This window comes from Lysinibacillus sp. NPDC093210 (assembly GCF_044753985.1).
GTDB lineage: Bacteria > Bacillota > Bacilli > Bacillales_A > Planococcaceae > Lysinibacillus.
This window is the reverse complement of record NZ_JBIVOE010000003.1, coordinates 319,415-377,085: the sequence shown is the minus strand read 5'-3', so window position 1 is coordinate 377,085 and position 57,671 is coordinate 319,415. Positions and strand designations below refer to the sequence as shown.

Genomic DNA, 57,671 nt, shown 5'->3' with positions numbered 1-57,671 from the left:
ATTTTGGTAACAATGTTTTTGACCGGTGTATTGAATGGTAGGCTTTGGGCTGGCACGAATGTAAAACGTATCTTCACTTTGCACACATTTGGTTTGCCTTACGCAACGATTGTTGGACCGGTTTTAAAACGACAACTATTTACAATCATTATTACAACGATTGTCGGATCCGTAATCGCCTATTTTATACACTACATGGAACTTAGCATATTACTTTCATCTGCTTTGCTTGTCGGAATTTTATATTGGATAGGAAGTTATCTTTCCTTTAAGAGTTCCGCAAAGCAAGCATTTTATCGTTCTAGTCATCGGTACAATTAAATGAACTAAAGGGGTAATTTATATGGTGATTCAAACAAAAAATATTGGCATTGAAATTAGTGGGAAAAAGATTTTTTCTAATATATCACTTAATATTAATCGGAACGAAATGATTGCCATTACGGGTCCGTCTGGTAGCGGCAAAACAACACTTTTAAATTGTTTAGGGCTTATTCAATCAGTTAATAGGGGGGACATATTAATAGAAAACCAAAATGCTAGTAAATGGAAGGAGAAAGAAAAAACGAACTTTTGGAAAGAAAAAGCAGCATTTATTTATCAAGACTATGGCATTATTGAAGATGAAAACATCAGTTATAATGTGACATTAAATAAGCGACAAGCAAAAACAAAGGTTGTTGACGAAATCCTACATACAGTTGGACTCAGTGGAAGAGGGCAAGATATGGCAGCTGTTTTATCAGGGGGAGAAAAACAGCGACTTGGCGTAGCACGCGCAATTTATAAGAAAGCCACAATTATATTTGCGGATGAACCAACAGCCTCTCTTGATAAATCGAACAGAGAAACTATTATTAAACTATTAAAAACATGTAGTCAAAACGGTGCGAGTGTGATCATTGCAACGCACGATGAAAGACTTGTAACTGTCTGCGATAGACGTATTGATTTAGTTTAATTTTTCTAAGTGAGGGGAAATGACAAGTTATCATAGATGATTGGTTTGGGTTCGAGACGGATGACAATTATAAGTTGGAATGTGAAAAATAATAAAAATGGTCACTATAGAAAAATTAAGCATTGGTCTATACTTGTTTTAAGGTAATGCAGAAGGGAGTGGCGAAATGTGTTTATCCGTTTAACAAAGGAGCAACAAGAGCAAATCATCGCCGATATACAACGCTTTTTCTATAATCAACGTGATGAGGATATTTCTGATTTTGAAGCGGAAAGAGTATTTGATTTTGTGAAAGAAAATATTGCTCCATATATTTATAATGCAGCGATTTCGGATGCAAAATATGTTATGGATAGTCAGTTATCTGCTATTGAAGATGAGCTGGTGGCTTTAGAACGCCCAATAAAATTAAAATGATAACGAAAAGAGAAACGATTACTAGAAAATTGTTTCTCTTTCTTTAGTGAAAACAACCATTATTAGTATTCTTTGGGTTTAAAACAAAAAAATAACACTAAACAATTGACAAGTGCAATGTAAATATGTTAATTTTATCTCGAAATAAAGATACATGAATTCAAAGTAACTGAGATGGGAAGGTTACTTTATGATTTTTGATTGAATAAAGTACTTTTTATTTGAACACCATGGGTAAGAGCGCAAATTTTTTGAACATCTTCAAAGATTAATGCAATCGGCAAAGCACTTTTAGGTACGAATAAGGAGGAATAGTGATGTTGAAAATTGGGATTATTTTAGGTAGTACACGTGAAGGACGTGTAAGTCCACAAGTTGGTCAGTGGGTAAAGGAATTAGCAGAAAAACGTCGTGATGCTGAATATGAAATTATTGATATTGCTGACTTCAAATTACCTCTTTTAGGAGAGCCAGGTGGCGACGCTTCTGGAGCGGCAGCATGGTCTCAAAGAGTTGCTGCATGTGATGGGTTTGTTTTTATTGTGCAAGAATACAATCATTCTATTTCAGGAGCGCTTAAAAATGCTTTAGATTATTTACGTGAAGAATGGAATAATAAAGCAGCTGGTATCGTGTCATACGGTTCAGTAGGTGGTGCACGTGCGGCCGAACATTTACGTGGTATTCTAGGAGAATTATCAGTAGCAGATGTTCGTGTACACCCTGCACTGTCGTTATTTACTGATTTCGAAAATGGCAATGTGTTTAAACCAAAAGATGTGCAAGCTGATTCAGTAAACCAAATGTTAGATCAAGTCATTCCATGGGCAACAGCCTTAAAAACAATTCGCTAGGCTAGAGTGAATTAGATAGCAGTTTATAAAGCATACTGGAATACTTCCAGTATGCTTTTTTGGTGCCAGGCACCCAAACAATTTTGAAAAAAAAGAAAATTTTTCGTTGGTCACTTCAATACGTTATGCTAATATAACAGTATAATATTGGTTAGTTCTTCTGTGAAATCGATGATTATATTCTAATTACAAAGTGGGGAAGTAAATGAAAACAATAACTGTTCAACATTATGATGCATTTAGTCATGTACCAAATAAGGGGAATCCTGCTGGAGTAGTAGTGGAAGGAAATCAATACAGTGAGCATGAGATGCAAGAAATTGCGAAAATGGTTGGTTTCAATGAAACAGCCTTTGCATTGACATCTGAAAAAGCTGATATACGCATTCGTTATTTTACCCCAGGGCATGAAGTCAATTTATGTGGACATGCCACAATGGCAACTATTTATGCATTACAAACGCAAGGTTTATTAGCGAACAAAACGACTATTACTATCGAAACCAAGGCTGGGATATTACCAATTCGTCTGGAAGAAAAAGAAGAAAAGCTATACATAACAATGCAGCATGCTGCACCACAATTTGAAGCATTTAATGGCTCTAGAGCGGCGCTTGCTGAGTCAATGGGCATTGACGAGGATGAATTACATTCAGATTTACCAATTGTCTATGGTAGCACAGGATTGTGGACCTTACTAATACCTGTACAAAAATTAAGCTCTTTCAAAAAGATGAATCCACAAACCGCTAAATTTCCGTCTATCTTAAAAGAAATGCCAAAAGCTTCATTGCATCCATTTTGTTTAGAGGCATTTGATGAAACAGCAGACATGCATGCAAGACATTTTTCTTCCCCATACTCTGGCACAATTCAAGATATAGTAACGGGAACGGCTTCAGGTGTGATGGGGGCATATTATGCGAAATATGTTGATAGTGATGTAACATACCCAAAAACACTTATTGTTGAACAAGGACAAGAGCTTGATCGAGATGGTCGCGTGTATGTTCATGTAAATAAAATAAACAACAACTTGGACATTTCGATTACTGGAACTGCTGTCTATGTTAAGGAATTGAAAGTGGAAATATAAGTGCCAGGCACTCACACAATTTACCATGCTAATCAAGTATTTTATGACTTACCAAGGAAAAATCCACGTAGACTCCTGCGGGAACAGCACAGGTTGCGTCTTACACGTGCCCGCGGAAAGCGAAGTGGATTTTTATGATTTAGTAGCTGAAATTAAGCTAGGTGTTTAGGCTAGTGTCAGGCACCCAAACAATTTGAAACAAAAGAGACTGTTCATTGCTAGAACAGTCTCTTTCATTACTTTTGTAAAATATCACATACTCTACCTATTTGGCCATCCATTAAACGAACTTTAATGCCATGTGGATGGTGTGAGGAATTGGTTAAAATATCTTTTACAATCCCACGCGTTTTAACGCCTGTTCGCTGATCTTTTTTGAGAATAATGTTGACTACAAGCCCTGGGTGAATATCTTTTCTATTTTGACCGTTCATACGTAACCTCACATGTATATAGAATGATTCAAATTATAGCATAAGTGCAGTTAGTTACCTATTGCAAATAGTGATTGAAACAATGAGGCAAGTAAAGCAACAAATAAAGCATCCTCTGAATGGAATAGCTTGTAAACGATGCCATCCCGTACTATCCCATTTTCTACGTAGTTTGCACTCGCAATTTTTTCATCATTACAATATAAATAAGCAGTTGACGTGAAATCTTTCTCGAAACGAAAGACAAGACCATCCATCGTAAAGGAATAGGAAGATTCTAATAGTTGAACAGTTTTTCTTTGGACAGGAATGCTACTCCCATCAGGCATAATTATTTCATGACTGACACCTTTAGTGAGCAGCGTAGAACGCACTTGAAAAAGGGGTTCTCCAAGAGTTGTCCGTGTTTCATAACGGTGTGGTAACGGTTGCTGTGATGCTACTAGAGAGGCTGCATTAAGTACTTTTCCGATATTTGAGCGCTCAACTTTTTGGAGTATGCAGACTGTTTCATTTTGACTGTTTAGGATTGGTAATTTTGAAAGTCTATCAAATGCTTGTGGATATGTAAGTGTAAATGTTGCCATAAAAAAACCTCCAATCTACTTACTATACGCGTAAGCTAGACTGGAGGTTTCACTATTATTAGTTAGAAATAATTTTACCGGATAGTGCACGTTTTTCTTGCTCTGGATCGAAAAAACCGCTTGATGTAATAAAACTACATTAAATTGTAATTTCACTACATACTGCTGATAAAAATATGATAAAAAATAGTAATTAGTAACAAAATTACGCCTTTTTAGATGAATAAACTTGAACGGATATTTTTAGTGTAGTAAAATTACAATTGAATTTAGGAGGCGATTTCTAATTGTTAAGTTTCGAAGAACGAATAAATAGTAAAGTGAATGCGCTAACAATTGCTGAGAAAAAAGTTGTTGAACAGCTGAAAATGCATGAACAACCATTTTTGTTATCAATGAACGAACTCTCTACATTAAGCAACGTAAGTGAACCTAGTGTTGTTCGTTTGTATAGAAAACTTGGTTATGCCAGTTACCAAGAGTTAAAAGTCGCACTGGCCCAAGAGCAAGTGAATAACAACTACTCAACAATGTCGAACCAGAATGAGATTAGCGATGAAGATCTTGCGGATGTTGTTTTTGATAAAATTTCAGATCAGCTTTCTATAGCCATGTCGATGACTAAAAAGAAATTAAACGTCAAGCACATGGAAGAAGCTGTTCAAATAATTTCAAAAGCAAAGAGACTATTTTTCTTCGGACAAGGTCTTTCCGGTACGATGGCTGAAGACGGCGCTCATAAATTTATGAGGATAGGCAATACAACAATTGCTGTTAAGGATCCACATTATCAAGCGATATATGCCAATCATATGAACAAGGAAGATGTTGTAATTGTAATATCTCATTCAGGGGAAACGGTCAATATTATTGAAGTCGTTAAAATGAGTCAAAAAAGTGGTGCGTATGTCATTGTCATTACATCGAGTTCAAACACAACGCTTGCCAAAATGGCTGATACACTGCTCCTTACACAGGCGCAAGAGACTGAAAAACGGTCTGATGCGATGGTCAGCCGTCTCATGCAGCTTACATTAATTGACACATTATTTACAAGAGTTGTTGCAATCGGGGGTAGTCGTGTCAAAGAATCCATTAATATATCACGGTTAGCTGTTACAAGAATGAAAAAATAATAGTTAAAATGTAAGCGTTGTCACCTTAAAGATATTTTACTTAAGGAGGATACACTGCAATGTTAACAGGTAATACACTCATTTTTGGGTTTGTTCTTGCTCTAATTATATTGTTTGTCCTAATTATTAGATTCAAGTGGGATGCTTTCGTCTCTCTTTTAGTAGTTGCCCTTGGTCTCGGCTTATTATCAGGTATTCCAGCGAAAGAAGTCCCTGGTGTAATAGCCACAGGATTTGGCAATACACTAGCTGGCGTCGGTATTTTGATTGGACTTGGAATAATCTTTGGTCAATTTTTAGCATCATCAGGTGCCATTAGTAAAATTGCTACTGGTTTGCTGAGTGTATTTGGGGTCAAAAAGTCTCCCTACGCAATTGCATTGACATCAATTACTGTTGCAATACCTGTATTCTTTGATGCAGCGTTTATTATACTACATAAATTAATTCAAAATATTTCACTTAAAACAAAAATTTCTCTTGCTACTTTTGTTGCGATTCTCTCGATTGGGTTAATCACAGCTCATAGTTTAATTATTCCGACACCAGGACCATTGGTTGTAGCCGACCAAACAGGATCAGATATCGGTATGTTCTTTATTTATGGACTGCTAGTTTCAATTCCTGGAGTACTAGTAGGCGGTGTAATCTATGGAAAGTTTATTGGAAAGCGAATTAAAAATGAGGTACGTCTTGATGAATCCGACATTGCGGAAACAGACAGCACTCTTAATGGAAGAAAAGAAATTTCAACCGTTCTTTCTTTTGGGATGCTCGCTTTACCAATCATCTTGATTTTATCGAATACGCTAATAAATTTATTTTTCAGAGACACCACAGAACAATTCGTTCCGACATTTTTTTCAGTTATTGGAGATAAAAATGTTGCGTTGTTAATCAGTGTGGTTGTCGCAATGTTCGCCTTAAAGCCATACATCAAGGAAGAAACTAAAAGCATTTTTGTCATTGCGTTTAATCAATGTGGCTTAGTCATACTTATTACTGGTGCAGGGGGTGCCTTTGGTAAAGTTGTTCAAGAAACGGGCATTGGTGATTTAATTATTAATATGATGCAAGGACTGAATATGCCTGCAATACTGCTTGCTTTCTTATTTGCGCAAATTCTTCGTGCTTCCCTGGGATCTGCAACGGTTGCTCTTGTAACAACATCAGCAATTATGGGACCGATAGCGGTGGAGCTTGGCGTATCACCGGTCATATTAGGTCTTGCAATCTGTGCTGGTGGAGTCGGTTTATCACTACCAAACGATTCTGGTTTCTGGGTAGTAAGTAAATTTGGACGTTTATCGATGACAGAAACAATAAAAGTTTGGTCTATTGGAGGCTTCTTATCAGGGGCGTCAGTGTTAATATTCGTCTACATTCTAAGTATGTTCCAAGGAATTTTACCAGGTTTGTAATTTACTTGTTCAATAGCGACTGGCTTGTCCACCGCTATATAAAGTTGATTAAGTTTGAGTAGGGTACTTATTAAGGTTAGTGAACAACTAGATTGGAGCTGAAGTAAATGAAGAAAAAAATTGGATTTATTGGACTTGGAATTATGGGTGCGCCCATGGCACGTAACCTTTTGAAAAAAGGTAACGAGGTTACAGTGTTTGACCTGAATACAATAGCGGTTGAAACGCTCGCTAAAGAGGGTGCATACGCAGCTACCTCTGGAAAGGAAGTAGCCTTAACAAATGATGTTGTGATTACAATGTTACCGGAAGGGAGACATGTTCACCAAGCCATCTTCGGTCAACAAGGGGTAATGGAAGGTGCATGTGAAGGCATGGTAATCATCGACATGAGTTCAGTTACACCAGCTGAATCGATAGAAATGTGCAAACTTACTACAAAACAAGGGGTTCACTTCCTTGATGCGCCAGTCAGTGGTGGTGAGCCAAAAGCTATCGATGGATCTCTGACAATTATGGTTGGTGGAAAAGAAGAAGTATTTGAAAGTGTAAAAGACATACTTGGAGCTATGGGCAATACGATAGTACTTGTCGGTGACTCAGGGAGCGGAACTACAGCAAAGCTTGCTAATCAAATTATCGTAAACTTAAATATTGCGGCTTTATCTGAAGCACTTGTGTTTGCTACAAAAGCCGGTATTAATGTGGAGAAAATGTATCAGGCAATTCGCGGTGGTCTTGCAGGAAGTACCGTAATGGATGCAAAAATACCAATGATACTTGACCGGAATTTTAAAGCAGGTGGGCGTGTCGACATTAATCTTAAAGATATAAATAATGTGATGCATACTGCTCATGAGCTAGCTGTTCCACTTCCGTTATCAGCTCAGCTCTTAGAAATTTTCTATTCTTTAAAAGCTAATGGAATGGAAACCTTTGATCATGCAAGTATTGTCCAACACTATGAGAAATTAGCAAATGTTGAAGTTTCAAGAGAGGTGCGATAAATGGTAGCGAGAAAAGCATCGGAACTATTATCTGGCCTTATTGAACCAAGTGGGGAGCAAATTCAGATGAAATTGGAGGATGCGCGAAAAGGGTTTTACCATAAAATCGTTATTCTTGATGATGACCCAACAGGTGTACAAACCGTTCACGGTGTTTCTGTTTATACTGATTGGACTGAAAAAAGCATTAAGCAAGGATTCCGGGAACAGAATCAAATTTTTTTTCTGCTAACAAACTCCCGCAGTTTTACCGCTGAGGAAACAGCGATTGTTCATCGGGATATAGCTCGCCGAGTGCATGAGGTTTCTTTACAAGAAGGAATTCCTTATCTACTGGTTAGCCGCGGGGATTCTACATTGCGTGGTCATTACCCGCTAGAGACGGAAACAATGAAAAACACGATTGAAGACATTTCAGATACTGAGTTTGATGGGGAAATTGTTATTCCTTTCTTTAAAGAAGGCGGTCGGTTAACAATCGATAATATTCATTATGTGCAGAATGGAGAGGAACTCGTTCCAGCTGGTGAAACCGAATTTGCTAAAGACCGAACTTTTAGCTATTGTTCATCGCATCTAGGCGAATGGATTGAAGAAAAAACAAATGGTGTTTATACAAAGGAAGACACAATTTATATCAGTATTGAAGCACTACGTTCGCTAAATATTGAAGCAATAAAAGCGCAATTGATGGAAGCTGAAAATTTCAAAAAAGTCGTCGTGAATGCAATTGCCTACATCGATGTTCAAGTGTTTATGATTGCCTTGCTCCATGTCGTGAAAGAGGGAAAAATATTTATTTTTCGAAGTGCCGCTTCCTTAACAAAAGTACTTGGAGGCATTGCAGATAAGCCATTATTATCAAGGTCAGAGCTTATTTCGGAAGAGGCGACAAATGGAGGACTTGTCGTTGTAGGCTCACATGTTCAAAAAACAACAGATCAATTATATGCCCTTCTTGATAGTGGTCTTGTCACAGGGGTAGAGTTTAATGTACATCTTGTACACGATGAGGAGCAATTTCTACAGGAAGTTCTACGTGTTCGTACTACGTGCGAGGAGCTAATCACTGCCGGAAAATCCGTTGTGTATTACACTCGTCGAGAGAGACTGGACTTAGGAGAGAATCAAGGAGAAAATGAACTTCAACTGTCTGTTAAAATTTCACAAGCAGTGACGAGTATTGTCAAAGACTTAAAGGTACGACCGAAGTACATAGTTGCAAAAGGTGGAATCACTTCTTCAAGCGTAGGAACAGTCGGACTATCAGTTAAGCGAGCGGAAGTAGTAGGTCAAATTAAACCGGGTGTTCCAGTATGGCTAACAGGAGAAGAAAGCAAGTTTCCTGCTTTCTCTTTCATCATCTTCCCTGGCAATGTGGGAACAACAAACACGTTAAAAGAAGTTATTGAAGTATTAGAAGGGAAGTAAAGAAACCATTTATTAACCATTAATAAAAAGATAGACCGGGATTCCTTACCACTAATAAAGGAGTTTCGGTTTTTCTTTTGGTGATGACTAGGTTGAGAGAAAGTTTGCTAAAATAATTGTTGGTTACATGAAAAAATAAGAAAAAAGCCCTAAATAACCGAGGTAGTGAGTAGATTCCTTCTTGTAAATCCGTTAGCTGGGAGTAGTTTGTCATGAAAACGATTATACAGGCAATTTGTTGTTCGCTATTTATTCATATACTATCTTTTTCGCTATTTTGAGATGGCCATATATTATAATGATTTTCGAAAGGGTTAATCTAGGGGGAGGATATGTAGTTGAAAAGCATACTAATGTGATGGTTGTTTTTATAGGTTCCCCCATAGTTTTTTTCTGCACCTCGTTTTTGGGGATAGCACTAGTAAGTGGTTTTATAATTATAAAGACTGGTTTTTTAAGTTCAAATTCTTCCATATGTAAATGTTGCCATAAAAAAACCTCCAATCTACTTACTATACGCGTAAGCTAGACTGGAGGTTTCACTATTATTAGTTAGAAATAATTTTACCGGATAGTGCACGTTTTTCTTGCTCTGGATCGAATTCATTTTCCATCTTTGATACAACTACTGTCGCTACACCGTTACCTATTAAGTTAGTAACAGCGCGTGCCTCTGACATAAAACGATCGACACCAATTAACAGGGCTATACCCTCTACAGGAATCATAGGGAATGCAGCGAGTGTTGCAGCAAGCGTAATAAAGCCTGAGCCTGTTACACCAGCAGCTCCTTTAGACGTTAACATTAAAATAGCAAGTAAAGTAAGCTGATGCCAAATATCTAAATCAACCCCATAAGCTTGTGCGATAAAAATAGCCGCCATTGATAGGTAAATGGAAGTGCCGTCCAGATTAAAGGAATAACCTGTTGGAATAACAAGACCTACAACTTGTTTTGAACAACCGTAATTTTCTAATTTGCGCATCATCGAAGGGAGCGCAGATTCAGAAGAAGATGTACCGATAACGATAAAAATTTCATCTTTAATATATTTAATGAATTTAAAAATACTAAAGCCGAAGAAGCGAGTAATTAAACCAATAACGACAACGATAAATATGAACATTGTAATATAGACAGATAACATTAAGAAACCTAAGTTCCCAAGTGATTTTATACCGAAGTTCCCGATTGTGTAACTCATAGCACCAAATGCACCAATTGGGGAAATTTTCATCACCATATTCACAATTTTAAAGAAAATATCTGCTACATGCTCGAAAAATTTGATAACAGGTTTAGCGGGTTCACCTATAGCCGCTGCTGCTAAACCGAATAATACAGCTGAAAATAAAACAGGTAATAACTCGCCATTAGCAAGTGCACCGACAACATTATCTGGGATAATTTGCATTATAAATGCCCCAAATCCATGCTCAGCAGCAGCAGCTTGCTCTGTATATTGTGAAACATCCGCAGCATTTGCTGCATCTGTATTAAATCCTTTACCAGGCTGAATGATATTAACAATAAGTAAGCCAATCGCAAGTGCGAAAGTCGAGACAATTTCAAAATAAATTAATGCCTTACCACCAATTTTACCGACCTTTTTCACATCACCCATGCTACCAATCCCGATAACAACAGTTAAGAAAATAATAGGTGCAATTAGCATTTTAATTAATTTAATAAAAATATCGGCTAATATTTTTAAGCTAGCACCGAACTCTGGGAATGCAGCACCAACAATAATACCGAGTATAATTGCAATTAGCACTTGTACCGTTAAGTTTTTAAAATTTATCCGCATAATACTTCCCCCTAAAAAAATGTGAACTTTGTGAACGCTTTCATGGGGTTATCATAGCTGAAATTTTCCGACAATAGGTTTTATGGCCGTAAAGTTTCTATTGTTCATTTTGTTCATTTTTCATTTGATTAGTTAGAAAGTTAGTAATATCAATGGTTTGCGGCTGTTTTATAGTAGAATGCAATTTCTCTAAGCTATTATAATACAAAAGAAAAAATCCCCACATAAAGTGAGGATGTATTCTTAATGACCAAAAGTTTTAAGGAGATACAATCTTTTGGATTTCAGGTAATACATTATGCTGTTTAACATTGGCACGATAGAAGTCATAGACAGGTGCAAGTTTTTCTTGAAAGCGTTGACGTTCCTCGTCACTCATCGTATAAATTTCAAAATCGGCTTCTTGTTGTAGTTTTCGTAGATCATTGTCGTTCATTAACACAGCCTGCTTAAATTGCCATTCAGTTGTTTCTTTCATGGCATCCATTAGCTGCTTTTGAACTTTTGGTGATAAATTATCCCAAAATTTTTCATTCATTAAAACTGAATAGCCTAAAATCCCATGGTTTGTTAACGTCATATTTTTTTGTACTTTGTAAAAGCCCTTTGAAAAAATATTAGAGGCCGTATTTTCTTGTGCATCGATTGCATGTGTTTCTAAGTCAGTAAAAACTTCGCTGAAGGAAATCGGGACAGGCGTAGCACTGACTAAGCTAAATTGCTTTTCAAGCGTTTTACTTGGCATTGTGCGTATACGTAACCCTTGTAAATCTTCAAATGTATGAATTGGATGCTCAGCTGTTAACTGTTTAAAGCCATTGTGCCAAAAGCCGAGACCCCGTACATTAAAAGGCTTTAACTCATCCAATAATTGTTCACCGATTGGGCCTGTAAGTACCTTATGAACTTCATCATCTGTATGAAAAAGATAAGGTAGGTCAAGCACTTGCCAATCTGGTACATAGGAAGTCATTTTAGAAAAAGTAGGAATGATAATCTCGACTTTCCCATCTTGTAAAGCTTTAAATTCATTTTCATCGTTAAATAACGAGGCATTTGGATAAACATGCACTTTTACCTTCCCATTTGTCTTTTCCTCTACAAGTTCAGCAAATTTCGTTGCAGCTTGACCTTTTGGTGTATTTTCAGCTACAACATGACTCAAATGTATCGTAATTTGTGTATCTAGGCCTTTTTGTTCGTCATCATAGGGAAGCGTTTTCGAAAATAATATTCCTTGCTGTATACTAAATACAATGGTTAAAATCAAAACGGTTGCAATCGTTCCAATAATAAATTTTTTCATATTCTACACCCAATTGATTCGTATTTTCACATGTTTTTGTTATTCTAACATAAGGAGTAAGCTAAAATATAGTAAGAGGGAGGCAATGATCTTGAAATTTCAGAAGTTATCGATGAAGGGCAAAATCATGTCTCTTACTTTTTTTATACTTTTGTTGTCTTTTAGTATAGGTGGAACGTTTTTGCTTGGGTTTGTTATGAACGAACAAAAAGAAAAGCTGGCAGAACAGGCATTACTTGTTGCAAAAACTGTCTCTCAGCTACCAGAAATGAAAACTGCTATTGCCAATCGTGATTTTACAGAAGCGACCAAACATATTAATCCTGTTGTGGAAGAAATACGTGATATTAATGGGGCGCAGTATATAGTTGTGCTCGATATGCAGCAACGAAAATATTCCCATCCAAATGAGGAGGAAATCGGCACCATCTCACAATCAGGGGATTTAAACGCTGCATTTTCTGAGCATTATTATACATCCATTGCACATGGTGAACGTGGAGATATGGTACGCGCTTTCGTACCAATTATGACTGAGAATGGACGTCAAATTGGTGTTGTGATCGTAGGCTATAGTGTATTAACTGTTAGCGAGCTTCTATTATCTATCCAAAAAGAGCTAATGATTACAGTAGCATTATCTCTATTATTTAGTGCATGGGGTGCACACACATTAGGTCGTCATATGAAAAAGCAAATGTTTGGATTAGAGCCACATGAAATTGCTAAAATGTATGTGGAACGCACTGAAACTTTTAATGCTATGCATGAAGGGATTATTGCAATTGATACTGAATTGACGATTACAATTTTTAATGAAAAAGCATGTGATATATTAGGTGTAGCAGAACGGCCGTCTTCGTTAATTGGGAAGAAAATTTTTGAGGTGTTACCAGATACTCGTTTACCCGAAATATTAGCGTTAGATCGTCCTATCTATAATCGTGAACTTTATATAAATGATCATAGTATTATGAGTAATCGTATCCCTATACAAGTCAATGGTGAAACCGTTGGTGCTGTAGCGATGTTTAAGGATCGGACAGAGGTGAAGAAATTAGCCGAGGAATTAACCGGTGTTAAGGCGTTCGTCCAGGCATTACGTGTACAAACGCATGAACATAAAAATAAATTGCATACGATTGCTGGTCTTTTACAGCTTGGCCATCATGATCAAGCACTTTCCTATTTAACACAAGTAAAGGAAGAGCATGATGAAATCACTAATTTTTTAAATGAGCGCATTAAAAATGAAAATATTTCGGGGTTATTACTTAGTAAAATTGCTCATGCGAAAGAGCATGGAATTACATTAGAAATAGACCGAGCTAGTCGACTCACAACATTTCCGAAAAATTTAGATCATCATGATTTTGTCATCTTATTTGGGAATTTAATTGAAAATGCATTTGATGCATTAAAAGATAGTCCAGTTGAAGAGAAGATTGTTCATATTTCAGTAGATGAAGATGATGATGTACTGGCTATTTTAGTAACAGATAACGGAGTCGGCATGACGGAAGCGGTAAAGGCACAAATTTTTGATAATGGCTATTCAACAAAAGAAAAAAAGGGTCGAGGTATCGGACTGTATTTAATAAAAGAAATTGTGCAAAAAGGTCAAGGTGAAATTGAGGTAATAAGTGAACCAAGAAAAGGGACAAGCTTTTTATTAACATTTTATCATCCTTAGTGTTTTGATTTTTCACTCTATAATGGACATGGTACGAAAACATCCACTTCGTAACTCATCAGAAATAAGTATGTTGAATTCACATTTTAGAGGAGAGTTGTATTCGATTGTATGGAGGGCTAGACAGTGACGCAAATAAACGTGTTATTAGTAGAGGATGATCCAATGGTGCGGGAGGTAAACCGTCAATTCATTGAAAAAGTTGCAGGATTTAATGTAATAGGGCAAGCATCGAACGGCGTAGAGGGAATAGACAAAATCCGTACGCTACGACCTGATTTAGTGTTTATGGATATTTTCATGCCTGAGCAAGACGGTATAACAAGCTTACGAAAAATACGTGAACTCAAAATTCCTGTCGATGTTATTACTGTAACAGCAGCTAATGATATGGAAACGGTCAAACAAGTTTTGCATCTTGGTGTCTTTGATTATGTAATGAAACCATTTTCGTTTGAGCGAGTGCAAGGAACGTTAGAAAACTACATTCGATTTAAGCAACAAATGCAAATAGAACGGGAGCTAACGCAAGGAGAGCTCGATCAGTTATTCCATTATCATAATGGAGAGGGAAAGGCTGTAGCACCAATTGAGGAGAAAACTGAAAAAAGTTTGCCAAAGGGTTTTAATCGAGCGACCCTAGAGAAAGTGGTGCATTATTTGCAATCGGTAGATGGTGCATCGGCAGAAGATGTTGCAAGTGGAGTAGGTATTGCACGGGTGACAGCAAGACGATACTTAGATTTTTTAGAAAAGCAAAAGGAAATAACGATGGATGTACATTACGGTGGCATTGGTCGTCCTATTAATTATTATTTTAGTAAATAATGAAAATGTAGGTAAATACTATAGTTGATTTCCATTACGCGTAGAATAGTCTGCAACCTTCGCTAACCTCGCGAAATGCCCACGTCTTACGTTGCATGCGTTCCCATAGAAGTCGCCGCCATTCACTTCAAGCAACTCAACACGTTGTCGTTGAATACTATTAAATATATATAAATGATAAAATGCATCAAGCTAAACAGCTTGATGCATTTTGTCGTACACTCACTCGATTATCTGATGAACAATAGGGTACTTTTCAAATTGCCTTGGGTCGGTTGAAATTAATAAGGCATAATTTTATCGACTGGCTTAGGCGTTTTTATTTTTGGTAAAATTTTATCAAGGGTAACTGTGCGTTGGATACTATGCGTTGTTTCGTCATTTTCATCAAATTGCTCAAGGAAATTAATAACCTCTTTCACAATAGGTGTTGGTGTTGATGCACCTGCTGTGACTGCAACCGTATTAATTCCTTTTAACCAATCAATTTTAAGCTCAGAAACGTCTGCAATACGATAAGAAGGTGTACCTGCAATTTCTACTGATACTTGTGTTAGACGGTTCGAGTTATTAGATTTTGGATCCCCAACAACAATTAATAAATCTGCTTCCCCTGCTTGCTTCGCAACGGCCTCTTGACGAACTTGTGTTGCTAAACAAATTTCTTTATGAACTTCAATATGTGGGAATTTTTCTTTTAAACTATCCATTAAATGAGCAACATCCCATTGACTCATAGTCGTCTGGTTCGTTACTAGCAATTTATCATTTGTTAAGTTTAATGCATCAATATCCGTTGAAGATTGTACTAAATGAACATGGTCTGGCGCAACACCGATTGCACCCTCTGGCTCTGGATGACCTTTCTTACCAATATAAATAATATCGTAGCCTTCAGCTGATTTTTCACGAATTAAATCGTGTGTTACTGTTACGTCAGGACATGTAGCATCAATGGATACTAGGCCTTTGCGTTTCGCAATTTCACGAATTTCAGGTGAAACACCATGCGCCGTGAAAATAACAGTGCCAGTTTCAACCTGTTCTATAATTTCTAAGCGATTATCGCCGTCTAGTGTAATGATACCATCTTCTTCAAAGGCATCTGTAACATGTTTATTGTGCACAATCATCCCTAAAATGTAGATAGGTCTTGGTAATGTTTTATCGAGTGCGGCGTTACGTGCAATGACCATCGCATCAACAACACCGTAGCAATAGCCACGTGGATTAATTTTTAATACTTGCATGGTTGTGACTCCTTTCAAGCTTACCTACCTACATTATAACGGACAGGCACGGCGAATACAAAGAAACCTTCACTCCATAGGTGGCTGGAAAATACGCGGCTTGGATGGAATTGGTTCTCGTGGGGTAGGCGTCGCATTTTTTTGTGTTGAACGTCTACCTTTAGAGGAGCCTGCTACCTTACTTGCTGCCACTGCATCTGTTGCAGCAGCTGCCACACCTGCTGCCGCTCCAGCTGCTGGGAGTCCCTGAAAACCTTTATACAGTTTTAAGAGAGAAGGGATGTTTTTCACCATCGGCATTGCTTGTTGGATATAAGGGGTATACGTTTTGGCAGAGTTAAATAAACTATTTGCTTGTTGTAAAAATGAACCGATTTTGGAAGGTTCCTGTACGGGTGGCGTCGGCATTTGCCCTCCGAATGCCCCCCTCATTCCACCAGACATTGGAAAGCCACCTGGAATTCGTGGTTGAGGATAACCTCCAGGCGGGTAAAAGGACTGTGGTGGCATCTGAGGAGGTGTTGGCATCCGCATTTGCGGGGGCATTTGCGCCGGCATTTGCATGCCACCCGGATACATAGGGTATTGATAAGGTGGTCTAAATACCATAATGATCTCCTTTCATTGTATGCTTTTCATTGATGACATACCTGATTATAGATATGATATGCAGACGCTGATGTTAGCGTTCGACAAATGCTAATTCCTGAACAATTGAAAGGGCTCCTATGTGCGCGTTCATCTTAAGATATGAAAGTCACGATAGAATGGATTATCGGGTAAAGAAAATTCTTAAAAAATACAAAACATTTACATTAGCAAGCGTATAATATTTTGATAATTTGGGCTTAGTAAGGTAAAAAGAATTGTTTTATTTTGACATCGGTATATGAAAGGTCTTCTGCTGCTGAAAAGTCGGATTGCCTTCTACAATTGAGTAACAGGTGGCAACAATTCAGGAAATTAACACTGTTTCAAAATCGCTAAGGGAGGAAGCATTCTATGTGAAAGAAGAAATTAATAAATTCAAGGCATGGCTCCATAGAGGAGGAACCATGCGTACAGACCTTTCCTTATTCATCATCATTAACTCGTAGCATTCTATATCCAACACGAACGTGAGTCTGTATATACTTTGGTTGTGATGGATTATCTTCTATTTTCTTTCGAAGAGTTGCCATAAATACACGAAGACTTGGAACATCTGACTGAAGAGCATTTTGCCAAATCTCCTTCAATAAAAAATTATGTGTAAGTACTTTGCCAACGTGCTTGGATAGCACGACTAAAAGTTTATACTCGATAGGAGTCAAGTGCACTTCCACACAATTAACAAACACGGTGTTTGCCAAGTAATGAATTTCTAAATGACCGTTAACAAACACTGCAGACTCAGCTTCAAGCTGATGTTCGCTACTAGTTCTTCGTAATGCTACACGTATACGGGCAAGGAGCTCCTCCACGCTAAAAGGTTTTGTGACATAGTCATCTGCACCAGCATCTAAAGCGTTAATTTTATCGAATTCTTCACCACGGGCACTAACAACAATAATAGGTGTTTGGGTCCAACCGCGTATTTTATTGATAAAGTCTATCCCGTCCATATCTGGTAAGCCTAAATCGAGGATAATGACATTAGGATTCAATGAAATAGCTTTTTGCAAGGCACTAGTACCATCTTGTGCAATATCGAATTCATAGTGCTGAGTAGTTAAGGTCATTCTAATTAAATTGCCGATTGCTACATCATCTTCTACGACTAAAATCCGCTTATTCATTTATATTGACAACTCCTTTTTTTAAAGTAAAACGAAAGATGGTTCCAGTCGGATAGTTATCTGCAACTTCTAATTCACTGTCATGTAATTTTAAAATTGTTTGACATAATGCTAACCCTAAACCTAAACCCCTTCGACTATCACTACGCTGTACTTTGCCCGTTATAAACGGCTCAAACAGTTTTTCTTTTAAGGAATCGTCAATACCTGGCCCATTATCAGTGATACTAATGTCAACAAACTTGCCTCTATCTTTTGCAATGAAAGAGATGTCACTACCTGCGGGTGTATAGGTTAGTGCATTATCTATAATATTTATAATTACTTGAATCATAAGGCGTGCATCCATCAATGCCATTACTAAATCAGGCTCTACATGATAAGAAATGTTATGTGTATTGTCACGTGGAGTAACATGCAGTAACGCCTCTTGAATAATATCCTCCACTAGCTCTAACTGCATCTCTAATGCAAATTGTCCATCTTCTAACATCGAAACTGCCAGAAGGTTTTCAACCATCTGAACAAGCCATTTTGAGTTTTTATATATATCTTCGTATAATCGTGTTTTTTCGATTTCGGGAATATGAGCTTTATTTGTTAACAGTATATCTGCATTCCCTGAAATAGTTGTAAGCGGTGTTCGTAAATCGTGTGAGATGGCACGCAAAAGATTAGCTCTCATTTGTTCAAGTTCCGCTTCCCTTGCAACTTGCTCATTTAAACTTTGCAAATACCATTTATCGAGAGCAAATGAAAAATCATTCATAATGGCATGTAAAATATTGCGCTCAAATGCGGGTAGAGGTGCTTGCTTAGAAAGAGCAATTCCTACAATGCCCTTAACGCTCCCATTTGAAATAACAGGTAAATAATAGCCGTTCACTTCAGGGAATATATCTGTTGATACGCCAGCAAAATGTTTATTATTAATAACCCAATGTATGACACCTAATTCATTTGTATCTTTAAAAAGTGATGCTACTTTTGTGTTCTCCATATTAGATAGACTTGTAGTTGAGAAAAAAATAGTGTTTGTAATTATTTTCTGTTCTATTTCAAAAAATTGAACAGGTTTTTCTACTAATTTAACAATTTGTGTCATGCCTTCAGTAATGATTTCTTCAATAGATTTGGCATGTTGTAATTTTCGATTTGTTTCTAGTAAAACTTCCATCCGATAAGATTTACGAACAGCCATGATGGCCTGCTCTTTTATCTTTTTGGTTAAGCTACTTGTGATGATGCCAGAGAAAAACATAATCAAAAAAGTAATAGGATAGTCCCGATGATATGCTTCAAGGGAAAATCGTGGTTCAGTGAATAAAAAGTTGAATAGAAGTACAGCTACTGCAGAGCTAATAATGTTCATCAGCCATCCGGACGACCATATCGCTAGAATTAACACATTGAGAATATAAATCGTAATAATATTGGATTCGCTGACTCCTATAGTAAAGAAAAATAAAGCTAAAAAAGAACCCAAGATAAACACTGCCGCCATTTTTAACAAATCCAACCATTCAATAGTTAGTCGATTTCGAACGCCAGTAGGAAAATACAATTGTTCATTTTCTTGGTCTGGAACAATATGAATCGTTAAATTCGGCGCGAATTCATTGAGTCGGTCACTGATTTTCGGATGCGGCAGCCACCATTTCTTTTTCAAAGCAGTTCTGCCAAGTACTAGTTTTGTGACCCCACTTAATTGTGCATAATTTGCTAGGGCAGCTGCGACATCATTCTCTTGAACGATTACGACATGGCCTCCAAGTTGCTCTGTCAATTTAATATGTTGTTGCAATCTTTCAGCATTCGCTTCATTAAATCGACTCTCTTGCACCTTTTGTACATAAAGCGCAGTGAATTTGCCATGTAATGCTTGGGCAAGTCTTGCGGCAGTGCGGATAACTTTTGCATTTGTTGGAGAGCTACTAATACCAACTAAAATATGCTCCTCAATTTTTTTCGTTTGCCTAATCGATTCGCTATCGTTTACGTGTTTGTAATTAATCGTATCGGCAGTCCTGCGTAGGGCAATTTCCCGAAGTGCAACTAAATTTTGTTTTCGAAAAAAAGATGCTAATGCTTTTTCAGCTTGTTGTTTGTGATAGATTTTGCCTTCTTTTAAGCGTTGAATTAACTCATCAGGCTCAATATCCACAATTTTGATAAGTGCTGCTTGATCAATTAAATAATCAGGAATGCGTTCTCGCACTTGTACCCCCGTAATTTCTTCTACCATATCATGAAGACTTTCAATATGTTGAATATTTACAGTTGTATATACATGGATACCTTTTGCAAGTAGTTCTTCTACATCACCAAACCTTTTTGTATGTCGCATAAGTGGCACATTTGTATGTGCCAACTCATCGATTAGTACAATATCTGGTTTGCGTTGCAATACTGCATCTATATCTAATTCTTGAAAGTTTCTCCCTTTATAATGAATATTTCTAGTCGGTATTTGCTCAAGACCGTCGAGTAAGGCTAATGTATCTGGCCGTGGATGTGGCTCTATATAGCCAATTACTACGTCTTTGCCAAGTTTTTTTGCTAGATGGGCTGCATCTAACATGGCATACGTTTTACCTACACCAGCAGCATAACCGATAAAAATCTTCAGTCTACCTACAGTTGCTTGCTCCTGTTGAATCCTTGCTAAAAACTCTTCTGGAGTGGGGCGCTCATTTTCCATCATCCTTCACCTCATTTGTATTATAGCGTTATCTGACATTAAGAAAGTGTAAAGATTTAACCTCTTTATTGTTTCTTAATATAAAAAGCGATTTCCTAACACTACATTAATTTCAAAGTCAGTATGATGAAAACATCAAATGGAGGGAATGGTGATGTGAATTGATGGACTTTTATATGATTGGCTTATTAATCATTAGTTTCGCCAGTCTATATGCGTTAACAATTTGGTGCTATAAGTTAGTCGATGAGTAGGGGGGATGAATATGGGGATTGTTATTGGAATTATACTTATCTTACTTTTTGGATATTTAGGGTACGCCCTCTTATATCCAGAAAATTATTAATAGGATGCAGGAGGAATAGAGTATGTGGCAAATAGCCATCGTTTGTATTATTTATTTACCGCTTGTTATCCTAACGGGCCATTATCTTTTTCATGTAACGATGCATAGAAAAACATGGCTCGATCCAGTGATGGATAAAGTAGATGATGTCATTTATAAACTATGTGGCATAAAACAAGTGGATATGAGCGGAAGACAATACGTGCTGTCGTTAATTATTTCGAATGCTTTTATGGTGTTCATTGGATATATGCTATTGCGCATTCAATCTTTTCTGTTGTTAAACCCTAATGAAATTGAAAATATGGAGGCAACGCTATCCTTTAATACGATTATTTCGTTTATGACAAACACAAATCTGCAGCATTATAGTGGTGAATCTGGTTTAAGTTATTTATCGCAAATGCTCGTCATTATTTTTATGATGTTCACATCAGCAGCGACAGGCTATGCAGCTTGTATGGCGTTCTGTCGACGGTTAGTGGCGAAAAGTGATACTTTAGGCAATTTTTATGTAGATTTTGTACGTGTGATCACACGTGTATTAATGCCCATTTCAATTGTAGTTGCCATTATTTTAGTATCGCAAGGTTCGCCTCAAACATTAAGTGCGAATAAAACCGTCCAAACGATCGAAGGCAAGATGCAAGATATCGCACTTGGACCTGTTGCATCGCTAGAATCGATTAAACATGTTGGTACAAATGGAGGTGGCTTTAATGGAGCCAATTCCACGACTCCTTTTGAAAACCCCTCAGCTATATCCAACATCGTAGAAATGCTATCTATGATGTTGTTACCAGGGGCTTGTGTTATAGCATTTGGCTTAATGGTTGCTTATAGAAAAAAGAAGGCGATAGTTGGTAAGCAAGGGCTAGCAATTTTTAGTGCCATGAGTATGCTGTTTCTAATTGGTCTAGTAACAGTGTACATAGCTGAGCGTGCTGGAAATCCACTTATTAGTGAGCTAGGTCTTACACAGCAACTGGGCAGTATGGAAGGTAAAGAAATGCGCTTTGGTATAGCACAATCGGCTCTTTTTACTGCTGTCACAACTGCTTTTACAACTGGCTCTGTCAATAATATGCATGATACTTTAACACCGCTTGGTGGACTTGTGCCAATGTTTAACATGATGGTAAACGTTGTATTCGGTGGTAAAGGCGTTGGGCTAATGAACATGATGATGTATGTGCTACTGACGATTTTTATAGCGTGTTTAATGATAGGTCGCACTCCGCAATTTTTAGGGAAGAAAATTGAGGAAAAGGAAATGAAGCTTATAGCGCTTTGTATTTTAATTCATCCTGCCATCATCCTGCTATTTTCTGGGCTTGCTGTTGCTACGACAGCAGGAGTGGCGGGCATAACAAATCCAGGGGCGCATGGTTTATCGCAAGTACTATATGAATTTGCCTCTGCCTCTGCCAACAATGGCTCCGGCTTTGAGGGATTAGCCGATAACTCGACATTTTGGAATGTATCGACAGGACTAGCGATGTTTTTCGGACGTTATTTAACAATCATAATTCAATTGGCAATTGCTTCGTTACTTGCTAAAAAAATGTTGCATAGCGATTCTATCGGAACATTGAAAACAGATACTTCGATGTTTACATTTTTGCTTGTTGGAATTGTACTGATGATTGGCGCATTGACATTCTTACCAGCATTGGCACTTGGTCCAATTACAGAGCATTTACAAATACATTCCTAACGAGGAGAGAAATAAATGGAAACAGTAAGAAAAAGCTTTATTTCGAGCGATATGATGAAACATTCCATGATTGGTGCGTTGAAAAAATTTAATCCATTTTATATGATCAAAAATCCCGTAATGTTCGTTGTAGAGGTCGGATTTATCTTTGTGCTATTGTTATCGTTTTTCCCTAATTTGTTTGGGAGCGGGGGAGGCGAGCATGATCGACTCTATAATGCTATTGTAGCTATTATTCTCTTTGTTACGATATTATTTGCTAACTTTGCAGAGTCTATAGCAGAGGGGAGAGGTAAGGCTCAGGTACAAACGTTAAAAAATACAAAAACAATTACACAGGCACGAGTTCTTTTAGCGGATGGTTCGGAAATAATGAAACAGGCACATGAGCTGAAAAAGGGAGATATTGTCTTAGTTCAAGCAGGGGAGGTCATTCCAAACGACGGCGAGGTAATTGAAGGAATTGCAACAGTCGATGAATCGGCCATTACGGGTGAGTCAGCACCTGTCGTAAAAGAACGAAGTGGTGACTTTTCATCTGTTACAGGTGGTACGACTGTCACAAGTGATTGGCTCATAATTGAAATTACTTCACTGCCAGGAGAGTCATTTTTAGATAAAATGATTACCCTTATTGAAGGAGCAAGTCGAAAAAAAACACCCAATGAAATTGCGTTAAATACATTGTTAGTAAGTTTAACGATGATTTTCTTATTAGTTGTCGTGACATTGTATCCTATGACTACGTATTTAAATGTGCACATCTCCATAGCAACATTAATTGCACTGACGGTTTGTTTAATCCCAACTACAATCGGGGGCTTACTGTCCGCCATTGGTATTGCTGGAATGGACCGTGTGACACAGTTTAATGTCATTGCGATGTCGGGAAGAGCTGTGGAAGCCTGCGGTGACGTAGACACACTAATATTAGATAAAACAGGAACAATCACTTATGGCAATCGCATGGCATCGGAGTTTTTACCTGTAAAGGGAGTAGCACATCTAACATTAATGCAAGTTGCATGGCTTAGTTCCTTAACCGATGACACACCTGAAGGGAAATCTATATTATCATTGGCATGCGATTTAGGTGTGAATACGACAGATGAAAAACAAATCATTAAAACAAGTGAGCATATGCCATTTTCTGCACAAACACGGATGAGTGGATTAAATTTGAAGGATGGCACAAAAATTCGTAAAGGGGCTTACGATATGATTAAACAAGATAGCATTGCTGCAGGGTATCCTATTCCTCGAAATTTGGAGCAGTTAGTCCATCAAGTATCATCTGTTGGGGGTACACCACTTGTTGTGTCGATGAATAATAATATTTTAGGTGTAATCCATCTTAAAGATGTTATAAAATCTGGTTTAAAAGAACGATTTGAACAGTTGCGGGCAATGGGTATTAAAACAATTATGTGTACAGGGGATAATCCACTTACAGCAGCAGCTATAGCCAAAGAATCAGGCGTGGATAGCTTTATTGCTGAAAGTAAGCCTGAGGACAAAATAAAGGTCATAAAAGAAGAACAGGCACTTGGGAAAGTTGTTGCGATGACAGGGGACGGAACGAATGATGCACCTGCTTTGGCGCAGGCGAATGTTGGTCTTGCCATGAATTCAGGGACGAATGCAGCAAAAGAGGCTGCAAACATGGTAGATTTAGATTCAAATCCAACTAAAATAATTGAAGTTGTAGAGATTGGGAAACAATTATTAATGACGCGTGGCGCACTTACTACATTTAGTATTGCAAATGATGTTGCGAAATATTTTGCGATTATCCCTGCCATGTTGATGGTGGCTGTACCAGAAATGAGCTCGCTTAATATTATGCAACTTTATTCACCGACAAGTGCCATCATTTCCGCTTTAATTTTTAACGCGGTCATTATTCCGTTATTAATTCCTATAGCGATCAAGGGTGTAAAGTATAAGCCGATGAGCGCTGCTAAATTATTACAGAAAAACTTGTTCATTTATGGACTAGGTGGCATCTGTGCCCCTTTTATCGGGATAAAGGTGATTGATTTACTAGTAGGGCCACTGTTATCCATGTTTGGGCTATAGGAGGGAAAAGACATGAAAAGATTTTGGAATAGCGCAAAGCAAGCATTATTTGTATCATTAACAATGTTTGTAGTATGCGGTTTGATTTATCCTTTTACTGTGACTGGCATTGCACAAGGGCTATTTAATAAGCAGGCAAATGGAAGCATTGTTGAAGTTGATGGCAAAGCTGTTGGTTCAGAACTGCTAGGGCAAGCCTTTACATCACCAGCATTTTTTGTGGGACGTGTTTCTTCTATTCATTATAATGTTTATGCAAAGGAAGATATTGTACCAGATGAACGTGGTGCAACTGTTTATGGAGGAGTTAGCTCAGGAACCTTCAACTATGCACCGTCCAATCCAGAATTAATAAAACGAATAGATGAAGACATTCAATCATTTTTAGAGGCGAATCCAACAGTAAAACAACAAGACATTCCTGCTGATTTAATGACAGCCTCAGGGTCAGGTTTAGATCCACATATTAGTGTGCAAGCAGCACAAATTCAAATTAACCGAATTGCAAATGCAAGCGGGCTGTCAGTGAAGGAAATTGAAGAAATTGTGGAGGTTAATACAGAAGGACGCGCGCTCGGAGTATTTGGAGAAGAGAAAGTAAACTTTTTAATGGCTAATTTGGATATTTTCCAAAAGATGAAGCAATACGAATAGGCGATAGAAAGCATTAAGTTAAAAAGGCAGATAGAGTAAAGGGCATAGCATAATTTTCTCTATCTGCTTGTAAAAGAAATGAAGCGGAGTTTTATCCTTGTGCGTTAACAAGAATTTTAATATGATTTTTCTCCTTCAGTAACGCTTCAAAGCCTTCTGTAACAATATCATTGAGCCCGATGCGCTTTGTAACAAGCTTGTCTGCTGGGAAGTAACCTCTTGTCATTAACTCCATTACGGATGGGAAGACATCACGATAAGCCATAACTCCTTTTACGGTGCGCTCTGAACGAACAATAATGTTAGGCTGTATAGACGCGACAGACTCCCAAATAGAAACGATTATTGTTTCGCCTTCAAAAGTAGTGGAGTCAATGGCTTGTTGTAAAACGGCTGGAGCGCCTGTTACTTCAAATGCTACATCGACACCACCATCTGTTAAAGCACGTATACGCCCAACTGCATCCTCTTCCTTTGGATTAATAACAGCGGTTGCGCCCAATTCCATCGCTTTTGCAGCACGTTCGGCTGAAAGTTCCACAGCGTAAATTTCGGACGCTCCAGATGCCCGTAATGCATCAATCACAAGGAGACCAATTGGCCCTGTTCCAAAAACAGCAGCTTTATCACCAGCTTTTAATTTACTTTGACGCACTGCGTGTAAAGCGACCGCTGCTGGTTCTACAAGCGCACCTTGTTCATAGGATAGGCCATCTGGCATTTTGTGCACCATCAGGTCATCTACCATTGTATATTGTGAAAAGCCACCGCCGCCACCGGAAAGTCCGTGGAAACCAAGGTGCTTACAAATATTATACTTTCCCTTCCTACAAGCAGCGCATTCACCACAGGCTAGAATAGGTTCGATTACGACTGCATCACCGATTTTTACCTTTGTGACCCCTGCGCCAACCTCTACTACCTCGCCTGAAAACTCATGACCCATAATAAGTGGATAAGTATCATTTCTATCATAATGGGGTTGTTTGACTGGAATAAAGATGGGTCCAACTGTATACCTATGTAAATCGCTGCCACAAATTCCTGCCCAATGTACTTTAATTTTTACTTTTCCAGGTGCAATGGTAGGCTCTTCAATATTTTCAACACGGATATCTCTTGCTTTATACCATCTAGCTGCTTTCATCATCTAGCAACCTCCTTATAATATTTGATGTTTTATTTTATCATGTGGAAAATATTCAAATCATTAGTTGGATAAAAATCGACATAAAAAAGATGAAAAGTCTATTGTTTTTTTTGCATTATTCACACTTTACATTTTTCATTGCATAATAGCCGCAATTAAAGTAAGTTTGTTAAGGGTTAGCGTTGCATCGATGAAAAAAACAAGAGAATATTGTAAATGCTTATGTTAATGGTACGGAAACATACCTAAAAGGCCGAATCATGGTACAATGGGAAAGATGTAAGGAGGAACGAATTATGTCAAAATATACTGATTATAATTTTCAGCCATTTTTGCAGGACGCAATTGCAAAGCTTGGCTTCACAGAACCAACACCAATACAAAAGGAAATTATCCCGCTAATACTTAAAGGGAAAAGTGCGATTGGTCAAGCACATACAGGGACAGGGAAAACGCATAGTTTCCTTATTCCAATCGTGCAACGCATTCAAGTTGACAAGCAAGAAGTACAAGCTGTTATTACTTCGCCAACACGCGAGCTTGCACAACAAATTTTTGATGCGTTAAATCAATTAATAGAAGGAACAGAGATTCAAGCGAAATTATTTATTGGGGGTACGGACAAACAACGCTCCATTGATAAGTTAAAAACGCAACCACAAATCGTTGTTGGTACACCAGGACGTATTCGTGATCTTGTTTCAGCTCAAGCGTTATTTGTGCATACGGCACCAATTTTAGTTGTGGACGAAGCGGACCTAGCATTCGATATGGGCTTTATCGAAGAAATTGACGGCTTTGCTTCTCAAATGCCAGAAAAGCTCGAAATGTTCGTGTTCTCAGCAACAATTCCAGAACGTCTACAGCCATTCCTAAAAAAATACATGGAAGCTCCTGTGCACATTCATATGAACGATAAACGTCCAGTAGCAGAAGGTATTGATTTTGTGCTTGTGCCTGTTCGTTCGAAATCACGCAACAAACGTTTACTTGATGTCATTGAAGGCATTAACCCGTTTTTAGCGGTCATTTTTACTAATACACGTAAAAATGCAGAGCATGTTGCGGGCTATTTAAACGAGCAAGGGATTCGCTGTGGTCAAATTCATGGTGATTTAACCCCTCGTGATCGTAAAAAAATGATGAAGCAAGTTCGCGATTTAGAGTTTCAATATATCGTGGCAACAGATCTTGCTGCGCGTGGTATCGACATTCAAGGAATTTCACATGTCATTAACTATGAAATTCCAGAAGATCTAGAATTCTTTATTCACCGTGTTGGACGAACAGCACGTGCAGGCAATAAAGGAACGGCAATTACATTATTTGAGCCTTCAGACGAGGACGCATTAGCGCGCATTGAGAAAATGGGTATTCCGTTTGAACAAAAGGATGTCAAAGATGGTGAATGGTCTGAACTAAAAGAACGTCATGCGCGTAAAAACCGAGTGAAGCACGAAAATGAAATTGATGTAAAAGCAAAATCTTTAGTGCGTAAGCCGAAAAAAGTAAAACCAGGTTACAAACGTAATATGAAATGGGAAATGGAAAAAATTAAAAAACGCGAACGTCGCATAAAAGCACGCGGCAAAAAATAAGGAGGCATATATATGTTACTTGGCTCACATGTTTCAATGAGCGGTAAAGAAATGCTGCTCGGCTCTAGTAAAGAAGCTCTTTCTTATGGTGCTAACACCTTTATGATTTACACGGGTGCTCCACAAAACACGCGTCGAAAACCAATTGCAGATCTTAATATTATGAATGGTCTATTACACATGAAAGAGCATGGTATGACAAATATTGTCGTGCACGCCCCATATATTATAAATATTGCAAACACTGAAAAACCTGAAACCTTCCGTCTTGGTGTAGATTTCCTACAATCAGAAATTGAGCGCACTGCTGCATTGGAAGCAACACAAATTGTTTTACATCCTGGTGCACATGTAGGCGCTGGAGCAGATGCAGGGATTGCCAAAATTATAGAAGGTTTAAATGAAGTGCTTTCACAAGACTTTCCCGTGCAAATTGCATTAGAAACAATGGCAGGTAAGGGAACAGAGTGTGGGCGTTCTTTTGATGAACTTGCCAAAATTATTGATGGTGTTACACATAATGAACGACTTTCTGTATGCTTTGATACATGCCATACGCATGATGCGGGCTACAATATTGTCGAAGATTTTGATGGGGTGTTAAACGAGTTCGATAAGATTATCGGTGTGGATCGTATTAAGGTCCTTCATATAAATGATTCTAAAAACGTTCGTGGTGCAGGGAAAGACCGTCACGAAAATATTGGCTTTGGGCATATCGGATTTGATGCTTTAAAATACGTAGTCCACCATCCTCAATTGATGGACGTGCCTAAAATATTAGAAACACCATTTGTTGCATTAAATAGTGATGCTAAATCAAAAACAGCACCTTATAAATATGAAATTGAAATGTTACGTAGTGGCGAATATAAACCTGAGCTTATTGACGCTCTACGAGGATAGTCAAACCGTAGACAAACGCAAAGAAATTTGTGTTTGTCTACGGTATTTTTTTAGTAATGTAACATGGAAATAAGCTCTTTCCACTTTCTAAGACGCTATAGTAATCCGTAAAAATATTCTGAACAAATCGAGGTAATATTCTTTGATTTGTTTACTGTGTGAAGGCATTCGTTAAAATTGTATTGTAAACTGATATATTAAAATGAGACAATTTGAAAGACACAGCACTTTTAGAGGATGATCTTATGAAAATTTCAATAGAAGAAATAAGTAAAGAACTGATAGAAGAAATACTTATTAGGTGCCATGAGGTAGATGAAGAAATACTCGAAATTGTTAATAAGCTGAAAACTGAAACGCCTATGATACTTGGTTATCAAAATGAAGGCGTTCATCGAATTAATGTGAGAGACATCTATTATTTCGAAGCAGTTGATGGAAAGGTTTTTAGTTACTGCAAGGATAACGTTTTTGAGGTAAAGCATAAGCTATATGAATTAGAAGAGGTATACAAAGAAGTTCATTGTTTTCGGGCATCCAAATCAACCATAGTAAATATAGCTAAAATTGCATCAATTCATCCGTCTATAAGTGGCCGATTCGTAGCGGTACTTGATAATGGGGAACGTCTTGTTGTATCAAGACAGTATGTGCCTGTCCTAAAAAAAATGCTAGGATTGTAATAGGGGGTTAATATGAAGTTTTTCGAAATTGTGCAAAAGATCGTTAAAGATTTCTTAACCATCTTCGCATCCGTCATCATTATTATTACTATTTTACGGCAAATCTTTTATCCTGAATTAGCTTTTGATTTAATATCAATCTATATTATTATGGCATTTTCATTTTTAAGTGCATTATTAGGATTAATGTTGTATCTAGCTCATGATATAAGTGAGACGAAAATGCGTATAAGAATTGTTCTTCACTTTTTCACACTGGAACTATTATTGATTGCCCTCGCTTGTGGCTTGGATATTGTAAACAATGCAACAGAGCTCATTATTTTGGTACTACAAATTGCATTCATCTATATTTTTGTTCGTCTACTGTCATGGAATAATGATAAAAAAGAGGCAAAAAAAATGAACGAAAAACTTAAGGCATTAAAAAAAGACAGTATCCAATAAAATAATAAATTAGCAGTTGTCTGCAACAAAATAGTTAGCGGTAAGCATATAGCTTACTGCTTTTTTACATCTTATTTGCTTATAGATACAACTTACTGTTTTTCTATATACTTCCCTTCATCGATTTTTTATGATGAGTTCATGAAAAATTATTTGGAAGAAGGGGTAACGACTATGGGGACTTTATTATTATTAATCATGTTGATTTTCGAGATTGCGTTTGCTATTTACTGTATGGCGACAAAGCTAAACCATAAAAAACTGAAGAATTGGGTAAGGGTTGCTGTATTTATTGCTTTTGTAATGCTTCTTCTTTCATCGGTAATAGATTGGAATTTTAGCTGGGTAATACTTACAATTGTACTTTTCATTTTCGCAGTAATGGGAATGAGTTCTCTTTTGTATAACAAGAGAAATAGGCAATACAAAACTTCATCTATAATATGGAAAACTATTGTAACGATATTGGTACTGAGCATAGCATGTGCACCTGCAATTGTTTTTCCTCAGTATAAATCACCAAAAGTGACTGGCACATATCAAGTCGCAACAGCTACTTACACATATAATGACAAAAATCGTATGGAGGAATTTACTGATAAAGGTGACAACCGATTTGTTAATGTGGAGTTTTGGTATCCAAAAAATACCGATAAATCGTATCCACTCCTAGTGTTCTCACATGGTGCAAATGGTATAAAAACAAGTAATACGTCTACCTATACTGAACTTGCAAGTCATGGATATGTAGTCGTTTCACTCGACCATCCGTACCATTCTTTTTATACGGTTTCAGTTAATGGAGCAAAAGTATTTATTGATAAAGGTTTTAACAGTGAAGTAAGTAATTCAAATAAAGAAGGCATATACACGAATGAAGAAGTCTATGGTCTTATTCAAAAATGGATGAAGCTGCGAACAGACGATATGAATTTTGTGATTGATACAATACGTTCAAAAACTAAAAGTGACAATGATCCCCTGTATCAAGCTATCGATATAGAGAAAATAGGTGTGTTTGGACATTCAATGGGGGGTGCTGCAAGTGTTTCGCTTGGCGGAGAACGTAAAGATGTTCAGGCAGTTGTCAATATCGACGCCCCATTCTTCAGTGAGCTAGTTTATAAGAAAGAAATTGATGATTTTGTGGCAAGACGGGAAGACTATACAACACCACTACTTAATATTTATTCGGACGATGTTTGGAAGCAACTCGACAGCAACTCCATTTATATAGCGAACAAACCGGACAATATTCATTTTAAAAATGCATATACCGTTCACTTTCAAGGAGCAAAACATTTAAGCTTAACTGATTTACCACTTTTCTCTCCTATACTTGCAAATATGTTGCAAGGTGGAAAAGCGGACATTGATAAATATTACGCAATTGAAACTGAAAATGAACTCATTCTTAACTTTTTTGACTTTGAATTAAAAGGCATTGGCCACTTTACTCCTAAAGAGACATATTGAATTTTTTCAATAGCATGTAGTATGCGGAACTATTTTGGACATCAAACGTCTACATGTGAAATAACTGGAAAGTTAAGAGTAGGTATAGAGAGTGGAAATTGTAACAGAAAAATTAATTATGATTGCTTTATTTATTCTAATCATTCATTCAATCGAAACACTTGCGTATGCTGTACGTTTATCAGGAGCACGTGTAAGGTTGCTAGCTTCAGCTTTATCGCTTTTTAATGTAATGGTAATGGTTTCGAGGCTAGCCAATATGATGCAACAACCGTTTACAGGAAGTTTGGTGGATACAGCTCCCGCTGACAATGCGTTAGCCTTTGTAGAAAACCAGTATCGCATTATTATTGGAGCGGCATCGATAGGAACTCTACTAGGGATATTATTACTGCCAACGTTCGTAGCCATCTTTTCGCGAGGGATAATCCATTTGGCTGAGGAAAGAGGTTCGATCCCAGCTTTATTGAAAAAGGGATTTACGCTTGAATATGTAAGACGTGGAATTAAACATATTCGTAAGCCAAGTTTCTCGTATTTAAAGGGAATAGGCTTACGAGATATTCCAGTAAAATTATTTGTTATTAACATTGTAATTACTGCAATCTATACGATCGGTGTTTTATCAGCTTTATATGCTGGGTTATTAGTACCGGAATTAAGTAACACTGCTGTTATGGCGTCTGGACTAATCAATGGTATGGCGACGATTCTGTTAATAATTTTTATTGATCCTAAAATTTCAATACTGGCTGATGATGTGATCAATAAGCGGGGAAGCTATTTAGATTTAAAAAGAGCATCAGTTATGATGATGACATCCAGATTTTTAGGAACGATTTTGGCGCAAGTTTTATTTATACCTGGGGCACATTATGTTGCTTGGTTTGCGAAGCTAATTACTTAATCGCTAAGAAGGAATTCGAATATAAAACGAGAATTTAAATATGATGAATAGGAAGGGTGACTTTTATGAATATAAAGGGCTTTGGCGGAATCTTTTGGAGAACCAGAAGTATAGAGGACATAAAAAAATGGTACAGGGAAGTGCTCAATATGGATATTAACGAGTGGAATGGTACCATTATTAAGCCGCAAGAAGGGAACGAAACGATTTTTTCGCTCTTTTCTCAAGATGACGGCTATTTTCCACTAGCACAACAAGTGATGCTAAACTTTCAAGTAGAAAATATTGAGGACAGCATTAAACATCTAGAAAAAATGGGTGTTCCGCTTGTAAAGGAAAAAGAAGTGAGTGAATTTGGCAAGTTTATTTGGATTGAAGATCCTGAAGGCAGACGTATAGAGCTATGGGAGAAGTAATCGAAAATAAAAAAACAGAGAAACATTTATTTGGGTTCTCTGTTTTTTTAATCAAGACCAATAATTAGTATATATATGATTGGCATCAATGAAAAAGGCACATTTTCCACAAGAGGATGTGCCTTTTTCATGTCTTTAGAAGAACCCATTTTGCATTTTGTAAATTATAATTAACTTAATGCAATTTATATATTGCAAAAAGCAATGTTGTTTTATATAATAAAATTAATAAAACGAATGGAGGCAAATTATGGCTGCAAGACAAAAGAAGCAAGTTGATGAACGTGTGAAAAATTTACAAAATAAAATATACAAAGAAGTTTATGTATTGGTCATGATTGTATGTTCAATATCCATCCTAATAAAATTCTTTAAAATGGGCGTGTCCTTGGATAATGTATTAACAGAGTGGTTGATTATATTTATATCATCTGTTTATTATTATGTTAGAACGGCTTATCTTGGCATTTTGACTGATGAAATAGAGGTTCACGATAGTAATAGCAAAGTCAAATTAGGAACAAAAAATGTACTTTTTGGTGTTGTATTTGGTTTAGTTTTTGCAATTATTTTAGGACTTAACAGTGCATTTAACTACGCAGACAGTACACAACAAGCAATAGAATATTTCTTCGTTGTATTTTTAGTATCTCTACTTATATATGTGCCATTTTTTGCAGGGTTTTTGGGATTATCATATATGGCTGCAAAAAAGAAAAGTGATCAAGTCGTACAAAAAAATTTAGAAGATTAACAAGTGGTGATAAGCATGAAAAATATCCGTTTAAAAATGGCTCGAATAGAACATGATCTGTCACAAGAAGATTTAGCACAAAAAGTAGGGGTTACTCGACAAACGATCGGCTTAATTGAAGTAGGTAAATATAATCCGACATTAAACTTATGTCTTGCAATCTGTAAAACATTAAATAAAACGTTAGATGAATTGTTTTGGGAAGAGTAAGAAAGAAAACCTCCATTTTGAACTTTGTCAAAGTGGAGGTTTTACTATATTTGAGGGAAAACAAAAGTTAAAATTACTGCAATTGTGTTCAAACAAAAGATAAATACTGCGGTGGATTTCCGCTACGGGCTGTCGCTTTCCGCGGGCACACTGTAAGCCGCAACCCTCGCTAGCGCGCGGATTGTTGCGTCTTACAATGCGTGCGTTCCCACAGGAGTCGCCCGCCCTCCGGCTAAGGAATTGGCTTAGCCCAAATGAAAGATTAAGTTAGACGGGACTTTTCGTTAACACGCCTTCTTGCAGCCTATATACTTGATCACATAGAGACTCAATATCGATTTTATTATGTGAAGTTAATAATATGGTAGCACCTCGCTGTTTCTCGGCGTTAATAATGTTATAAACATTTTGGACAGAATCTTCGTCCAAAGCATTCATTGGCTCATCTAGTAAAATTAATTCTGGTCTTTCCATAATGCTTTGAGCGATCGCTAGTTTTTGCTTCATCCCAAGAGAGTATGCTTTAACAGGGCGTTTATCTTCGGGATCTAAACCTACTTTTGATATCGCCGCTTTTATCTCTTGGTCAGTAATTTGCTTACGTATTGATGCTAAAAAATTCAAGTTGGAAAACCCTGAATAATGCTCTAAAAATCCTGGTTTTTCAAGAATAACACTTGCACTTTTAGGAAATGAAATATCTCGATGTAACACATCCCCGAATAATTTTACGGTTCCGACACTCGGTTTTACTAAGCCACAAATAACGCGAAATAACATCGATTTCCCTGAACCGTTATGACCAACAAAGCCATAGATTTTCCCACGCTCTAGCTGGAAATTAATATTTTGTAGCACCGTGCGTTTTTTTATCACTTTGGAAACGTTTGATACTTCAATGGACATAGCACGACCTCCCTATAAGTAATCATTTTTTAAGCCGATTCGAACAATCAAAAGACACATAAGACAAATAACTAGCCCTTCTATCACTAAAATGATAGCGAACATGTTTGCGTCGAAATTTCCCATTAACCCATAGTAGAAAGGAATATAAGGAGCGGATTGCTTAATACCCGCAAAAAATAGAACAATCAGTAGCACAGACGCAATTTTACCTGACAGCAATAATTCGATTATTTTCCATAGCAATGCTTGACAGTACATATTGATACATAGCATTAATGCCTGTAGCACAATCAAAATATCAAATTGTAGCGTCACGTGAGCTTTTAAAAAAAGCAAAAAGCTCATGATATAAGTCATTGCGACATAGCATGCAGTGAATATAAGTAGGATTAGCAGCCGATTAAGCCAAAACCAGCTTTTTGTCGGATAGCGTAATAGCATGTTGTATGAAAAAGAAGTGGAGCGAGGCTTCCAAATAATTTGAATTAAAAGCACATAACCAAACCATAGCAAAGTCCAGTACATCCAAGTAAGTTCCTCCACTTGTCCCAAAAGGGCAGTAAATGCTTGGCGCAATGTCATGCCATCAAAAAGTGATGTCATATAGAGTAGCAATAGAGTAGTTAACAATGGATAGACAATACAAATACAACTAATTTTAAGAACATCTTCTCGCAGTAGTTTCCACTCTAACGAAAATGTCGTCATGAATCATCATCTCGCACGTAAAAGTCTAGTTTATTAACTAAATAATGAATGGCATTGATTAGCAATACCATAAAGGCAATTAGTATAAAGAATGTACTTATAGGTGACGTTAATTCACTTTTATGAAAGGCAATATACACAAAGTGCTCTATATATCGATCCAACATGCCAAGAATCATAACTACAATTGCACTAATAAAGTTATTTTTGAAAAGTTGTTGCAAGACGATATAAAGCAAACCAAAAATAGCCGTAATACAATAAAACATATAGATAAAGTAAAGCAATGAACCGTTTTTTTTAGGCTCAGGCACATATAATAATAGGGCACTGTAATTTGTGATATAGGGGTAGAATAGCCACTTCGCTAGCGCTGTGCTCAACATACTACTGCCGAAAACAACTGTAGTAAAAAAGGCAGTCACGATAAACACAAAGCAAATTTTATAAGTGGCAAATTGCTGTCGGTGACGAAATCTTCTAAGCAATAGCCAATCATTATTTTTAGATGAAAAAGGCGCTAATAATATTAAAAAAATAGGAATATAGAAATACTCATAAAGAGAGGCTAATATAAAGTCTTTCAGCGTATGCCATCTTGTTGCCACTGACATAAAAGGCAATACCTCAAGTAAATGTAACGTTATCATAAAACATGCCACAATCCAAAAGAGCAATTTTTTCAAGCGAATATCCTGTAGACAATAGGAGCAATACTTATAAAACATCATCATGTTTCCTCATGCCAATGACGTAAATGGCAAATGTAAGTAATAATTGCAACAGAAATTCGATAATCATAATAGAGATGGAGTTGTCTCCATGTATCCCTTCCGGAGCTAAAAAGTAAAATGGAGCCCATTTTGGGTTATTGGCAGCTAAAAACCAAAGGCTAGTATAAATAATTTGCGGCATAAAAATTAATAAATAATAATTTTTAATAAACATAGATAGGGCTAGTCCCATACAAACATACGCACTAGCAAACAATCCTCCGATAATATAAAATACAGCAACATATGCATATGGAGACATGCTTAGTAAATCCGAAAAAAGAGGTTGAATATCGCCTTTAAAAACACTTATAGCATTATCTGGTATTGCCAAAGTCCCTTCTACAAACGCTTTATAAACATTGGCATAGGCTGTATAGTCCCAATGATGCGTAAATAGATTAACAAGTACTACCCCTAAACAGAGTGGCAGTACGAACATAAAAAAGGCAGTTAGAAAAGTAGTAGCAAACTTTGAAGTGTAATATTTCCGTCTATCAATGCGCATAAAAATAAAATGTTGATAGCCACTTTTTCTTTCGCGATAAATGGAATCCACGAGTGCAATTGAAATCAACAATGGATAAAGAAAATAATACAAATCAGATGGAAAATTATTGGTGAAACCAAGCCATTGTTTATGCGGGGAAATGAAAATAAGCACATCTTCTACAATATCTTCTTCATAGTATTGGCTATAAATTCGTTCAGTTAATAAATACTCTTCGTTATGTTCGTTCAGACCTATTACGACAGCAATCACAACAAGCAGTATTAATGCACAAACACTAAGATAAAAGTTTTTATTTTTAAACAGTTTTTTATATTCAATAAGCATTGATATCCTCCTATTCAAAAACAGGATTACTCTAGAGAAGACAACTATATCTAGACTATAGAAAACAAACAATGATTTGTATTACCAAAATCATAATGAAATTTCTTTTATAGTTTAGGGATATTTAATAAACTATAAAACATCAGCGTGTTTCCTAATACCAATGAAGTAAATTACAAGTGTAAATAATATTTGAAGCAAAAATTCACTAACTATTATCGAGAGAGAAACACCAACAACTCCAGGGCTAGGACTTATAAAGAAAAATGGAGCTAATGCGGGTTCTTCTACAGCTAAAAACCATAGACTTGTATAGATTATTTGCGGCGTAAATATTAGTAAATAATAATTTTTAATAAACATGGAAAACGCTAGCCCCATGCAAACATATGCACTAGCAAATAATCCTCCTATAATATAAAAAACTACAGTGTATAAATAGGGTGATATGCTTAATAAATCCGAAAAAAGAGAACGGATATCTCCTTGAAATATAGTATCAGGAAGATAAATTGTTCCATTTACTAAACCTTTATAGCTAGTGGCATAAGATGTATAATCCCAGTGATTTGTAAACAAGTTAACAAGTATTACACCCAAACATAGAGGTAGTACGAACATAAAAAAAGCAGTAGAAAAAGTAGTAGCAAACTTTGCTATGTAATATTTTCGTCTATCCATCCGCATAAAGATAAAATGTTGATAGCCGCTTTTTCTTTCACGAAAAATTGAGTCCGCAAGTGCAATAGAAATCAACAATGGAAATATTAAATAATACAATTGAGATGCGAAATTATTAGTAAAACCTAGCCATTGTTTATGTGGAGAAACAAAAATTAGCACATTCTCTACAATATGTTTTTCATAGTGTTGATTATAAATCCTCTCTGTTAATCGATACTCTTCGTTATGTTCTGTTACACCTATAAGCACTGCACTCACAACAATAAGGACTAATGTACAACCACTAAGATAAAAGTTTTTATTTTTAAATAGTTTTTTGTACTCAATAAGCATTGATATCCTCCTATTCAAAGACAGGGTTGTCCTAATCCTTGAATAGACAACCCCATCTAGACGATAGATTAAAGAATTACAATGATGTTTTATCAAAAGACAATAAACCACAATGAATTTTCTTTCTAATAGTTTTTCATGCGTAATCAGTAAAATTTATACGGTTATTTCGTTAGGGTTAACTTTTATTAATTTCTATTAAACGGAATTGATTTTACCTATTTTTAATTCCTATTTGTCGGAAAGCATGTGCATTTTATCTTGTGTCTGGATAAAAGCTTCCTGCAATTTCTACTTTAACATGTACGCTTTTGTTATTTTCTGCAACAAGATTTACATCGTTACCTACAGCACTTTGATCTACTGTAAAGAAATGTGTAGTATTATCATTAACCTGTGTAACCGTTGAAGAGACCTTTTTCCCCTTAGCATCTCTAATCCACATACTTGCTGTGTAATTACCGCCAACTATAGAGTTTTCAACTTTTGATTGACTATTATTGTCCTTTGTCCCTGTTGCTAAATATATGTTCGCAGAAAACCTCGGCAATTCCTTCGCATAGGTGATAGCACTCGTCCCTGCACTTGCTATACCTGCACTAACCAATAAACCTAAAGCACAAACTGTTGTTGCTAGTCTTTTCTTCATAAAAAACCAACTCCTTCATTGTATTTTGATGAGAATAAACCAAAGTCAACACCACAACTAAGCAAAAAAAAACAGGTCATAGATTACTGCATTCTCTAATTATCAATTATTATAAAATTTAAAATTTTTAAATTTCAATATTTTTTTGCAAAGTAAACCAAAATTTTTACATAAAAATTCAAAAAATTTTTAAAAAATAGGTAGGTTTTGGAAGGCTATATTAGGACCGATATTTTGATAGAATTTGCACAAATAGCCATACAAAAGCCCGAAAGTCAAAAGTGACTTTCGGGCTTTTTCCTTACGATTATTTAGTAAATAGTGCAATAAGCTGACGAGAACGTTTTCTTCCGAGAACGGCTTCCACTTCACTTAAAACATCTTTTGGAATACCTAAAAAGAGCCATGAAAATGAGAATTGCTCTAGATAAGGTCGAAGCTTTTTCACTTCCGACGTGCTAATTTCAAAACCTTCGGCACGTGCAATGGCAACTACTTCTTTATCTGTACTTTGAGATAATTGCTGTAAAAATTGAATACTCACAACCAATCCCTCCTTTTAAGTTTTGTTTTCTTTACAAACAATGCACATTCATTTATACTTACAACTTGTAAATCGTAATGATTTTGAATTAGAAAGAAGCGATCATGCATGAAAAAAACATTAATTGACATTGATAATGTGTCATTTCAATATGACTATACACAAGTATTGAAAAATATCTCGTTTCGTGTGGAAGAAGGAGATTTTTTAGCACTCCTAGGTCCTAATGGCTCAGGAAAATCAACGTTACTAAAAATTATTTTAGGTTTATTAAAACCGATGTCTGGTGAAATAAAGTTGTTTGGAGAGCCTAGTACAACGTTTAAACATCGTGAATGGATAGGCTACGTTTCCCAAAAATCTAATGCCTTCAATTCTGGTTTTCCAGCGACTGTACAAGAAGTAGTCATCAGTGGACTAACAAAAAAATTAGGGCTATTTAAACGTCCTACAAAAGATGTCAAAAACAAAGTGTATGAGGCATTAAAGGCAGTCGGAATGGACGCCTTTATGAATCAAAATATCGGAGAACTGTCTGGTGGACAACAACAGCGTGTCTTTATTGCTCGAGCTTTAGTAAGTGAGCCAAGATTACTGATACTGGATGAACCGACTGTCGGCATCGATCACGAGAATGTGCAGTCCTTTTATGATATGCTGGCGAATTTAAATAGGGAACAAGGAATTACGATGATTCTTGTCACTCATGATGTTGATACAGTATCCAACCGCATTAGCCATGTTGCTTGCCTCAACCAAACGATTCATTTCCACGGTTACAAAGACGAATTTGATTCTATTTCTCAGGATGCGCTTGACGCTTGGTACGGCCATTCCGTGAGAAAGATTCATTAGAAGGAGAAGGCACAATGATTGAAGCAATTTTACACTATGAGTTTTTACAAAATGCCTTTTTCTCTGGCTTATTGATTGGCATCATTGCACCTTTACTAGGTGTATTTATAGTAGTTCGCAGACTATCATTAATTGCAGATGCTTTATCCCATGTTACACTTGCGGGTATTGCTGGTAGCTTGTATGTAAGTCAGTCTATTTCTGCATTTGCAATGCTCAACCCTATTTACCTTGGCATTGTTGCCTCAGTTAGTGGTTCAATATTAATTGAGCGCTTACGTCGACTGTATAAGCACTATGAAGAGCTTGCCATACCGATTATTATGTCTGGTGGAATTGGGATTAGCGCGATTTTTATCTCACTCGCGAGTGGCTTTAGTACCGATTTAATGAGTTATTTATTTGGCTCAGTTTCGGCTGTCTCAAGGCAGGATTTATGGGTCGTGATTGGCATTGCTATTGTAGTTATTATCTTTTTATTTTTATTCTTTAAAGAACTTTTTGTGCTATCTTTTGATGAGGAATATGCGAAAGCCAGTGGTCTACCGGCACGGTGGGTCCATCTGTTGTTTATGATCGTAACAGCGCTTGTCATTGCAGCAAGTATGCGCATCGTGGGCATTTTACTTGTATCTTCTTTAATGACATTGCCGGTTGCCGCAGCAATGCGTCTTGCAAAGGGCTTTAAGCAAACGATTATTTATGCAATTGTATTTGGAGAGGTAGCTGTGTTAATTGGATTAGTAAGTGCATTTTACTTAGATTTAGCACCAGGTGGTACAATTGTAGTGACTTCAATTCTTATCTTATTACTTGTAATCATAGGTAAGAAAACGATGTTAAAGCTATCAGCAAAACAAGGGGAGGCAGCACAGTGAATATTTCAAGAGCGTGGGAAATTTTAAAAGAAAACGGCTATAAAAAAACAGATAAACGTGAGTTAATTTTAAATATGTTTGCAGAGACGGATAAATATTTAACCGCTCGAGATTTATTAGATGTGCTGAAAAAAGATTTCCCAGGTATGAGTTTCGATACAATCTATCGCAATCTCTCAACGTTTGTTAAGCTTGGCATATTAGAAGAAACGGAGTTATCCGGCGAACGAAATTTTCGCATGCATTGTGAGTCTGAACATCATCACCATCATTTCATATGTATGGATTGTGGCAATGTGAAAGAGCTCAATCTTTGTCCAATGGAGATGCTTGGTGAAAAGCTTCCTGATTATGAAATCGAAAATCATAAATTTGAAATATACGGTAAATGTCCAGATTGTAAACATGAAACCCTGTCAAATTAATATTTGACAGGGTTTTCTTATTTATTGTGAAGGAGTAATGTTAGAAGGAAAGGGCATAAGAAGACTATTACTATCTTCTTACAATACGGATAGCATCTATTTTTTTACAGTCAATAATAAGTGGTGTTGTAGAACCTGCTTCTAGGAAATAAGCACAGCAATTTCTTGCATTAAAGCTCACGAAAGTCAAACCAAGGAAACTAAGGCCGCCTGTTAAGAAAACATCTATTACAGTGCCAACTTCTAAACATTTTAATTGCTCACAGATACAGCTTCTGCAGTGATTCATTGGTTTATGACCTTTTTCTTCTTTGCACTCATGTTGTTTCTTTTGGTGACAGTTACAAGGTTTATGACATTTACAAGGAGCCCAATTCATATGCGTAACATATCGTCTATCTTCCATTGATACTACCTCCTTTCTATAATTAATGTAAAGCTATTGCCTTACACTTATAATCTATGTTTTGTAAAAGCAAGGAGGTTGGTAATATGTCCGATAGACACTAAAAAAACTATTTTTTTCTTTAATAAAATGCTTTGTAAGTTTATTTTATTTTGTAAATGTATGTTTGTACCAATGGCATTGTCATAGAGATAGAAGTCTATCATTGGGAAAATAGAAAGAATTTTTAGAAGAAGACAGTACATATAAATTATAGAGGGGAGCAAACATGCCATTGCTTCAAAAAAAACGACGAATGATGCTGTTTTAAGCAATCATTCGTCGTTGAATATTATTATTGGTGTTTTTGTTGGAATGCTACCATAAAGTCGCGTAGTGCTTCACAAGTTTCTAATGGAACAGCATTATATGTTGATGCACGGCAACCGCCTACTGAGCGGTGACCATTTAGTCCAATAAATCCAGCTGCTTTTGCTTCTGCAAGGAATTGTTTTTCTAGTTCTTCATCAGCGACGCGGAATGTGATGTTCATTAATGAACGACTTTCAGGCGTTGCATGACCAGTGTAAAAGCCATTACTGTTATCAATCGCATCGTAAATTACTTGCGCTTTTGCTTCATTAAGTTTCGCTATTGCCTCAACGCCACCTTTAGCATCTACCCATTTTAATACTTCACCTAACATATAAATACCAAATGTTGGTGGCGTATTGTATAACGAGTTACCATCAGTATGTGTTGTATACTTTAGCATTGTTGGAATGTCTTTGTTCGCTTTTTCTAATAAGTCTTTACGAATAATAACGACAGTTACACCAGAAGGACCAAGGTTTTTTTGCGCACCAGCATAAATGATACCAAATTTGCTGATGTCAACAGGTTTAGATAAAATGTCACTCGACATATCTGCTACTAAAGGAACATTGCCTGTTTCAGGGAATTCCTTCCATTGTGTACCGTAAATAGTATTGTTTGATGTGATGTGCACATATGCATCATCTTCATTAAACTGAATATCTGATAATGCTGGAATGTTGCGATATTTATTTTCCTTTGTGCTTGCTGCTTCAACAGGAGTACCGAATAATTTTGCTTCTTTGAATGCCTTTTCAGCCCATGAACCAGATAAAACGTAACTTGCTTTTTTATCTGCTTGAAGGAAGTTCATCGGCACCATTGTGAATTGCAGGCTTGCCCCACCTTGTAAAAATAGTACCTCATAGTTTTCTGGAATTGCATAAAGTTTTTTTAATAGAGCAATTGCTTCATTATGTACTTCGTCAAAAATTGCACTACGGTGGCTCATTTCCATAATAGACATACCTGAATTACGGAAGTTTACTAATTGTTGTTGAGCATTTTCTAAAACTTCTAGCGGTAGTGCAGAAGGACCTGCGTTAAAATTGTATGCACGTTGTGTCAAAGTGGTACACTCCTTGTTTTGTTTAATAAAAGCACTTTACTGGATTATAACTTAATTTTCAAGAGAAAAAACAAAATTCTCAATATTTTATTTATGTAGGATGAAAATGAGCATTTTAGTGTCAGGCACGCACACAATTCGCACACAAATCATGATTCGCTTGATGCATTTTTCTGAAATACTACATAGACAAAGAAATTTCGGTATACTATCGTTAAGTAATGAAAAGGGGTGTTTTTATGTTTACAGTAGACCAAGCAAGTCTAATTGTCGTGGATGTGCAAGGAAAGTTGGCAACGATTGTAGATGACAGCGAAACAGTTATTCAAAATGTGTCAAAACTTGTACAAGGTATGCAAGCACTGGATGTTCCGGTATTATGGTTGGAACAAAATCCAAGTCGATTAGGTGGTACTGCACTAGAAATCGCAAAGCATCTTCAAGGGAATCCAATTGCTAAAATGGCTTTTAGTGCATGCCAAGAAGAAGAGTTCATTGAGGCAGTTAAAGCGAGTGGACGTACGCAATTTATTGTAACGGGTATTGAAACGCACATTTGTGTCTATCAAACAGCAAGACAATTGAAGGAGCAGGGGTTTGAAGTTGAGGTAGTTGTTGATGCTGTATCTTCTCGTACTAAAGCCAATAAGGAAATAGGAATAGATAAAATGAAGGCATTAGGCATTTTACCAACGAGCACTGAGATGATTTTATATGAGCTTTTACAAAGAGCAGATCATACACATTTTAAAACGGTGCTACAACTTATTAAATAACAAAAAATCGCAACAAGACGATGCGTTTTAGAGTGTCGATATAGGCTAGGGTGAAATTTGAAGCAGTGGCAAAGGTGTTTGTAAATTTGCTATTTACAATGATGAAGAACTTAGCTTCTTGCTCTTACAATAGATCCAATTTAGCACATAATAAGTTGATGGTAGCGGAGGCGGTAACCTGCCGCAGGAACGCACGCATTATAAGACGTAACAAACCACGCGTTTGCGAGGCATGCGTCTTACTACGCCATAGCGGACATCAACTGCGCAGGAAAAAGTGTTAGATTGATTTTTAGTCAATCTAACACTTTTTCCGTTTATCGCAGCCTCTAAATATTTAAGCAGGCATTTCAGTTGGTGTTGGTTTCGCGTAACCATTTTTGTACGTCTCATCAATCGTTTGACGGATTTCTTTCAAGCTCATGCCATCTTTATGCATTTTTGCTGACTGTAATGCAATTTCCAAGCAAACGCCACAACGTGTACCATGATCGTCCCAGACGATTGTGCCGTCTTCACGCTTTTCCTGAATGAAGCAATTTAAATTGCTTTTATGACCTGCGGATTCACCACAGCCACAGTAACATGGCATCCACTCTAAAATGTCTGTTGATTGCCCGGCAATTTGGTAAACTAAGCGAATATTTTCAGTTTGGCTATCTAAAAATGATGGTAATACATCGGCACTAGCTGTTTCTTCCTGAATGTCTCCTGAAACATGAGCATGTCCATCATGTGAAGCCTCATCTTGTGAATCATTCGGATTTTCCTTAATTGCTTTATCTGTCCCGCAAGCACTTAGTACGAGTAACAATAACGTAAAAATGGATACAAGTTTTTTCAAAACAAACGCCTCCTACATGTTTACAATATTTCCATTATAACATTGTCCCTGTCAATATTTATAGCAGACAAGGACGATTTTTAATGAAATATATCTAAACCTCGTGTTTTGTTCATTAAAAGTTCCATTTTTTCGCCTAGTAATTTTTTTAAGAAAAAGCCAAACAGTATAAAAATTAGCCAAAAGCCTAATAAAAATGCGAGATCTACCCATGCCTTTTGCCAAATGATGCCACCGACTGCCTCCCGCATCATTTCAATTGCATAAGTAAACGGTAAAAACGGATTGATTACTTGGAAAAACTTTGGTAATAACTCTACTGGATAGGTGCCTCCAGAACCAGCAATTTGCAAGACCAACATAACGATTGCTAGCGCCTTTCCGACATTTCCAAATACGGATACTAGCGTGTAGACAACAGTTATAAAGACAAAGCTAATGATTAGACCAAAAATAATAAAGAAGTAGGGCGCACTAATAGAAACATCTAATAATAAAGCATCGCCAATTGTAATAATCAATGTTTGGATAAATGAGATTGTTGCAAATGTCAGTAATCGCCCAAAGTAAATTTCACGAATACTATATTGTTGGTTGTCGTGTATATTTACCGCAAGTAGTGAGATAAGTAATAAACAACCTACCCAAATAGATAGCACCGTATAAAAAGGCGTCATTGCTGTTCCATAATTCGCGATTGGGAACATTCTATGTTCTTCTAGTTGTACAGGTTCTTCAAAGAAATTCCGTTCAGCATCGACATCGTTCTTTAATAATTGAACAATTTCAGATATATCGGTTTCATTTTCTAATGTTCGAAGCTTATTAGCAAGCTCCGTAATTTTTTTACTTAGCGTTGGGAAGTCTGACTGAATTGTAGAAATCGCCTTATTGGCTGTTACTAGCGTATTTTTAGCATTGCTTAACCGTTGTTGCGCCTGTGGAATTGAGCTTTGAACCTTTGTTAGCATTGTTGATGCATTCGTTAATGTATCTTTCGCACCATTCAAAGTTGTATGAATTTGCGGCTCCAGATTTTCTGAATAGTAGCTAAGAAATTGTTTCAAATTGTCGGCAGCATCTTGGGCAATTTTTTGGACTTCAGCAATATCTTTTTTTATCTTTTCCTCATCGATATTATTTATTTGACGTACTTTACTTGTTATATCCGTTAATAAAGCATTTAGTTGACGTAATGAAGTGAGCGCACCCGTCGAAGAGTCGGTAATGGTAGGATTAGCTCGTAACGCTCCTTGTATAGACTCCAATTGCTGAATAATAGCTTTATTATCATCGTTAGAGCTGTTTTGTTGAAGTGATGTAATAACATTTTGAAGCGAATTTTCAAGTTGTTTACGAGATGTTGCATCTGCCTGTGTGAGTTTTTGTAAAGCCTCCAAAGTCTGAATGCTACTGTTAACTTTATCTAGCGAAGACGTTAATTGTTGTTGCAGTTCGTCTTTTGACTGTTCTAATGTCGATGTATCTGATGTAACATTTTGCAATTTTTCTAAAAGATTTGTGAATTGCTGTGCAATTGTTTGCGCACTTTCTAAATCCTTTTTAACGATTGGCGAGAGCTGATTGAACAGTGTATCGGCTTCATTGATTAGCTTTAAACCACTTTGAATAGTTGTAAGACCGTTATTCGTAATTTTCTCTATTTCAGGCATTTCACTGATAGTAGTGTCTAACAATTTTTCAGCATCTTTTCCACCTGTTGCAGTTTTTGCTAAAAAGGACTCAATATCAGGTAAATGTTGTTCAATCGTAAAAATATACTGTTCAAACTTTTTAAAGTCTGGCAGTTCATGCTCTATTTCAATGCCAATTGTATTGAACATCGAAAAAAGGGTACCATTTACTGTTGATATAAACTCACTTGAAACTTGTTGGGTAATAACGCCAGCGCCTTTACTCGTAATTTTAGGGGCAATGGGATTGATTTTTTCGTTTACATAGTAGTCAATATGCGCTTTTGTCGGTTCATCTGTCAGAATGGATGTTAGCTTCTTGGAAAAGTCACTAGGAACGATAAGTACTGCAAAATAGTCTCCATTTTTTAATGAATCAAGCGCTTCTTGCCTAGGGGTAAAATACCAGGAAAAACTATTATTTTCTTTTAAATTAGTCATTAATTCCTTTCCTATATTTAGATTTTCTCCTTTAACAGTTGTCCCGTCATCTTCATTTACTACAGCGATTTTCATATTGGCAGTATGAGCGTATGGATCCATGGAAGCGTAAATATTCAGCCATGCATAAAGAGAAGGTAAAAAAATGAGACCACCAACGATAACAGCAACTACCCAGTTAGATAAAATATTCAAGATGTCACTTTTGTAAATTCGAAAGACATGTTGGAAAGTGTGTTTCATAGTTAAATTTCACTCCAAATTCATTTTGAGCTTATAGTAGTATGTTTCCATAAATGCACTAAATTATGTTTGAATAGTTGGAAAATTTAATATGAAAGACTAATTAGTTTACTAGGTTCTAAAAACACTTTATAATCAATCCCAAATACACTAAAAGTAGGACATTTTTGTGTTAAATTGGAGGAGTTTAATTGAAAAAATTACTAATTATTGGATCGGTTATTGTTGTATTATTTGCAGCAATTATTGTGCTTACCAATGTATCGAACAAAAACAAACTTGCTAGTGCAAATAATCCGTATGGTGACAAAAAGTTAACACAAGAAACAATCGATCAATTAGATGATGAAAATTACCAAAATATTATGTTGCCTGATGAGCTAGAAAAGAAAATTAAAGCAGGAGAAGATGTGAACGCATACTTCTTTAGTCCAGTTTGTGTACACTGCCAAGCATTTACACCTGTATTAATGCCGATTGCAGATGAACTTGGTGTAAACATTGCTCAATTAAACGTATATGAATATACAGATCTATGGGATAAGTATGATATTGAAGCAACACCAACTTTCATTCGTTTTGAAGATGGTAAGGAAGTAACACGCTTTGTAGGTGCTTTAGCAGAACAAGATTTACGCTCTTTCTTAGATAAAGAAGTGTTAAAAAAATAACGCTTGTAAGAGACTGATCCAAAGGAAATATTGGACAGTCTCTTTTTTTATAGGATTGCTCCATAATAATATAAGGTGAGCTCACGAACACGCTGAGTGATGGAAGTGGGCATGTTAAATAAAACGTAGTTTGTTTACAATACGGAATATGTATAATGTATACTATAAAGACTGTAAAGTTTTAAACTGGAGGAAATTTGTATGACAATGGATGATTACTTTTATAATGGAGAGCTGATGAAATGTTATGAAGCTGCTCTGCAAGTAACAGAAGGACCAGAAAAGGCTTTAGCTATTAAATATATAACTTTACTAGAGGAGTACGACTTTGCTACATTCCCTAAGCCAACACATTTAGTAGAAATACAGCATAAGGAACGTGCGAATGAAAGTTACCCTGAATCCGATGCCGTTTTAGAAATACGTGCTCTAAAAGATGAAGCTGCATTTTCTAAGCGTGTTAAAGAGCTTGAGGAAATAGCTAAAACAGGGACAGCAATTGAAAAAGCACAATCATTTTTCACACAGGGTGAGCTGTTTTTATTTGCACATCATTATAATGAAAGTGTCCATTGCTTCAAACAAGCAGTTAAAGAAAATCCGAACAAGGCTTTATACTGGGGAATAACAGGTCAAACAATGCATCGTTTTGGCTGGATGCCTTTTGATGCACTTGGTTATTTGGAACAAGCCATTAATTTAGATCCAACGAATGCACGATGGAAGTGGAATAAAGCTCTTGTACTCATTCAAATTGCAAAAGATTTACAGATGGCTCCCTTTATGGCCAATGCAGCGATTGCATTAGAAGAAGCGATTGCTTCTTGCGGCGAGCACCAGCGTTCATTAAAAGATGCTATTCAAAATACAATTGATAATATGGATAGTTATGTATTCTCATAAACAGATGCATAATAACATTCTTTTTTAATTTATAAGACCGAAGCCAACTCGAAAAATTCGAGTTGCCTTCGGTCTTTCTTTTTTAAAATGGAAAAATACTAATATTGGAGAGGGTTATAATAGGAATTTAGTAATTCCATAAAAATTTCATCGTTGCTCAATAAAGACTATATACAAAATTTTCTTTTGATTGAAATTTAGGTATATCATGGTAATCTATTAGTAGAATATTAGCTTTATATTATATATAAATAATGAATTACTTATGGGCAAAGAGAAGGTAGGGGTCATCTTGTGGGAAGTAAATAAACAATATTCTTTTTTGAGGCAAGGGATTCAATACATTATATACTCCATTGTTATTTTGCTAATTATCGGTTACTGGAGTGAAGAATTTTACGCAATTTTTGGAAAGCATAATTATGTTTCGATTCATTTGCTAATGGAAATCCTTATAATTGTTGTAACAATGACAATTGCAATACAGTCGTGGTTAACGACACCTTATATATTATCTAATAAGACTTTATACATAGGTGCTTTATTTTTAACTTGTAGTTTTATTGAAGTGGCACACGCACTTGCTTACAAAGGGATGCCATTTTTTATTTCGGAGAGTTCTAGTTATGCCGCAACATGGTTTTATATAATTGGTAGATTAGTATTATCTTGTGGAATTCTAGGCATTTTTTGTCTAAAGGAAAGACCTATTCAAAAAAATACATATCGATGGTTTATTTATAGTACGCCTTTATTTGTAATTGTTGCTTTAGTTATGCTGATATACGCGCCGAATCCTTTACTACCGCCACTTGTTATTGATGGTGTTGGACCAACAGCTTTGAAAAATTCATTGCAGTATATAGCAATTGTATGTCAGATCGCTATCATATTCATATTATTAAAAAAATTTAACGATGCGCCTAAAATCATTTTTCTATTACTCGGGAGTGCTATTTATTTAATAATTAGTGATATTCTTTTTACAATATATCGAGACGTCTACGATATTAAAAACTTTTTAGGACACGTTTTTCAATTGAGTTCATTTTATCTTCTTTTTAAAGCAGTTTATTTCTCCTCTATAGAAAAGCCGTTTCGGGAATTATTAGAAATGCAAAAACATCTAGAGAAATCTAGAGAAAAGATGCATCACATGGCTTATCATAATGAAGTTACAAATTTACCAAATGAACGTTTTTTAATGGAATCTCTAAAAAAAAAATTATACAAAACCAAAGGCAATAAGGCTATTTTGGCTGTAGAAATTGAACGGTTTTCAGCGATTAAAGCTTCACTGGGCAGTTCATATGCAGATAGATTGCTCAGTATGGTGGCACAAAGGTTGAAGGATACCTTACCTGAAAAATATTTATTAAGCATGCTACGAGAAGATTGTTTTATTGTTTTTATTGATGAGGTGAAAAATACACAACGTATTATGCAGCTTTGTAAACAACTGCAGGTGGCCATGTTGGAGTCTTTCCAAATCCAGCATTTTTCATTAAATGGGAATTTAAATATCGGGATATCTTTATTCCCCACAGATGCCTATAAGGAAGAGGAGCTCGTAAGGTTTGCCGTTTATGCGATGCATGAAGCTAGTAAAGTGCCTTCACGCATATTATTTTATGAAACTTCAATGTCGAGCGATATTACCGAGAAACTTATTTTAGAAAATGATTTACATCATGCAATAGAAAATAATGAGTTATTGCTGGAATATCAGCCACAGGTTGATTTGCAGACTGGGCAAATTCTATCTGTAGAGGCATTGGTCCGTTGGCAACACCCTCGCAAGGGGATGATTTCACCCGGCATCTTTATTCCGATTGCGGAGGAGTCGGGTATAATTATTCCGATTGGACAATGGGTGTTAGAAACAGCATGTAAGCAAGTGAAGGAGTGGGAGCGAGCAGGGTTACCTCCCATCAAAGTTGCGGTCAATCTTTCGTTAGGACAATTGTTTCAACAAAATATAGTAGAGATGATTCAGCATGTCCTTGAACAAACAGAATTAGATCCAAAATATTTACAATTAGAAATTACAGAAAGTATGACGATCAATATAGATCATATGACAATGATTTTACATCAGTTAAAAGCGCTTGGTGTTACGATTGCTGTAGATGATTTTGGTACGGGGTACTCATCATTATCCTATTTAAAGGACTTTCCAATTGATTGCTTAAAAATTGATCGTTCCTTCGTCCAAAAAATTCAAAGCGATGATACTGATAAGGCTTTAGTCGATATGATATTATCAATGGCTAAGCATCTCCGTTTAAATGTAGTTGCCGAGGGTATTGAGGAAGTAGAGCAGCTTAATTATTTAGTAGCTGGTCATTGTGAAACAGTACAAGGCTTTTTATTTAGCAAGCCATTACATCCAGCATTTTTGCAAGAAAATTATCAAATGCTTCAACATAATGCACAAAATATTTTGGAGAAATTACATGTGTAGTTCGGAGTGAATAAAAACATATTAATAGACTATACATGTTTGTTGAAGTGGAAGGTGCGACACTTCAGCAGGAACTGTACATGCCGTTAGAACAAAAGAGTGGTAGATTGACTAAAATCAATCTACCACTTTTTTGTTGTTGATGTCCGCTATGGCGAATGTTTCCGCGGGAACACAGTAAGCCACTGCTGATTGTTAACGTGCGAGGTACCCGTATCATAAGTTTTGTGCTGTTCTGAGCAGGAGATAGATCCCCTTCGCTTCAATCACCTCAACAAAAGGCATAAAGAGCAAACTATTGTGTTTTGTATTAAAAATATAATTTTGGTTAGTACTATAACGAATGCTATTTGTAAGATTATAGCGGCGTTTACGAGATAAATGTATTGCAGGATAAGGAATGAAAGAATGGAGTTTTGACGATGGATATTATGCAAAAAGCAATAGAGTTGCACAAGGAAGCACGAGGGAAAATGGAGATTGTTGCAAAGGTGCCAGTACAGGATACATATGATTTAAGTCTAGCTTATTCACCTGGCGTTGCACAACCATGTATCGAAATCCAAAAGAATCCGCAAGCAGTTTACGATTACACAATTAAAGGAAATCTCGTTGGCGTTGTTACGGATGGGACTGCAGTTCTAGGTTTAGGTGATATCGGCCCAGAAGCAGCATTACCTGTAATGGAAGGGAAAGCAATTTTGCTAAAGCGTTTTGCAAATGTTGATGCATTTCCTATTTGTCTCGCAACTAAGGATGTGGATGAGATTGTCAGAATTGTTAAGGCAATTGCTCCAACTTTTGGTGGCATTAATCTTGAAGATATTTCAGCTCCAAGATGTTTTGAAATTGAAAATCGTCTTCGTCAAGAATGTAATATTCCAGTATTCCATGACGATCAGCATGGAACTGCGATTGTAGTAGGAGCGGGCTTAGTTAATGCAATGAAAATTGTTAACAAAAAACCAAAGGATATGAAGGTAGTTATAAATGGGGCAGGTGCTGCGGGAATTGCAATTTTACGCATGTTAATACAAGTGGGATATAAAAATGTAGTGATGTGTGATACAAAGGGGATTATTTATAATGGTCGTAAAGAAGGAATGAATAGCATCAAAGACCAAATTGCAAAAATCTCAAATCCGCTAAATTTAAAAGGGACATTAGAGGATGCCATTGCAGATAGTGATGTTTTTATTGGTGTATCAGTAGCCAATTTATTAACAAAAGGTCATATTGAGTCAATGAACAAAAATCCGATTGTTTTTGCCCTAGCAAACCCTAATCCAGAAATTACCTATGACAATGCGAGAGCATGGGGCGTTCGTGTCATGGCGACTGGTCGCTCGGATTACCCTAATCAAGTGAATAACCTTTTGGCGTTTCCTGGGATTTTCAGAGGCGCATTAGATGTTCGGGCCACAGATATAAACGAGGCAATGAAGATAGCAGCAATAGAAGCTATTGCATCATTAGTTTCTGAAAAAGATTTATCAGAAGAATTCATCATTCCAAAATCAATGGATGAGCGCGTAGCAAGCGTTGTCGCAAAAGCTGTTAGTGATGCAGCAATTGAGTCAGGCGTATCAGTATTATTACAATAACCTCCACAGCCAAACCTTAACGTTGTCCATTTCTTTCTATTCAACAATCATGGTATGATAGAGAAGAAATGATTTGTTGAGATAAGGACGGGTTTTTATCATGGCACAAGAAGTAGCAAATAAATTTATTGAAAATGTATGTAATCATTTAGTACGTAATATGAATATTGAAAAGGTCGAGCAACACTTTAATCAGACGATTGAAATGCAACGTCAATCAGCATTATCAAAAACGGATTTTTGGGATATGCTGATGGTGAATATGCTGTATTTCACTGATAATGAGCAAGTTTGGGAAAATGAGCTTATCAATATGCTAGAAAAAAAACAATGGTTAAAACCAGCAGTACTTGAAGAGGAATTGCTTATGCATCAAATGCGGATTCGTCAGCAAGTAGCTGAACGGATGGAGATGGCAAAAGAGTTATTCCATCAACAATATGAAACAGAAGGCTTATCAGAAGAAGATATTATCTATGATTACGCATATAGCTCTGCTGGCCATTCGATGCGCATGGATTTACTAACAGTACTTGTATCAACGCCTGCGCAATCAAAAGTATTATTTGACGCTGATCCACAGGAAACACTCCGCATCATTAACGGTTATATAGCCTATCATACGGACGGTCTTATATCAAAAACAAACTTAAAATAAAGTGCCAGGCACTCAAACAATTCTGAATTTTTCTAGCAATTTATTTTTAGTAACCAAGTAAAAATCCACGGAGACTCCTGAGGGGACGCTCATACATAATCCTCAACAAACCGCGCACAGCGAGAGTTGCGGCTTACGTGTGTGCCAGCGGGAAGCGAAGTGGATTTTTCATATTAATATGAAGTGCCAGTCACTCAAACAATTTGGATACAATTTTAAATTCCATCCCATGGCTAATAGATGAATGAATATATAACTAAGTAAAAATCCACGGAGACTCTTGCGGGAACGCATTCAGCATAAGACGCAGCAAACCACGTACAAGCGAGGGTTGCGGCTAATGTGTGTGCCCACGGATAGCAAAGTGGATTTTTACGCTTTAGAAAGCCAGAAATTAATCTTTATAAAAAACAACATCTGTGCAGGATAATCGGGCAATATGATAAAATAGGACTGAGTTTACTTGAAAGGAATTATGTCCATGAATACACCATTTACATTTAAACATACACAACCAACAAATATGGACCCGTCTAAAAAATATCCAGCTATTTTTCTATTGCATGGCATGGGTAGTAATGAGGATGATCTACCGCAATTAGTACAAGAATTTCAAGATCAATGTCATATAATTAGCGTAAGAGGTCCTATCACACAAAAACCTGGTTATGCCTTTTTCACAATTCAGGAAGTTGGAAAACCAGATCGAGCTATTTTTGACAAAGTGTTAATTGCTCTTCAACGCTTTATGTTAGAAGCTATTGAAGAGTTTCAAATTGACCCTCACAAGGTATATGTACTTGGATTTAGTCAAGGTGCTGTTTTGGCACAGTCATTAGCTTTTGTTATGGGCAATTTAATTACAGGCGTTGTAGCATTAAGCGGATACACGCCAAAATTTGTCACTGAGGAGTATGCAATTCGTACAGTTAATCATCTACGTGCCTTTATTTCTCATGGCGATTATGATTATGTTATTCCATCTCAATGGGGCGTTGAAAGTAAGGAACTATTTGAACAATTCGGTGCAACTGTTACATTCAAACAATATCCAGATGGACATGGTGTTACGCCGGAAAACAGACAAGATTTAGTGATGTTTTTAACACAACAATTACAAGAGAACATGCAGTAACGATAGAAAATAAACGGCATCGGGAATAAACTTCTCGATGCCGTTTAATATTTATGCTTTATTTAGAAAGACTGCGGTCCTTATCCGTTACAGCCGCAACTGCATCGTGGATTGTCGTTTCGAAATGATTGCTTTGCAGTGAAGATACGCCCTGAATTGTCGTTCCTCCTGGAGAACATACTTGATCGACAAGTGCCCATGGGTGTTCTTTTGATTGTAAGATCATTTTCGCACTGCCTAATACAGCGTTCGCTGCTATATCAAGTGCCATATTTTTAGGCATACCTTCGCGCACAGCTGCTCGAGCTAATGCATCAATATACATATAGGTGAAAGCGGGTGAAGCCCCACCAATTGTCGTAAAGATGGAGAATAGGTGCTCAGGTACTTCAATAATCGTGCCAATTGTTTCAAATAATGTTGTAATGAGTCGAAGTTGTGAATCTGTCACCTGCTCATTTGTAGTGTAGCAACTTGTTGATGCGCCAATGAGGGCATTGATATTTGGCATAACGCGAATAATTGGTGTGGACTCTGAAAGGTAGCCTTGGAAGTAGTTGAGATTTTTACCAGCCGCAATGGAAACAATCATATGCTTTTCTTGTAAATGGTTTTTAACTTCTGGCAAAACATCAGGTAACATTTGTGGTTTTACACCTAAAATAATGACATCACAATTTACCATCAGTTCCTTGATGGAAGTTGTCGCTTGTATGCCATAAGAGGTTGCAAGTTTAGTTGTTTTAGATTTTGTACGATTATAGCCATATATATAAGAGGAATCAAAATCTCCGCTATTGCACATTCCTTTTATAATGGCTGTGGTCATATTACCTAGACCAATAAATCCGTATTTCACGTGTTAGACACTCCTTCAATTAAATAGAACATACCTATTAGTATAGAGCAGATTGTTTTTCTTGAATAGCATTATGCAGGAAAGAAGGCAATTAGGTTCAAATTCATGCTAGTCGGTGGTATCATAGAAGAAGTTGTGATTTGGCTTAAACCTATTTCATTCATGAAATCATGTACTTTATGTGAACTTTGAGACATAGCTGCCCTAAAAGGGGTAAAATAATAATTTGATAAGTTGAATGCAAAAAATGTCTCTTTCTATCGAAGGACGCATATAGAAATTATAATAGAAAAGGAATTAAGAGGAATGGAACAAAATCTAAAAACGGATCAAAATCCACAAACTGTAGAAAAGACAATAGAGAAACACTCACTCTCTAATGTTTTAGCACAAACAGTTAAAACAGGTATTATAAAATCCAATTTAATTCCTATGTGGGCTGGCTTAACGCTAGGGATGTATAAAAATAAAATGACGCTTTTGGACAATATACCAGAAATCATTTTTGCAACAGTTGGTTCAGCACTTGTTATCGGTGCTGCCGGTGCGTTTAATAATGTGTATGACCGTGATATAGATGCCATTATGCCACGTACGAAAAATCGTCCTACAGTAACAGGTGAAATGTCAGCAAAAACAACGATGATTTTAGCAATCGTTATGCTAATTGTTGGAATAGGTGTATTAGCATTAGCTTCACCACTAGCAGCATTATTTGGTTTTATTGGTGTCTTTTTATATGTTGTACCGTATACAATGTGGACAAAACGTCGCACAATTTATAATACCGAAGTAGGGAGTATATCAGGCGCAGTACCACCTTTAATTGGTTGGGCGGCTGTATCTTCAGATATTACACACCCAGCTTTAATGGGTCTCTTTTTTGTCATGGTCATATGGCAAATGCCACACTTTTATGCGATTGCTATTCGAAAGCATGCAGATTATGAAGCGGCCAATGTTCCGATGTTACCTGTAATAAAAGGGATGCGTCGTACTTATTACCAAACGAACTTTTATTTAATATTGCTAATATTATCTAGCTTTTTATTTGGTTCCTTAAGTATGGGTATTATGCTTGTAGCACTTATATTAAGTGTCGCATGGCTTGCAATGAGCATTTACGGCTATCATAGCAATAAAAATCAAGAGAAGTGGGCGACAAAAATGTTTGTGTTCTCACTTTTGCATATGACAATTCTCTTCTCAACAGTTATTATTTATTCGCTAGCTGGGGTTATATTTAAACTATATTAACTGTTGTTATAGGTGAAACTAAATAGAAAAGCCAACAAGTTATTCTAAGCTTGTTGGCTTTTCACTTTCAACAGATATAATTTGACGATTCGGCCATTCGAGTGCGTGAAGTCGTCCTCCGAATACAGCTCCACCATCTATGCCGATAATATTATTGTCACCAAAATAAACATCGTAATTTGTTGGGTCTTGATGCAACTTATAAGTAGGGGTATGCCCAAAAATCACCGTTTTCTCTCCATCATAGCCTGTATGAAATTCTTCTCGAATCCATATAAGTTGTAAAGGGTCTGTGTCCGTCAATGCTAGGCCAGGCACAACGCCGCCATGTACAAAAATGGCATCTTCTAACTCTATATAAGTTTCAAAAGTTTCTATAAGCTGTAAATGTTCCTCGAGCTTCGGTAATGTTTGAATGTAACTAGGTAAGGTATTGTTGACAATAACGTCTTCAAAATCTTCCACATGATAGCCATAGCTGGCAAGTGTTGCATCTCCGCCACAGAGCGAAGTCCAATGATTCCAAGCTTTTGGAATCCCTGAACGACAGGCTTTTAGCATAATGGCTTCATGATTTCCTAGTAGAACCCGTGCACCGGTTGCTTGTAGTTCCGCAACTATATTTAAAACGCCACAAGAAGCA

General features: G+C 36.6%; 56 protein-coding genes (2 of these 56 running past the window's edge). 34 read left to right on the top strand and 22 right to left on the bottom strand.

The window, feature by feature from the left end; genetic code table 11:
• From ACIP9C_RS11080 to ACIP9C_RS11060, 5 genes are all read left to right on the top strand, one after another.
• On the top strand, positions 1–321 hold the 3' end of the coding sequence (locus tag ACIP9C_RS11080) for a hypothetical protein (protein WP_401010516.1). Its footprint begins 1,692 nt before the window's first position; the window shows 321 of its 2,013 coding nt (coding positions 1,693–2,013); its start codon lies beyond the left edge, outside the window; its stop codon occupies positions 319–321.
• A 22-nt stretch (positions 322–343) separates the two neighbouring features.
• Positions 344–961, top strand: coding sequence for an ABC transporter ATP-binding protein (locus ACIP9C_RS11075; protein ID WP_401010514.1), 618 nt, complete (start codon positions 344–346; stop codon positions 959–961).
• Between the two features lie 168 nt (positions 962–1,129).
• Positions 1,130–1,378 carry a DUF2164 domain-containing protein gene (locus tag ACIP9C_RS11070; protein ID WP_401010512.1) on the top strand — a complete coding sequence of 83 codons (249 nt, stop codon included), beginning with the start codon at positions 1,130–1,132 and terminating at the stop codon, positions 1,376–1,378.
• Between the two features lie 317 nt (positions 1,379–1,695).
• Positions 1,696–2,232, top strand: coding sequence for an NADPH-dependent FMN reductase (locus tag ACIP9C_RS11065; RefSeq protein WP_340823651.1), 537 nt, complete (start codon positions 1,696–1,698; stop codon positions 2,230–2,232).
• 205 nt (positions 2,233–2,437) lie between these two features.
• Positions 2,438–3,328, top strand: coding sequence for a PhzF family phenazine biosynthesis isomerase (locus ACIP9C_RS11060; RefSeq protein ID WP_401010509.1), 891 nt, complete (start codon positions 2,438–2,440; stop codon positions 3,326–3,328).
• A gap of 236 nt (positions 3,329–3,564) precedes the next feature.
• Here ACIP9C_RS11060 and ACIP9C_RS11055 read toward each other — a convergent pair whose 3' ends face one another.
• Together ACIP9C_RS11055 and ACIP9C_RS11050 are read right to left on the bottom strand one after the other, a co-directional pair.
• Positions 3,565–3,762, bottom strand: a complete 198-nt coding sequence (locus ACIP9C_RS11055; RefSeq protein ID WP_401010507.1) for a YwbE family protein — start codon at positions 3,760–3,762, stop codon at positions 3,565–3,567.
• 50 nt (positions 3,763–3,812) lie between these two features.
• Complete coding sequence (locus ACIP9C_RS11050; protein WP_401010505.1) at positions 3,813–4,349, bottom strand: tubby C-terminal domain-like protein; 537 nt, start codon at positions 4,347–4,349, stop codon at positions 3,813–3,815.
• A 287-nt stretch (positions 4,350–4,636) separates the two neighbouring features.
• Between ACIP9C_RS11050 and ACIP9C_RS11045 the strand changes: the two genes are divergently transcribed.
• The 4 genes from ACIP9C_RS11045 to ACIP9C_RS11030 all read left to right on the top strand — a co-directional run bounded on the left by ACIP9C_RS11045 (position 4,637) and on the right by ACIP9C_RS11030 (position 9,344).
• Complete coding sequence (locus ACIP9C_RS11045) at positions 4,637–5,485, top strand: MurR/RpiR family transcriptional regulator (protein WP_401010504.1); 849 nt, start codon at positions 4,637–4,639, stop codon at positions 5,483–5,485.
• Between the two features lie 59 nt (positions 5,486–5,544).
• Positions 5,545–6,906: a GntP family permease gene (locus ACIP9C_RS11040; protein ID WP_401010502.1), complete on the top strand. Its 1,362-nt coding sequence runs from the start codon at positions 5,545–5,547 to the stop codon at positions 6,904–6,906.
• A 107-nt stretch (positions 6,907–7,013) separates the two neighbouring features.
• Positions 7,014–7,913, top strand: coding sequence for a 2-hydroxy-3-oxopropionate reductase (garR, locus tag ACIP9C_RS11035; RefSeq protein ID WP_401010501.1), 900 nt, complete (start codon positions 7,014–7,016; stop codon positions 7,911–7,913).
• The gene (locus ACIP9C_RS11030) at positions 7,914–9,344 is read left to right on the top strand and encodes a four-carbon acid sugar kinase family protein (RefSeq protein ID WP_401010499.1); all 1,431 of its coding nucleotides are present in this window, start codon (positions 7,914–7,916) and stop codon (positions 9,342–9,344) included. It abuts the gene before it with no gap.
• A 548-nt stretch (positions 9,345–9,892) separates the two neighbouring features.
• On the opposite strand, the gene ACIP9C_RS11025 is transcribed toward ACIP9C_RS11030, so the two are convergent.
• Together ACIP9C_RS11025 and ACIP9C_RS11020 are read right to left on the bottom strand one after the other, a co-directional pair.
• A complete protein-coding gene (locus ACIP9C_RS11025) occupies positions 9,893–11,155 on the bottom strand; it encodes a dicarboxylate/amino acid:cation symporter (protein ID WP_401010497.1) in 1,263 nt (420 codons plus the stop codon).
• A 259-nt stretch (positions 11,156–11,414) separates the two neighbouring features.
• Positions 11,415–12,461, bottom strand: a complete 1,047-nt coding sequence (locus ACIP9C_RS11020) for a TRAP transporter substrate-binding protein (RefSeq protein WP_401010495.1) — start codon at positions 12,459–12,461, stop codon at positions 11,415–11,417.
• Between the two features lie 112 nt (positions 12,462–12,573).
• On the opposite strand from ACIP9C_RS11020, the gene ACIP9C_RS11015 reads away from it, so the two are divergent.
• Together ACIP9C_RS11015 and ACIP9C_RS11010 are read left to right on the top strand one after the other, a co-directional pair.
• Positions 12,574–14,154, top strand: a complete 1,581-nt coding sequence (locus tag ACIP9C_RS11015) for an ATP-binding protein (protein ID WP_401010686.1) — start codon at positions 12,574–12,576, stop codon at positions 14,152–14,154.
• A gap of 126 nt (positions 14,155–14,280) precedes the next feature.
• Entirely contained in the window at positions 14,281–14,982 is a 702-nt protein-coding gene (locus ACIP9C_RS11010; protein WP_401010493.1) for a response regulator, read from the top strand.
• Between the two features lie 281 nt (positions 14,983–15,263).
• On the opposite strand, the gene ACIP9C_RS11005 is transcribed toward ACIP9C_RS11010, so the two are convergent.
• The 4 genes from ACIP9C_RS11005 to ACIP9C_RS10990 all read right to left on the bottom strand — a co-directional run bounded on the left by ACIP9C_RS11005 (position 15,264) and on the right by ACIP9C_RS10990 (position 20,714).
• Entirely contained in the window at positions 15,264–16,232 is a 969-nt protein-coding gene (locus tag ACIP9C_RS11005) for a 4-hydroxy-3-methylbut-2-enyl diphosphate reductase (protein WP_401010491.1), read from the bottom strand.
• A gap of 69 nt (positions 16,233–16,301) precedes the next feature.
• Positions 16,302–16,841, bottom strand: coding sequence for a VrrA/YqfQ family protein (gene vrrA, locus ACIP9C_RS11000; RefSeq protein WP_401010489.1), 540 nt, complete (start codon positions 16,839–16,841; stop codon positions 16,302–16,304).
• A gap of 464 nt (positions 16,842–17,305) precedes the next feature.
• A complete protein-coding gene (locus tag ACIP9C_RS10995; protein WP_401010487.1) occupies positions 17,306–18,010 on the bottom strand; it encodes a response regulator transcription factor in 705 nt (234 codons plus the stop codon).
• Complete coding sequence (locus ACIP9C_RS10990) at positions 18,003–20,714, bottom strand: ATP-binding protein (protein ID WP_401010485.1); 2,712 nt, start codon at positions 20,712–20,714, stop codon at positions 18,003–18,005. Before ACIP9C_RS10990 ends, ACIP9C_RS10995 begins: the two co-directional genes overlap by 8 nt.
• A 365-nt stretch (positions 20,715–21,079) precedes the next feature.
• Here ACIP9C_RS10990 and kdpA point away from each other — a divergent pair, with 365 nt between their 5' ends.
• From kdpA to kdpC, 3 genes are read left to right on the top strand one after another with little or no spacing between them, the layout of a single operon-like run.
• Positions 21,080–22,774 carry a potassium-transporting ATPase subunit KdpA gene (gene kdpA / locus ACIP9C_RS10985; protein WP_401010483.1) on the top strand — a complete coding sequence of 565 codons (1,695 nt, stop codon included), beginning with the start codon at positions 21,080–21,082 and terminating at the stop codon, positions 22,772–22,774.
• Positions 22,775–22,789: 15 nt separating this feature from the next.
• Complete coding sequence (gene kdpB, locus ACIP9C_RS10980) at positions 22,790–24,853, top strand: potassium-transporting ATPase subunit KdpB (protein WP_401010481.1); 2,064 nt, start codon at positions 22,790–22,792, stop codon at positions 24,851–24,853.
• Between the two features lie 12 nt (positions 24,854–24,865).
• Complete coding sequence (gene kdpC, locus ACIP9C_RS10975) at positions 24,866–25,507, top strand: K(+)-transporting ATPase subunit C (RefSeq protein ID WP_401010479.1); 642 nt, start codon at positions 24,866–24,868, stop codon at positions 25,505–25,507.
• A gap of 91 nt (positions 25,508–25,598) precedes the next feature.
• On the opposite strand, the gene ACIP9C_RS10970 is transcribed toward kdpC, so the two are convergent.
• Entirely contained in the window at positions 25,599–26,654 is a 1,056-nt protein-coding gene (locus ACIP9C_RS10970) for a 2,3-butanediol dehydrogenase (protein WP_401010684.1), read from the bottom strand.
• Between the two features lie 299 nt (positions 26,655–26,953).
• Here ACIP9C_RS10970 and ACIP9C_RS10965 point away from each other — a divergent pair, with 299 nt between their 5' ends.
• The 9 genes from ACIP9C_RS10965 to ACIP9C_RS10925 all read left to right on the top strand — a co-directional run bounded on the left by ACIP9C_RS10965 (position 26,954) and on the right by ACIP9C_RS10925 (position 34,054).
• Entirely contained in the window at positions 26,954–28,255 is a 1,302-nt protein-coding gene (locus tag ACIP9C_RS10965; RefSeq protein WP_340823678.1) for a DEAD/DEAH box helicase, read from the top strand.
• 12 nt (positions 28,256–28,267) lie between these two features.
• Positions 28,268–29,161, top strand: coding sequence for a deoxyribonuclease IV (locus ACIP9C_RS10960; protein ID WP_340823679.1), 894 nt, complete (start codon positions 28,268–28,270; stop codon positions 29,159–29,161).
• Positions 29,162–29,373: 212 nt separating this feature from the next.
• Positions 29,374–29,844 carry a LytTR family DNA-binding domain-containing protein gene (locus ACIP9C_RS10955; protein WP_401010476.1) on the top strand — a complete coding sequence of 157 codons (471 nt, stop codon included), beginning with the start codon at positions 29,374–29,376 and terminating at the stop codon, positions 29,842–29,844.
• 12 nt (positions 29,845–29,856) lie between these two features.
• Positions 29,857–30,291 (top strand): DUF3021 family protein, encoded by a 435-nt coding sequence (locus tag ACIP9C_RS10950; protein WP_401010475.1) that lies wholly within the window; start codon positions 29,857–29,859, stop codon positions 30,289–30,291.
• 174 nt (positions 30,292–30,465) lie between these two features.
• Complete coding sequence (locus tag ACIP9C_RS10945; protein WP_401010473.1) at positions 30,466–31,767, top strand: alpha/beta hydrolase family protein; 1,302 nt, start codon at positions 30,466–30,468, stop codon at positions 31,765–31,767.
• Positions 31,768–31,885: 118 nt separating this feature from the next.
• The gene (locus ACIP9C_RS10940) at positions 31,886–32,674 is read left to right on the top strand and encodes a lipid II flippase Amj family protein (RefSeq protein WP_401010682.1); all 789 of its coding nucleotides are present in this window, start codon (positions 31,886–31,888) and stop codon (positions 32,672–32,674) included.
• 65 nt (positions 32,675–32,739) lie between these two features.
• Positions 32,740–33,090 (top strand): VOC family protein, encoded by a 351-nt coding sequence (locus tag ACIP9C_RS10935; RefSeq protein WP_401010471.1) that lies wholly within the window; start codon positions 32,740–32,742, stop codon positions 33,088–33,090.
• Positions 33,091–33,340: 250 nt separating this feature from the next.
• Positions 33,341–33,844, top strand: coding sequence for a DUF6773 family protein (locus ACIP9C_RS10930; protein WP_401010469.1), 504 nt, complete (start codon positions 33,341–33,343; stop codon positions 33,842–33,844).
• A 15-nt stretch (positions 33,845–33,859) separates the two neighbouring features.
• Entirely contained in the window at positions 33,860–34,054 is a 195-nt protein-coding gene (locus ACIP9C_RS10925) for a helix-turn-helix transcriptional regulator (RefSeq protein WP_401010468.1), read from the top strand.
• Between the two features lie 267 nt (positions 34,055–34,321).
• On the opposite strand, the gene ACIP9C_RS10920 is transcribed toward ACIP9C_RS10925, so the two are convergent.
• The 7 genes from ACIP9C_RS10920 to ACIP9C_RS10890 all read right to left on the bottom strand — a co-directional run bounded on the left by ACIP9C_RS10920 (position 34,322) and on the right by ACIP9C_RS10890 (position 39,492).
• Positions 34,322–34,960, bottom strand: coding sequence for an ABC transporter ATP-binding protein (locus ACIP9C_RS10920; RefSeq protein ID WP_401010466.1), 639 nt, complete (start codon positions 34,958–34,960; stop codon positions 34,322–34,324).
• A 12-nt stretch (positions 34,961–34,972) separates the two neighbouring features.
• Positions 34,973–35,671: a hypothetical protein gene (locus ACIP9C_RS10915; protein ID WP_401010463.1), complete on the bottom strand. Its 699-nt coding sequence runs from the start codon at positions 35,669–35,671 to the stop codon at positions 34,973–34,975.
• Positions 35,668–36,321, bottom strand: a complete 654-nt coding sequence (locus ACIP9C_RS10910; RefSeq protein WP_401010462.1) for a hypothetical protein — start codon at positions 36,319–36,321, stop codon at positions 35,668–35,670. The genes ACIP9C_RS10915 and ACIP9C_RS10910 overlap by 4 nt, the downstream gene beginning before the upstream one ends.
• 67 nt (positions 36,322–36,388) lie before the next feature.
• Positions 36,389–37,282 (bottom strand): ABC transporter permease, encoded by an 894-nt coding sequence (locus tag ACIP9C_RS10905; RefSeq protein ID WP_401010461.1) that lies wholly within the window; start codon positions 37,280–37,282, stop codon positions 36,389–36,391.
• 132 nt (positions 37,283–37,414) lie between these two features.
• Complete coding sequence (locus ACIP9C_RS10900; RefSeq protein WP_401010460.1) at positions 37,415–38,299, bottom strand: NADH dehydrogenase FAD-containing subunit; 885 nt, start codon at positions 38,297–38,299, stop codon at positions 37,415–37,417.
• Between the two features lie 256 nt (positions 38,300–38,555).
• Positions 38,556–38,948: a hypothetical protein gene (locus ACIP9C_RS10895; protein WP_401010459.1), complete on the bottom strand. Its 393-nt coding sequence runs from the start codon at positions 38,946–38,948 to the stop codon at positions 38,556–38,558.
• A 307-nt stretch (positions 38,949–39,255) separates the two neighbouring features.
• On the bottom strand, positions 39,256–39,492 hold the full coding sequence (locus tag ACIP9C_RS10890) for an endonuclease IV (RefSeq protein WP_401010457.1): 237 nt from the start codon (positions 39,490–39,492) through the stop codon (positions 39,256–39,258).
• 108 nt (positions 39,493–39,600) lie between these two features.
• Between ACIP9C_RS10890 and ACIP9C_RS10885 the strand changes: the two genes are divergently transcribed.
• The 3 genes from ACIP9C_RS10885 to ACIP9C_RS10875 are packed head-to-tail and all read left to right on the top strand — an operon-like array spanning position 39,601 to position 41,650.
• Positions 39,601–40,347, top strand: a complete 747-nt coding sequence (locus tag ACIP9C_RS10885) for a metal ABC transporter ATP-binding protein (RefSeq protein WP_401010455.1) — start codon at positions 39,601–39,603, stop codon at positions 40,345–40,347.
• A 14-nt stretch (positions 40,348–40,361) separates the two neighbouring features.
• A complete protein-coding gene (locus tag ACIP9C_RS10880; RefSeq protein WP_401010454.1) occupies positions 40,362–41,225 on the top strand; it encodes a metal ABC transporter permease in 864 nt (287 codons plus the stop codon).
• A complete protein-coding gene (locus tag ACIP9C_RS10875) occupies positions 41,222–41,650 on the top strand; it encodes a Fur family transcriptional regulator (protein WP_401010452.1) in 429 nt (142 codons plus the stop codon). The genes ACIP9C_RS10880 and ACIP9C_RS10875 overlap by 4 nt, the downstream gene beginning before the upstream one ends.
• 70 nt (positions 41,651–41,720) lie before the next feature.
• On the opposite strand, the gene ACIP9C_RS10870 is transcribed toward ACIP9C_RS10875, so the two are convergent.
• Both ACIP9C_RS10870 and serC read right to left on the bottom strand, forming a co-directional pair.
• Positions 41,721–42,056 (bottom strand): hypothetical protein, encoded by a 336-nt coding sequence (locus ACIP9C_RS10870; RefSeq protein ID WP_401010450.1) that lies wholly within the window; start codon positions 42,054–42,056, stop codon positions 41,721–41,723.
• Positions 42,057–42,390: 334 nt separating this feature from the next.
• On the bottom strand, positions 42,391–43,479 hold the full coding sequence (gene serC / locus ACIP9C_RS10865) for a 3-phosphoserine/phosphohydroxythreonine transaminase (RefSeq protein WP_401010448.1): 1,089 nt from the start codon (positions 43,477–43,479) through the stop codon (positions 42,391–42,393).
• A gap of 239 nt (positions 43,480–43,718) precedes the next feature.
• On the opposite strand from serC, the gene ACIP9C_RS10860 reads away from it, so the two are divergent.
• Entirely contained in the window at positions 43,719–44,255 is a 537-nt protein-coding gene (locus ACIP9C_RS10860) for a hydrolase (protein ID WP_401010446.1), read from the top strand.
• Between the two features lie 337 nt (positions 44,256–44,592).
• On the opposite strand, the gene ACIP9C_RS10855 is transcribed toward ACIP9C_RS10860, so the two are convergent.
• Both ACIP9C_RS10855 and ACIP9C_RS10850 read right to left on the bottom strand, forming a co-directional pair.
• Positions 44,593–45,099 carry a PCYCGC motif-containing (lipo)protein gene (locus ACIP9C_RS10855; RefSeq protein WP_401010444.1) on the bottom strand — a complete coding sequence of 169 codons (507 nt, stop codon included), beginning with the start codon at positions 45,097–45,099 and terminating at the stop codon, positions 44,593–44,595.
• A gap of 80 nt (positions 45,100–45,179) precedes the next feature.
• On the bottom strand, positions 45,180–47,477 hold the full coding sequence (locus ACIP9C_RS10850; RefSeq protein WP_401010442.1) for a YhgE/Pip family protein: 2,298 nt from the start codon (positions 47,475–47,477) through the stop codon (positions 45,180–45,182).
• Between the two features lie 191 nt (positions 47,478–47,668).
• Between ACIP9C_RS10850 and ACIP9C_RS10845 the strand changes: the two genes are divergently transcribed.
• The 6 genes from ACIP9C_RS10845 (at position 47,669) to ACIP9C_RS10820 (ending at position 54,912) form a co-directional block, all read left to right on the top strand.
• Positions 47,669–48,148: a thioredoxin family protein gene (locus ACIP9C_RS10845; protein ID WP_401010440.1), complete on the top strand. Its 480-nt coding sequence runs from the start codon at positions 47,669–47,671 to the stop codon at positions 48,146–48,148.
• 201 nt (positions 48,149–48,349) lie between these two features.
• Positions 48,350–49,051 (top strand): O-linked GlcNAc transferase, encoded by a 702-nt coding sequence (locus tag ACIP9C_RS10840; protein ID WP_401010439.1) that lies wholly within the window; start codon positions 48,350–48,352, stop codon positions 49,049–49,051.
• 292 nt (positions 49,052–49,343) lie between these two features.
• Positions 49,344–51,515, top strand: a complete 2,172-nt coding sequence (locus ACIP9C_RS10835) for a bifunctional diguanylate cyclase/phosphodiesterase (protein WP_401010437.1) — start codon at positions 49,344–49,346, stop codon at positions 51,513–51,515.
• Between the two features lie 422 nt (positions 51,516–51,937).
• Positions 51,938–53,119 carry an NAD(P)-dependent malic enzyme gene (locus ACIP9C_RS10830; RefSeq protein WP_401010435.1) on the top strand — a complete coding sequence of 394 codons (1,182 nt, stop codon included), beginning with the start codon at positions 51,938–51,940 and terminating at the stop codon, positions 53,117–53,119.
• A 100-nt stretch (positions 53,120–53,219) separates the two neighbouring features.
• Positions 53,220–53,777, top strand: a complete 558-nt coding sequence (locus ACIP9C_RS10825) for a hypothetical protein (protein ID WP_401010433.1) — start codon at positions 53,220–53,222, stop codon at positions 53,775–53,777.
• 481 nt (positions 53,778–54,258) lie between these two features.
• Positions 54,259–54,912 carry an alpha/beta hydrolase gene (locus ACIP9C_RS10820; protein ID WP_401010431.1) on the top strand — a complete coding sequence of 218 codons (654 nt, stop codon included), beginning with the start codon at positions 54,259–54,261 and terminating at the stop codon, positions 54,910–54,912.
• Positions 54,913–54,970: 58 nt separating this feature from the next.
• Here ACIP9C_RS10820 and proC read toward each other — a convergent pair whose 3' ends face one another.
• The gene (proC, locus tag ACIP9C_RS10815) at positions 54,971–55,771 is read right to left on the bottom strand and encodes a pyrroline-5-carboxylate reductase (protein WP_401010430.1); all 801 of its coding nucleotides are present in this window, start codon (positions 55,769–55,771) and stop codon (positions 54,971–54,973) included.
• 306 nt (positions 55,772–56,077) lie between these two features.
• On the opposite strand from proC, the gene cyoE reads away from it, so the two are divergent.
• Positions 56,078–57,028, top strand: a complete 951-nt coding sequence (gene cyoE / locus ACIP9C_RS10810; RefSeq protein WP_401010428.1) for a heme o synthase — start codon at positions 56,078–56,080, stop codon at positions 57,026–57,028.
• A 39-nt stretch (positions 57,029–57,067) separates the two neighbouring features.
• Here the strand turns inward: cyoE and ACIP9C_RS10805 are convergent, their stop codons facing one another.
• Positions 57,068–57,671 carry the 3' portion of a metallophosphoesterase gene (locus tag ACIP9C_RS10805; RefSeq protein ID WP_401010426.1) on the bottom strand. 131 nt of this gene lie beyond the right edge of the window, so only the last 604 of its 735 coding nucleotides appear in the window; its start codon lies beyond the right edge, outside the window — the gene reads right to left on this strand; the stop codon is at positions 57,068–57,070.

Bases quoted from the DNA above. Each gene is read 5' to 3' on its own strand.
- ACIP9C_RS11075 (WP_401010514.1), top strand. From the start codon at position 344: ATGGTGATTCAAACAAAAAATATTGGCATTGAAATTAGTGGGAAAAAG.
- ACIP9C_RS11065 (WP_340823651.1), top strand. From the start codon at position 1,696: ATGTTGAAAATTGGGATTATTTTAGGTAGTACACGTGAAGGACGTGTA.
- ACIP9C_RS11060 (WP_401010509.1), top strand. From the start codon at position 2,438: ATGAAAACAATAACTGTTCAACATTATGATGCATTTAGTCATGTACCA.
- ACIP9C_RS11055 (WP_401010507.1), bottom strand. From the start codon at position 3,762: ATGAACGGTCAAAATAGAAAAGATATTCACCCAGGGCTTGTAGTCAAC.
- ACIP9C_RS11050 (WP_401010505.1), bottom strand. From the start codon at position 4,349: ATGGCAACATTTACACTTACATATCCACAAGCATTTGATAGACTTTCA.
- ACIP9C_RS11040 (WP_401010502.1), top strand. From the start codon at position 5,545: ATGTTAACAGGTAATACACTCATTTTTGGGTTTGTTCTTGCTCTAATT.
- garR (WP_401010501.1), top strand. From the start codon at position 7,014: ATGAAGAAAAAAATTGGATTTATTGGACTTGGAATTATGGGTGCGCCC.
- ACIP9C_RS11030 (WP_401010499.1), top strand. From the start codon at position 7,914: ATGGTAGCGAGAAAAGCATCGGAACTATTATCTGGCCTTATTGAACCA.
- ACIP9C_RS11025 (WP_401010497.1), bottom strand. From the start codon at position 11,155: ATGCGGATAAATTTTAAAAACTTAACGGTACAAGTGCTAATTGCAATT.
- ACIP9C_RS11020 (WP_401010495.1), bottom strand. From the start codon at position 12,461: ATGAAAAAATTTATTATTGGAACGATTGCAACCGTTTTGATTTTAACC.
- ACIP9C_RS11015 (WP_401010686.1), top strand. From the start codon at position 12,574: ATGAAGGGCAAAATCATGTCTCTTACTTTTTTTATACTTTTGTTGTCT.
- ACIP9C_RS11005 (WP_401010491.1), bottom strand. From the start codon at position 16,232: ATGCAAGTATTAAAAATTAATCCACGTGGCTATTGCTACGGTGTTGTT.
- vrrA (WP_401010489.1), bottom strand. From the start codon at position 16,841: ATGGTATTTAGACCACCTTATCAATACCCTATGTATCCGGGTGGCATG.
- ACIP9C_RS10995 (WP_401010487.1), bottom strand. From the start codon at position 18,010: ATGAATAAGCGGATTTTAGTCGTAGAAGATGATGTAGCAATCGGCAAT.
- ACIP9C_RS10990 (WP_401010485.1), bottom strand. From the start codon at position 20,714: ATGATGGAAAATGAGCGCCCCACTCCAGAAGAGTTTTTAGCAAGGATT.
- kdpA (WP_401010483.1), top strand. From the start codon at position 21,080: ATGTGGCAAATAGCCATCGTTTGTATTATTTATTTACCGCTTGTTATC.
- kdpB (WP_401010481.1), top strand. From the start codon at position 22,790: ATGGAAACAGTAAGAAAAAGCTTTATTTCGAGCGATATGATGAAACAT.
- kdpC (WP_401010479.1), top strand. From the start codon at position 24,866: ATGAAAAGATTTTGGAATAGCGCAAAGCAAGCATTATTTGTATCATTA.
- ACIP9C_RS10970 (WP_401010684.1), bottom strand. From the start codon at position 26,654: ATGAAAGCAGCTAGATGGTATAAAGCAAGAGATATCCGTGTTGAAAAT.
- ACIP9C_RS10965 (WP_340823678.1), top strand. From the start codon at position 26,954: ATGTCAAAATATACTGATTATAATTTTCAGCCATTTTTGCAGGACGCA.
- ACIP9C_RS10960 (WP_340823679.1), top strand. From the start codon at position 28,268: ATGTTACTTGGCTCACATGTTTCAATGAGCGGTAAAGAAATGCTGCTC.
- ACIP9C_RS10950 (WP_401010475.1), top strand. From the start codon at position 29,857: ATGAAGTTTTTCGAAATTGTGCAAAAGATCGTTAAAGATTTCTTAACC.
- ACIP9C_RS10945 (WP_401010473.1), top strand. From the start codon at position 30,466: ATGGGGACTTTATTATTATTAATCATGTTGATTTTCGAGATTGCGTTT.
- ACIP9C_RS10940 (WP_401010682.1), top strand. From the start codon at position 31,886: ATGATTGCTTTATTTATTCTAATCATTCATTCAATCGAAACACTTGCG.
- ACIP9C_RS10935 (WP_401010471.1), top strand. From the start codon at position 32,740: ATGAATATAAAGGGCTTTGGCGGAATCTTTTGGAGAACCAGAAGTATA.
- ACIP9C_RS10930 (WP_401010469.1), top strand. From the start codon at position 33,341: ATGGCTGCAAGACAAAAGAAGCAAGTTGATGAACGTGTGAAAAATTTA.
- ACIP9C_RS10925 (WP_401010468.1), top strand. From the start codon at position 33,860: ATGAAAAATATCCGTTTAAAAATGGCTCGAATAGAACATGATCTGTCA.
- ACIP9C_RS10920 (WP_401010466.1), bottom strand. From the start codon at position 34,960: ATGTCCATTGAAGTATCAAACGTTTCCAAAGTGATAAAAAAACGCACG.
- ACIP9C_RS10915 (WP_401010463.1), bottom strand. From the start codon at position 35,671: ATGACGACATTTTCGTTAGAGTGGAAACTACTGCGAGAAGATGTTCTT.
- ACIP9C_RS10910 (WP_401010462.1), bottom strand. From the start codon at position 36,321: ATGATAACGTTACATTTACTTGAGGTATTGCCTTTTATGTCAGTGGCA.
- ACIP9C_RS10905 (WP_401010461.1), bottom strand. From the start codon at position 37,282: ATGCTTATTGAATATAAAAAACTGTTTAAAAATAAAAACTTTTATCTT.
- ACIP9C_RS10900 (WP_401010460.1), bottom strand. From the start codon at position 38,299: ATGCTTATTGAGTACAAAAAACTATTTAAAAATAAAAACTTTTATCTT.
- ACIP9C_RS10895 (WP_401010459.1), bottom strand. From the start codon at position 38,948: ATGAAGAAAAGACTAGCAACAACAGTTTGTGCTTTAGGTTTATTGGTT.
- ACIP9C_RS10885 (WP_401010455.1), top strand. From the start codon at position 39,601: ATGAAAAAAACATTAATTGACATTGATAATGTGTCATTTCAATATGAC.
- ACIP9C_RS10880 (WP_401010454.1), top strand. From the start codon at position 40,362: ATGATTGAAGCAATTTTACACTATGAGTTTTTACAAAATGCCTTTTTC.
- ACIP9C_RS10870 (WP_401010450.1), bottom strand. From the start codon at position 42,056: ATGGAAGATAGACGATATGTTACGCATATGAATTGGGCTCCTTGTAAA.
- ACIP9C_RS10860 (WP_401010446.1), top strand. From the start codon at position 43,719: ATGTTTACAGTAGACCAAGCAAGTCTAATTGTCGTGGATGTGCAAGGA.
- ACIP9C_RS10850 (WP_401010442.1), bottom strand. From the start codon at position 47,477: ATGAAACACACTTTCCAACATGTCTTTCGAATTTACAAAAGTGACATC.
- ACIP9C_RS10840 (WP_401010439.1), top strand. From the start codon at position 48,350: ATGACAATGGATGATTACTTTTATAATGGAGAGCTGATGAAATGTTAT.
- ACIP9C_RS10830 (WP_401010435.1), top strand. From the start codon at position 51,938: ATGGATATTATGCAAAAAGCAATAGAGTTGCACAAGGAAGCACGAGGG.
- ACIP9C_RS10825 (WP_401010433.1), top strand. From the start codon at position 53,220: ATGGCACAAGAAGTAGCAAATAAATTTATTGAAAATGTATGTAATCAT.
- ACIP9C_RS10820 (WP_401010431.1), top strand. From the start codon at position 54,259: ATGAATACACCATTTACATTTAAACATACACAACCAACAAATATGGAC.
- cyoE (WP_401010428.1), top strand. From the start codon at position 56,078: ATGGAACAAAATCTAAAAACGGATCAAAATCCACAAACTGTAGAAAAG.